Below are 56,620 nucleotides of genomic sequence, written 5' to 3' on the forward strand. Positions count from 1 at the left end.
ACGGGATGGGTCGCATCAGTCGTGGGTGTACACCCGTGGCACCTGGCGCTGTTCGATCCCCGCGCACAGGACGACGTGTGGGGCGAGAACCCGGACACGCTGATGTCCTCGGCGTACGCGCCGATGGGCCGCGCGATCGCTTCCGACGGTGGGTACTTCTTCTCCGGGCGGTGGAGTTATTCGTCCGGGTCGGTGCACGCTGACTGGGTTCTGGTGGGTGGTCTGGTCGTCGACGACGCCGGGGACCCGATCGACTTCCGCACGTTTCTCGTGCCGGCTCGTGACTACACGATCGACGACGTCTGGGACACGGTCGGACTCCGGGGCACCGGCAGCAACGACATCGTCATCGAAGATGCCTTCGTTCCCGAGTACCGCACCCTGAGCTTCGCCTCGACCGTGCAGTGCGTCGGTCCTGGTCAGGATGTGAATCCTGCTCCGCTGTACCGTCTTCCGTTCTCCGTCGTCTTCTCCACTGCCATCTCGGCGCCGATCGTGGGGATGGCCGACGGTACGTACTCCGCGTTCACCGCGTTGACCGCGGAACGGGTGCAGACGGTGATCGGCGGGCGACTCAACTCCGACGAGAACCACGTGCACATGGCCCTCGCCGAGTCCGCCCGCGACATCGAGCTCGCCTGGATGCAGTTGGACAGCAACATTTCCCGGCTGTCCCTGCTCGCGGAGAACGGTGATCGACTGCCGTTGTCCCTGCGGGCCAAGGTTCGTCGTGATCAGGTGAGCGCCACCGGAATGGCGGTCGCGGCGATCGATCGGTTGTTCGATCATGCCGGTGGTGCCGCGCTGCGGCGGGGGACCCCCATGCAGCGGTTCTGGCGCGACGCGCACGCGGGCCGGGCGCACGTGATCAACGACCCGCATCAGGCTCTGGCGCTCTTCGGGCGCAGCGAACTGGGGCACGACATTCGCGACGCGTGGGTGTGACGCGCCGCGCGAGCGGATCGAGGAGGAGGCGGAACATGCAGGTGCACACTGGGTCCGATCGCTGGGACGGTGAGGCGGACGTGGTCGTGGTCGGCTTCGGTGCGGCCGGCGCGAGCGCGGCGATCGAGGCGTCCGACCGGGGCGCACAGGTACTGGTGGTCGAGCGTTTCGACGGCGGCGGTGCCACGGCCATCAGCGGCGGCATCTACTACGCGGGCGGCGGGACGGCGCAGCAGAAGGAGGCCGGATTCGATCACGACACTCCGGCCACGATGTTCGACTACCTGAAGCTCGAGACGTCGGGTGTGGTCTCGGACGAACTGCTCGACGATTTCTGCGAGCGCAGTGTCGAGAACCTGCAGTGGCTCGAGCGGCTCGGGGTGCCGTTCGAGGGCAGCATGGCGCCGCGGAAGACGTCGTACCCGACCAACGACTACTACCTGTACTACTCGGGCAACGAACTCGCGCTGCCGTACAAGGATGTCGCCGAGCCGGCGCCGCGCGGACACCGCACCAAGGGGCGGGGGACGTCGGGCAAGGTCTTCTTCTCCGCGATGGAGAAGGCCGCGCGCAAGCGGCGGATCGACGTACGCCGACAGACCACGGTCACGTCGCTCATCACCGACGACGCCGGCACCGTGATCGGAATCGAGTGCCGGGAGGTGGATCCGGGGGCTACCGCGCGCCGCGCTCTGCACCGGCTGCTCGGCTCGTGGAACCGCAAGATGAACCTGTACTACCGGCCGATCGGCCGGCTCATGGACGGTCCGATCCGCCGGATCGAGCGCGAGCACTCGGTGGTGCGCCGGTACCGGGCCCGCAAGGGCGTCATCCTCGCCGCCGGCGGGTTCGCCTTCAATCGAGAGATGTTGAAGGAGCACGCGCCGCGGTATCTGGGCGGCACCGCGCTGGGCACGATCGGTGACGACGGCAGTGGCATCCGACTGGGGCAGTCGGTGGGCGGCGCGACCGACCGCATGGAGCGGGTGTCGGCGTGGCGGTTCTTCAATCCGCCGATCGCGATGACCGAGGGCATCCTCGTCAACAAGGAAGGCGAGCGTATCTGCAACGAGCTGTACTACGGCGCGAAGATCGGCGAGCACATCGCCGAGCAGACGGATGTGGCCGCGTACCTGGTCGTCGACTCCCGCGTCCTGGCCGACGTCAAACGGCAGGTGCCCGAGCAGACGCTGTGGTTCCAGCGGTTGCAGACCACGTATCTCTTCAGCACCGGACACAAGAAGGGTGCCACCGCCGAGGAGTTGGCCCGTCGTACCGGGATCGATCCCGCGGGGCTCGCGCGCACACTCGAGCGGTACAACGCGGACCGTCGCGACGGTCGACCCGACGCGATGGGCAAGGACTCCGCGCATGTCACGCCGCTGGTCGACGGCCCCTTCTACGCGTTCGACTGCTCGATCCGCGTGCAGGCAGGTTTCCCGTGTCCGGTGCTCACGTTGGGCGGTCTCGTCGTGGACGAGGTGACCGGCGCGGTGACCGGCGAGGACGGCCGCCCGATCCCGGGACTGTACGCGGCCGGCCGCAACGCGGTGGGGATCTGTTCACAGTCGTACGTCAGCGGTCTGTCGATCGCGGACTGCGTGTACTCGGGCCGTCGAGCAGGGGCCGTCGTCGCGCGGAATTCCACCGTCGCGTAGCCTCCGGACATGTGTCTGGCAATTACGAATCGACCCGCCGCCGTCTGACGTCCAAGCAGGCGGAGACGGTCTCGCGGCTCACCCGGTGCGCGGTGGAGGTGCTACGGGAGAACGGTTTCGCCGGATTGACCGTTCGTTTGGTGGCGGCGCAGACGGGTGTCGCGCCGGCCACGGCGTACACCTACTTCTCGTCGAAGGAACACCTGGTCGCGGAGGTTTTCTGGCGCCGGCTGTCCGCCATGTCGAGCGACCATGCGCCCTCGGACGACCGCACGACGCGGGTCGTCGAGGTGCTGCGCAGCGTCGCCCTCCTGGTATCGGACGAGCCCGAACTGGCGGCCGCGGTCACGACTGCGCTGCTCGGCCGCGACCCGGACGTGGTGCATCTGCGGGCGCGGATCGGACTCGAGATCCGGAAGCGACTACTCGACGCCCTCGGCCCCGAGCCCGACGAGGAGCTGCTCGAGGCGCTCGAGATGCTCTACGCGGGCGCGCTGCTGCGGGCCGGCATGGGGTACGACTCGTACGGGCATATCGCGGACCGGCTCGAGGGCTCGGCCCGGATGATCCTGCCGTGATCCAAGGGCCGGTCCCGGGCTCAGACGGTGTAACCGCCGTCGACGTTGAGCTTCTGGCCGGTGACGAATCCGGCCTTGTCGCTCGCGAGGAAGCAGACGGCCTCCGCGATGTCGACGGCAGTCCCGAACTTCTGCAACGGAATGCGGCTCATCGTGACATCGAGGGCCCGCTGGTCGAGGCTCTGCGAGCTGATCAGGCGCTCGGCCATTCCGTCGGTGAGCATGCCCGGGCCGACGGCGTTGAAACGGACACCGTAGCGGCCCTCCTCGGCCGCGAATCCGCGCACGAGTGCCTCGACCGCGCCCTTGGTGCCGGCGGACAGGCCGTCCCGCACCGGGTAGCGGTCGGTGGCGGCGGTGGTCACCGCGACCACGGAGCCCGACGCCTCCCGCAAGGCCGGTAGGCAGGCCTGCACGACGGCGAAGAACGCGGTCGCCTCGTCGTTGAGATGCTGTGCGTACGTGGATGGTTCGACGCGGGACAGGTGGACCATCGGAACGTGCGGTCCGGCCGCGTGGACCAGGATCGAGAGGCCGCCGAAGTCGGCGGTGGTGTTGCGGGCCAGGTCGCCCAACTGGTCGACGTCGCACAGGTCGACGCGGTGCGCGGCGCCGCGCACCCCGAGTTCCTCGATCTCGGTGACGAGCTTCGCGGCGGCCTCGGCATTGGACCGGTAGGTGAGCACCACGTTGTGGCCCTGCGCGGCGAGTCGGCGGACGATGGCTGCGCCGATGCCGCCGGTACCGCCGGTGACGAGGGCGGTGGTGGGCGTCGAACTCGGCGATGAGGTGGTCACGGCGTGCTCCCGGGTGTCGTGGTGAATGGCGTTCTCGTGAATCTCCAGGCAACCTAGCACTTGCTTGGTATGGCGGTCCCGGGTTCGCCCGCGGAGTGGGAGAGTGCCGCGTTCAGGCCTCGAGCGCGCGACGGCTCTCGAAGCGGCGTCGCGCACCCGAGAACGGGTCGTCGAACTCGATGCTGCGCGCGAGGAGCTGCAGGGGCGTCGAGTAGTCGTCGCCCGCGACGTCGTAGAACTCCGGGTAGAAGTTGTCGCCGAGGATCGGGAGGCCCAGGGAGCTCATGTGCAGTCGCAGCTGGTGGGTCTTGCCCGTGTGCGGCAGGAGTCGATAGCGGCCGATGCCGTCGCGCGTTCCGATGAGTTCGATTCGGCTCTCGGCGTTCGGCGGGCCGGGAATCTCGCGGGCCTGTAGCACCCCGCGCTCCTTGATGATTCGGCTGCGGACGGTGACGGGCAGCTGCACGGTCGGATCGTGGCGCGCCAGCGCCTCGTACTCCTTCGTCACGCGACGTTCGTCGAACAGCGACTGGTAGGCCCGTCGCGCCTCCCGTCGGATGGTGAACGCCAGGACCCCCGCTGTGATCCGGTCCAGGCGGTGGGCGGGAGTGAGTTCGGGGAGGTCGAGGTCGCGGCGCAGGCGGACCAGTGCTGATTCGACGACGTAGGCCCCGCGAGGGGTGCTCGCGAGGAAGTGTGGCTTGTCGACGACGAGGAGGTTCTCGTCACTGTGCAGGATCTCGATCTCGAACGGCACCCGCTTCTCGACCGGGGGGTCGCGGTAGAGGTAGACGAACCCGTGCGGGCGGTACCCGGTGTCGCGGGTGATCGGGGAGCCGTGCTGGTCGACGATCTCGCCCGCGTCGACCTTCTCGAGCAGTCGCGCCGCGTCGTCGGGGAAGCGGTCCAGCAGGTAGGCGAGGGCGGTGGGCCAGGTCTGGGCGTTCGGCAACCGGAGGCGGGTGGGGTTGAGGCCGTCGCGGACGGGCAGGGGGGCGGCGGGCACATTCCGACGGTACCCGCCGGCGCGGGGGCAGACGTCGACGCCGACGCGAGTTGTGCGCAGGTCGTTGACGTGCACACCTCCTTAACTTACCCTTCAGTAAGTTACAGTGTCCACCGCTCTCGAGGGGTGGGTGGTGGCGCTGTCGTCACGCCGGTGCGCTGCGGTCGCGGATCCGCGCCGCACGCGCCGCCGGCGGCCCGGCAATGGGTAGCACGAAAACGGCCGATTCCGTGAAATCCATCTTGATTCTCAGAGAACTCTCACGAATATGAATTCGAGAGCTTCGCCACACCCTGCGGGTGTTAACGCCGCGACGCGTATCTAAGATCAACACGGTGATCGGATTCAGTTTGTTCGTCGAGATCGGCGGCTCGTGTAGGAAGAAGCATTGATGTATTTCGCCGGAGATCGACAGAGAATCTGGAAGAACCCCGTAGCGCTGGTGCTCGCCGTGCTGCTCGCGTTCGCCGGGGTGGCGGCGGGGGCGGCGCCGGTTGCGGCCGCCGAGCCGAGCCGTCAGGTGCAGCGGGGCGGCTACCAGGAGTTGTGGGTTCCTTCCTCGATGGGGGACATCAAGGTTCAGGTTCAGTGGGCTGCGCGGGGTGGCGGCGCGTCGTTGTACCTCCTGGACGGCATGCGGGCCCGGGACGATCGCAATGCCTGGACCTTCGAGACCAACGCGATGGAACAGTTCGCGCTCGACAACGTCACAGTCGTCATGCCGGTCGGCGGCGAGGCGAGTTTCTATTCGGACTGGTACAACCCCAGTAATTTCAACAACCAGAAGGTCACCTACAAGTGGGAGACATTCCTGACCCGTGAATTGCCGGATTATCTCGCCAATTTCGGCGTGGACCGGACCAATACCGGGATTCTGGGACTATCGATGGGCGGAACGGCCGCGATGACGCTCGCCGCCTATCATCGCGATCAATTCAAATTCGCCGGTTCGTTGTCGGGTTACCTCCACACGACGGCCCCCGGAGGGCGGGAGGCCATCAGGCTGGCGCTGTACGACGCCGGCCGCTACAACGCCGATTCGATGTGGGGCTTCCCCTGGGATCCGGCGTGGCTCCGTAACGACCCGTTCGTATCTGCGCCGCAATTGCAGGGATTGTCGCTCTACGTCTCGGCGGGCAGCGGAATCCCGGGTATGTACGACCATCCGTCCGACCCGGTCGGGTACTGGAATACCACGATGGGCATGGGCCTCGAATTCATCTCGATGATCACCTCGCGGGCATTCCAGGTTCGACTCATGACTCTCGGAATCCCGGCGACTTTCAAGTTCAACGCCACGGGCATTCATGCCTGGCCGTACTGGTCGGCCGAACTGTGGCAGGCCCGGCCGCAGATCCTGAATGCCCTCAACGCGTGGTGAGAGAACAACACGCGTAGGTCCGCCCCCGCTGATCGTGATTTCCGTAGTCTGTGGCCATGACCACATGGACCACGCGGGACATCGTCGATCAGCGGGGCCGGACGTTCGTCGTGACCGGCGCGAACAGCGGCCTGGGTGCCGAGGCAGCCAAGGCGCTCGCGAAGGCCGGTGCGCGCGTCGTGCTCGCGTGTCGTGACGTCGACAAGGGGAGCGCCGTCGCGGCGGAACTGGGGGAGAACGCCGAGGTTCGCAGGGTCGACCTCGCGGACCTGGCGTCGGTACGCGAGTTCGCGGACTCGGTCGACGGCCTCGACGTTCTGGTGAACAACGCCGGGGTCATGGCGGTTCCGCTGCGTCGCACCGTCGACGGGTTCGAGATGCAGATCGGTACCAACCATCTCGGCCATTTCGTGTTGACCGGGCTGTTGCTCGACAAGGTGCGCGACCGGGTCGTGACGATGTCGAGCGCGATGCACAAGATCGGCACCATCGACCTCGACGACCTCAATTGGGAGCGCAGGTCGTACCGGCGCTGGCCGGCGTACGGGCAGTCGAAGCTCGCGAATCTGTTGTTCGCGTACGAGTTGCAGCGGCGGCTGGCGGCATCGGGGTCCACCGTCAAGTCGCTCGCGTCGCATCCGGGGTACGCGTCCACCAATCTGCAGTCGCACACCGAGTCGATCTCGAGCCGGGTCATGGCCCTGGCCGACCCGTTCATCGCGCAGTCCGCGGAGATGGGCGCGCTGCCGATGCTGTACGCCGCGACGGTGCCCGACGCGATCGGCGGCAGCTACCTCGGCCCGTCGTCGATGTTCGAGACGCGGGGCTATCCCAAAGTGGTTTCCTCGAACCGGAAGTCGCACGACCGGAGCGTTGCACGACAATTGTGGACGCTGTCGGAGCAACTGACCGGCGTCAACTACAACTTCGGAGGCTGACCGCGTTGGCGATCGAGCGACTCAACCATGCCGTGCTGTTCGTGTCGGACCTGCAGCGCAGCCTGGCGTTCTACCAGGATGTGCTGGGGTTCAAGGCACTTCCGGGTGCGTTCCCGGGTGCGGCATTCCTGCAGGCGCCGGACTCGGCGAACGATCACGACCTGGGCCTGTTCCAGAGCCCGAACCCGAGCAGCGGCGTCACGCCGGGCAACGTCGGGCTCTACCACCTGGCGTGGGAGGTCGACACGCTCGCAAACCTGGCGGAGATGCGGGACCGATTGATCGCAGCGGGCGCGCTGACGGGCGCCAGCAACCACTGTTCGACGAAGGCACTGTATGCGCAGGATCCGGACGGCATCGAGTTCGAGGTGTGCTGGTTGGTGCCGGACGAACTCGCAATCGACGAGTTGGTTCCTGCTCAGCCGCCGACCCGTCCGCTAGACATCGCCGCCGAGATCGCCCGCTACGGTGCCGACACGCACGGCGGCCCGCGCACCGATCGGCATCTGTGGGAGCGGGTGCACGCGGCGCGCGCTCGCCGCTGATCAGCCGGCGGTTGCCTCGACGGCGCGACGGGCCGCCCGGTTCGGCCGGGCGTCCCGCGGCGCGGCCCGCCACGCGGTCCCGCCGCCGACGAGTGCCAGCGCTGCGAAGCTGAACAGCAGCAGCTGCGCCGAGCGCAGCTCGGACTGTCCGCCGAGATTTACCAGCACACCGGCCAGCGCGGTGCCGAATGCATTGGCGATCAACTGCACGGTGTTGATCGCGGCGGAGGCACGGGCACCCTCAGCGGGTTCGGCCACGGCGCTCATGGCACCGACCGCAAGGTGCGGCCACGCGATGCCGATGCCCGCGCCGGCGATGATCAGCCCGGCCGCCCAGAGCGCGACGCGTCCGCTGCCGGCCTGCTCGGCCAGGACCACCGCCATGATCGCGAGCCCGGCCGCGACGAGGATCGGTCCGGACCGCACGATCCGGCGGACCACGTCAGGCGCGGCGGCCGACGCGCTCGGAATCTCGCCCACCGTCCAGCCGAGTGCCAGTGCGGCACCGAGGAATCCGGCCACAACGGGGGCCAACCCCGCGAGTTGCTGCCCGAACAGCGGGACGAATGTCTCGACCGTCGACGCCATCGCGAGGACTGCGATGGTCAGGTAGACCCACTTCAGGGGCGACCGGGTGAACGTCGACGGTGGCAGCACCCCGTGCGGGCTGCGCCGGTCCGCCGCGACGAACCACACGACCAGCGCCACCGCACCGGCGACGGCGACACCGGCGATCGCGGCGTCGGCCAACAGGCCGGCGACGCTCACCAGCAAGGTTGCCGCGGTGAGCAGCGCCAGCGGGACGACCGGCACGGGCGCGACGACGCGGTCGCGATCGCCCGTGCGCCGTGGAAGGACCATCGGTACGAGGACGGTCACCGCGACGGTGCACGCGATCAGCGCACCGAAGGCCCAGCGCCACGCGCCGAACTGGGCGAACACCCCGCCGACGGCGGGACCGACCAGAGTGCCGACACCCCACATGGTGGAAACCAGTGCGGTGGCGCGGGTCCAGAGGTGCCGGGGCAACGCGGAGTTGATCACCGCGTAGCCGAGACCGGCGAGCAGACCGCCGCCGAAACCCTGCACGGCGCGTCCGGCCAGTAGTAGTTCCATCGTCGGGCTCAGCGCGCACACTGCGGTTCCGAAGGCGAAGAGCGCGAGGCCGATCAGGTAGGCGCCGCGGGGGCCGCGGGCGGCGAGCGTGCGGCTGACGATCATGGAGGAGAACACCGATGCGATGAGGAAGACGGTCGACGTCCAGGCGTAGTAGCGGAGGCCGCCGATGTCGTCGATCGCGGTGGGCAGCAGGCTGCTCGTCAGGTAGACGTTGATCGCGTACAACGCCTCGCCTCCGGCCAGCACGGCGGCGACACCGAGATGTCGTCCGGTCAGCAGCTGACCCCAGGTACCGGAGGCCTCGGTTCGGGTGTTCATGGACCCGAAGGTAGAAGCTCGAGTGCGCTCGAGGTCAAGGCGAGTTCGGCTCGGGCGCCCACGGCCTGTCCGAGGTTCGGCGCCATTCGGTCGGCTCGTCGTCGATGGTGATGACGCCGTCGCGCAGCCAGAAGGTGGCATCCGGGTCCCAGCCGGCGAGCACCGTCGCACCCGAGTTCGCGACCAGCGGGATCGCTACTCCGGGTGTGCTGAGGTAGCCGTGCACGGTCAGGTGCACCGCGTCGAAGTCGGCGGCGACGGCAACCCAGTCCGGGATGAACCAGTCGAGGTGCTCCCCGGTGGTGTAGTACCACTCGGAGCGCCGCGACGCCGGTACCGGAAACGGATACGTGTCGACCGGGTGCGCCCAGTCCGCCGGACCCCCGATCTCGTACACCCGGGGCGTGCTGTGGACGCGAACGGGCCGGATCCGGGCGCGCGCCTGGGCGATCGGGCGCAGCGCCGCCGCGACGTCGGGGTGGGCGAACAGCAGATCCTCCTCGTCCGGCGGCTGCCAGTAGCGCGCGAAGTCCACCGCGAGGCCGAGCGCATCGAGGAGGTCGGCTTCCGGCAGTGCGGCCACTGCCCGGACGTCGACCTTGTCGAGGACGGCCAGCACGGCGTCGTGTGTCCGCGGCCGAAAGTGCAGAGAAACCTGCTCCTCGTCGCTGCACAGGTAGCCGACGTTGGCGGCGAAGAACCTTCCGCGCGGGCAGCCCAGAAGCTGCGGCACCGTGGCGAGACCCCTGTCCATGGGTCGACGGTACTTCCGCGCGCAGCCGAAAGTGTGTCGGCTCTCACAGCCGTCGGGTCGTCGGTCGTCGTTGTGGAGAAACATCGAGGTCAGAGGGCTGGCGGGTTCGGTGGGTGCGGTGTGCGCGGGTGGTCGGACGCTCTCGTGCCAAAGATTCTGGACGGTCGGGAATTGAATCCGATCGAGGCATGTTCCATGAGTCGATAAGACTCAACTTTGGAGGAGGCTGCGAATGCCGGCATTCTTCGGGCCCGAGGGGCCCGGGCGCATCGACATCACCCGGCTCATGAGCAACGAAGCTCAGGTGCTCATGGCGGAGGCCGCGCAGTACGCGGCCGGACGCGGTGATGCGGGCCTCGACGCACTGCATATCCTGCACGTGGCCGCGGTCAAGGACCCGGTGCGCGACATGGTGAAGCGTGTGGGCGGGGACCCGGAGGCGATCTCGAAGGCTGCGGAGGCCCACCTGCCGCGCGGCCGTGAGGCGATCTCGACCCCTCCCGCGGTGACTGCCGCGGGACGTCGGGCACTGCTCGACGCTCACCAGATCGCACGCGCACTCGGCTCGACCTACATCGATCCCGAGCACATCTTCCTGTCGCTGGTCTCCAACGGGGACTCCGCGACCGGACGTGTCCTGGCGTCGGCCGGCGTGACACCCGAGTCGATGCAGTCCGCTGTGAACGCGGGTCCTGCCGAACCCCAGCAGGATTCGGCCACGCCAACCCTGGACAAGTACGGCACCGATCTCACCGAGCGCGCTCGCTCCGGCGGCGTCGACCCGGTGATCGGACGTGCTGACGAGATCGAGCAGACCATCGAGATCCTCGCGCGCCGGACCAAGAACAACCCGGTGCTGGTCGGCGAGGCCGGCGTCGGCAAGACCGCCGTCGTCGAGGGGCTGGCGCAGCGCATCGTGGACGGCGACGTCCCGGAGGTGTTGGCAGACAAGAGGATCGTCCAGCTGGACCTGGCGGGCATGCTCTCCGGTACCCGCTACCGCGGCGACTTCGAGGAGCGGCTGACCAAGGCCGTCGACGAGATCGTCGCGCAGAACGGCCAGGTCATCGTCTTCATCGACGAGATCCACACCATCGTGGGTGCGGGTGCCGGCGGTGAGGGTGCGATGGACGCCGGGAACATCCTCAAGCCCAAGCTGGCCCGGGGTGACCTGCACATCGTCGGCGCCACCACGCTCGACGAGTACCGCAAGCACATCGAGAAGGACTCGGCCCTCGAACGACGCTTCCAGCCGGTGACGGTGAACGAGCCGAGTCCCGAGGACGCCGAGGCGATCCTGACGGGCCTGCGGGAGCGGTACGAGGAGCATCACCGTGTCCGCTACACCGACGAGGCCATCACCGCCGCGGTCGAGTTGTCGTCGCGATACATCGCCGACCGGTTCCTGCCGGACAAGGCGATCGACCTCCTCGACCAGGCGGGCGCGCGAAAGCGCCTGCAGCTCGGCGCATCCAATCCGGATGCGAAGGCGCTGCAGCAGCGGATCGCTCGGCTCGAACAGGACAAGGACAGCGCGGTGCAGGCCGAGCAGTACGAGCGTGCGTCGCAGCTGCGGGACGAGATCGCGGGTGTGGAGAAGCGGCTGGCGGAGGCTCGTGACGGCGAACCCGTCGCGACGGAGATTCCGGCCGTGACGGCCGAGGATATCGCCGAGGTGGTCGCCCGGGCCACCGGTATCCCGGCCAGCCAGATGACGCAGAAGGAGAAGGAGCGTCTGCGCCGGCTGGAGGACGAGCTGCACCAGCGGGTCGTCGGCCAGGAGGACGCGGTCAAGGCCATCGCGCGCGCGGTGCGCCGCAGCCGGACCGGCATGGGCGATCCGCGTCGGCCCGTCGGCAGCTTCCTGTTCCTGGGGCCCACCGGCGTCGGCAAGACCGAGCTCGCGAAGGCGTTGGCGCAGTCGCTGTTCGGTGACGAGAGCAAGATGCTGCGGCTCGACATGAGCGAGTTCGGCGAGCGGCACACCGCGAGCCGACTGGTCGGCGCCCCTCCGGGGTACGTCGGCTACGGCGAGGCCGGTCAGCTCACCGAACAGGTGCGCCGGCACCCGTACTCGGTGATCCTGCTCGACGAGATCGAGAAGGCGCACCCGGACGTGTTCAACGTCCTGCTGCAGGTGCTCGACGACGGCCGGCTGACCGACGGCCAGGGTCGGACGGTGGACTTCAAGAACACCGTCCTGATCATGACCAGCAACCTCGGCTCGGACATCATCTCGAGCAAGGGCGGGGCGCTCGGCTTCACCACCGGTGACGCCGCCGCGGCCGAGAAGCCGTTGCGCGACAGGGTGATGGGGCGCCTTCGGGAGTCCTTCCGGCCGGAGTTCCTCAACCGGATCGACGAGATCGTGATCTTCCGGAAGCTCGAGGCACAGCAGTTGCACCGGATCACCGATCTACTGCTGAGCGAGAGCCGTGATCGGCTGCGGGCCAAGGACATCGACATCGAGTTCACACCCGATGCGGTGGACTGGATTGCCGAGCACGGGCACCAGCCCGAGTTCGGTGCGCGGCCGCTGCGCCGGACCATAGCCCGGGAGGTCGACGATCGCATCGCCGATCTGCTGCTGGACGACGTGCTCGACACGGGTGGACGGATCACCGTGACCGTCGCGGACGACGAGCTGGACCTCGTCGTGAGCTGATCGCGGTAGAAGAAGGGGCGGTACAGGCGAATTCGATTCGCCTGTACCGCCCCTTCGTGTGTCTAACGGACCCGCAGTCCGTCGATGAAGATCGACGTGATCTCGTGTGCGAACTGTGCATTCGACTTCGTCGGGGACTTCCGGAACCACCGGCTGGTGAGCCACACCGCGTCGCGCATCAGCTGGTAGAAGGTCGCGGACTCGACGTCGCTGCGGAGATCGCCCGACGCCTGCGCCTCCTCGATGCACTGCAGCCATAACGTCGCCGCGAAATCGCCCTTGTCGTCGAGGCTGGCCTCGAGCATCTGATCGCGCATGTAGTCCGTCTCGACCTGCCAGATCGCGGTCGCGTGACGGTGGTTCTCGGCGGAGTCGATCGCGACCAGGACGAGGGCCTCGAGCCGCTCGATCGGCGGAAGGCCCTGGCCGATCACCTCGGAGCACTTCTCGTACAGCTCGTCGACGTACACCCGGATGATCTCGGTGACGATCGCGTCCTTGGACGGGAAGTAGTGGTAGAGCGTGCCGGAGTAGACGCCGCACGCGTCGGCGATCTCGCGGACCGTCGTCGCGGAGATGCCCTTCGTTGCGAAGATCTCACCGGAACGTTCGAGTATCTGACGCCGACGTTCCTGCGGATCCATTCGGACTTCCCCCTGTACCTGGGTCGATTCTGTGTCGGTCGAGGCGCCTCATGCTACCTGTGCCCGCACAGCCCGCGCCCGACCCGGCAAGGCAATCCTACATTGATTGAGCGTTTGCTCAATTCGGTGTCTTGGATCACAATGATCGGCGACTTGTGACCGAGTGAGCAGCAGCGGGAGTGATTGATGGGTGTACTCGATGGTGACGTCGCGCTGGTGACGGGCGCCGGACAGGGGATCGGGCGGGGAATCGCGCTCGCCCTCGCGGTCGAGGGCGCGCGCGTCGCGGTCGTCGGCCGGACCCTGTCCAAGGTGGCCGACACCGCCGACGAGATCGTCCGCAGGGGAGGCGACGCGGTCGCCTTCCGGTGCGACGTCACCGACCCCGAACAGATCGACGCCGTGGTCGCCGACGTGGTGGCGCGGTACGGAAGCCTGTCGATTCTGGTGAACAATGCCCAGACGCCGGCGCACGGCACGCTGCTCGAGGTCAGTGAAGACGACTACCACGGCAGCATGAACTCGGGACCGCTGGCAACCCTGCGGATGATGCGGGCGTGCCACCCGCACCTGAAGGGCCGTGGGTCGATCGTCAACCTGGGGTCGGCAGCCGGGCTGAAGTGGGATCCCACCGGGACAGGCGCGTACGCCGCGGCGAAGGAGGCCGTCCGGGTGCTCACCCGGACGGCAGCCTGCGAGTGGGGCGCCGACGGCATCCGCGTCAACGCCATCCTGCCGCTGGCGTCGACGCCCCTGATGGACGAGTGGGCCGATCTCAATCCGGAGGCGTACGGCGAGTACCTCCGGAGCGTGCCGCTGGGGCGTCTGGGCGACGCCGAAACCGATATCGGGCCGGCTGTGGTGTTCCTGTGCAGCGCCTCCGCGCGGTACATCACCGGCCATTCGCTGCCGGTGGACGGAGGACAGGCTTTCCTGAGGTGATGATCGGTCGAATTCTTTACCGCTCAACGGAAATGGACCAGGAAGAGCGCACTGCCTACTCGTACGCTCGCTGAATACAGTTCCAACGGAAAGGTCGCACAATGCAACCGATCGAATGTGGATCGTGCGGTAACCGGGTACTCGTCGAGAAGTTCAGTCCGACTCACACCAGTACCCAGTGGGTCGACGACGCGGAGAGCAACTGCGCCGAGTTCCGCGCACAGGCCGAGAAGGGCGTGCACAGCATGTACGTCCGCACGTGCTACTCGCTGCGTAACACCATCGACGAGGCGGTCGAGAACGGCACCATCGCGGAGTCCTACCGCACCGTGCCGGTCGCGGGATCGACGCAGGAAGTCCGCTCGTACACCTAGTCATCGGAACCAGATTCTCTGTGGTTCCGGGGGTTTTCATGCGGCTTGCACAAGGGCGAGCACGCGAACACATCATTTGAGGAGGCAAGATGACCGAGATCGCCGACGACGTCGAGGTTCGGGAGATCGAGGCGGGCAAGAACCCCGATCGTTTCGCGCGTGGCTGGCACTGCATCGGCCGTGCCAAGGATTTCCGCGACGGGAAGCCGCACCAGGTCAAGATCTTCGGCACCGACCTGGTCGTGTTCGAGGACAGCAAGGGCGAGCTCCAGGTTCTCGACGCGTTCTGCCGTCACATGGGTGGCAACCTCGCGATGGGTGAGATCAAGGGCGACAACATCGCCTGCCCGTTCCACGACTGGCGTTGGAACGGCAAGGGCAAGTGCACGGAGATCCCCTACGCTCGCCGCGTTCCCCCGGTCGCCAAGACCAAGGCGTGGGTCAAGCTCGAGCGCAACGGCCTGTTCTTCGTGTACAACGACCCGCAGGGCAACCCGCCGCCGACCGACGTCACGATCCCGCAGATCGAGGGCTTCGACGAGGGCGGCTGGAGCGACTGGAGCTGGAACACCTACTACGTCGAGGGCTCGCACTGCCGCGAGATCGTCGACAACGTGGTGGACATGGCGCACTTCTTCTACGTGCACTTCCAGATCCCGACCTACTTCAAGAACATCTTCGAGGGTCACGTCGCGACCCAGGTGATGCGCTCGGGTGGTCGTGACGACATCCAGACCGGCGTCCAGCTGGGTATGGCCGAGGCCGAGACGATCTCGGACGCTTCGTACTTCGGTCCGTCCTTCATGCTGGACACCGTCTACACGGTTGCCGGCGACATCAAGGTCGAGACCAAGCTTGCGAACTGCCACTACCCGATCACGAACAACTCGTTCCTGCTGCAGTGGGGCACCGTCGTCAAGCGGACCGAGGGTCTGTCGGACGAGGACGCCAAGGCGATGGCGGAGCAGTTCACCGAGGGCGTCGAGCACCAGTTCAAGCAGGACATCGCGATCTGGAACCACAAGAGCCGGATCGAGAACCCGCTGCTGACCGAGGAAGACGGCCCGGTCTACCAGCTGCGTCGCTGGTACCAGCAGTTCTACGTCGACGTCGAGGACGTCACCGAGGACATGACCAAGCGGTTCGAGTTCGAGGTCGACACCACCCGCGCACAGGAGAACTGGCGTGACGTGGTCGCGGACAACGTCGCGAAGGGCGTCAAGCCCGTCGAGCTGGTCGCGGACGTCTAGGTCTGCCGACTGCAACGCCTGTGCCCCTGCCGAATTGTTCGGTAGGGGCACAGGAGTTTTCAGGTTCGCTGGGGGAGCGGTGAAGATCTACAGCGAGGGTGCGGTTCTCGAAACCCGAGCCGTCTGAGTCGCATCCGTCGCCCGTCTCGCCGCCACCGCCGCAACGAGACGCACCAGGTCGGGTGCTGTCCCGACGTCCAAGCCGGTGAGGGTAGCGACTTTTCGCAGCCTGTAGGCCACCGTGTTCGGGTGTACGTGCAACGCAGCGGCCGCAGCGGAGCGGTCGCAGCCGGTGTCGAGGTAGGACTCCAGCGTTTCGAGCACGACCGGGTTGGACTGCAACGGTGACAGAAGGTCTGCCAGCAGCGGCGTCGCTGCGCTCGGCCGGGTGAGCTGATATTCGAGCGCGACGTCCCGGAGTCGCACGGTGCCGTTGCCGCGCCCGCATCGGCGGGCGACGTCGAGGATCTCTCGAGTCTGCTCGTATGCCTGTGGCACTTCCTGTGGTGCTGCCACCGACACTGCCGTCAGGACCGCGGCACCGATCGTCCGCTCCATGTCCCGCAGGTTCCGACTCAGTTGCGCGTACTGTGCGCTGTCCTGCCAGTCGTCCACCCCAGGGGTGGGCTCGAGAATCGGGATCAGGACACCGCCGCCACTGCTCGTGAGCATGCTCAACGCGTTGTCGCGGCCGACGTTGTCCAACTCGCGCTGTAATCGCCGAACCTTACGACGTTCTGCCACCACCGCGTCGATACCGGCCGACCGCTCGTCCGGATGGGGTTCGACGTGGAGCGACAGCACCCAGTACAAGCGGGGAAGGTCGATACCGAACCGTTCCGCTGGCCCCGTGGTATTCGGGCCGGACGTCAACTCCAGGAACAAGTCTCGTCGCGCTGAGTCCTCCTCGCCGTGAACCGCTGGATCGGAGCCGTATCCTGCCAGCACCGCGGCTGTCGCTGCCAGCAGGTGCCTGTGCAGCAGCGTTCCGGCCCGCGACAGGTCAGTGGTGTCCTCGGGGCCGGCGAGGTCACCGATCACTTTCCACCAGTGATCGACAGCGAGGTGATACGCGTGCAGCACCTCCGCGAGCGGAACCAGTTCCTCTGCCCGCCGCTGCGCCGACGCGCGGATCCGCATCAATCCCTCGTCGTCCGTCGTCTGCAACGACCGCAGGCTCGCGATGAGTACCTCGAAGTTGCACCGGATGATCGCCGTGATGTCGCTGCGTACTGCTTCTTCGGGCAGTGACCGATAGAACGGCACCTGCCTCCATACCAACTCGACCGTCGCCGCCACGATTGTGTGGGTGCGCTGGGCGAGCTGATCGGCTATCGGTCGGCCACCGATGGCGATGGGTTTGTCCACAGGCACAACACTCCTCCGATAGTCGGTTTGCTCAAACAACGACGACCTGTCGCTTTCCGGTGAATATGTAATACGCATCACTCCGAAATCGACAAGTCCGACCACAGTGAGCCTGCCCGCCGACCGAAGGAGGTGTCCGCCGTGCGTTCCTTGATCCAGCTAGAAGCGCTGAGCGCGGACACCGACCTCGTCACCGTCACCATCGGCGCCAACGACATCAATCTGGTCACCACTGCACCCTGCTGCCTCAATCCGCTTCCGGAGCGGTACGGCACCTCGTGTGCAGACGCGTTCACCGCCGGTGGTGTCGACCAGCAGCGCCCGCTCGTCGACCAGGTCGCCCCGCAGTGGGGAACGGCGCTCGACGAGATCCGGGCACACGCGCCGAACGCCGAGATCGTCGTCGTCGGCTACGGCACCTACACGCCCCCGGGTGGATGCCCAGACCGGCAACCGATGTGGCCGCGCGGCGCTGACTACCTGCAGAACGTCATCGATTCCGTCGACGATGCCATGGCGGCCCAGGCACGTTCCCGTGCAATGGCATTCGTCGATATCCGAACGGTGACCTCCGGGCACGACATCTGCGCCGACGTGAGCCGGGCGCACTATGCCGGCGTCGTGCCCGCTGAATCCGCTGTACCACTGCACCCGACCGCACTGGGTATGCAGGCGATCGGCGCCTACGTCGCCGAACAGATCCGCTGATCCGCCCTTTCGGCCTACACGCCACCCTTCCCCTTCGACACTGAGGACTCCCATGTCGCTGCCTCGAACCGTGACGGGCGCCCCTGCCCCGGACACCGGCCGCACCACAATACTCAGCGGGGCGCTGGTCGCCCTGTTCCTCGCCAACCTCCTCAACTTCTTCGACCGGTCGATCCCTTCGGTCGTCGCCGAGCCGATCAAGCACGAATTCGCCCTCAGTGACTTGCAGTTGGGCCTGATCACGTCAGCCTTCACCGTTGTGTACGCGATCGCGGGACTGCCACTCGGGCGCCTTGCCGACCGCGGAAACCGCCCGGGGATCATCGGTGTCGGACTGCTTGTGTGGAGTGGTCTGACCGCAGCCACCGGGGCCGCTGGCAACTACATGCTCTTTGTCCTCGTCCGACTCGGCGTCGGTGTCGGAGAGGCCGCCTTCACCCCAGCCGCGAACTCGATGATCGGCGACCTCTATCAGGCCGATAGGCGTTCTCGTGCCGTCGGTATCTTCATGCTGGGACTCCCGATGGGGCTGATGCTCGCCTACTTCACGGTCGGCAGGATCGCCGAGGCCTTCGACTCGTGGCGGGCACCGTTCTTCGTCGCCGCGGTCCCGGGCGTCATCCTCGCGCTCGTGATGCTTCGGATGCGCGATCCCGAACGCGGTGGTGCTGAGCAGGTCTCGATCACCGAATCAGGCGCGATTCGGCGTCCGATCCGCCTCCTGCTGTCGATCCCGACCCTGCGCTGGCTGATCCTCGCCGGCCTGACCTTCAACTTCGCGGCCTATGCGGTCAACTCCTTCACAGTCCCGCTCCTGATGCGACAGTACGAACTGAAACTGACGTCCGCGGCCGTCGTCACCGGCGTCATCGTCGGGCTCACCGGGTTGTTCGGCCTGCTGCTCGGGGCTCGCTACGCCGACCGGGCCTCGGCCACCTCTCCGCGGTCCCGGCTGATGATCGGCGTCGTCGCCAGCGCCGTCGCGGCGCCGCTCACCGCGTTGGCGCTGATGCAGAACGGCGGCAGCGTATTCCTGTTCGCCCTGCTGTTCTCGCTCGGCTGGCTGCTCGCCTACGGCTTCTACATCAGCGTGTATCCCGCGATTCACGACGTTGTCGTTCCGCAGCTACGTGCCACCGCAACCGCGTTGTTCTTCGCCGCGATGTACCTACTCGGAGGATTTGCCGGACCGGTTGTGGTCGGCGGCATCTCCGACTGGTTCGCCGAACGTGCGGCACACAGCGCCGGCGTGCAGGGCGTCGCGCAGTTCGCAGGCCAGGGTCTCAACTCCGCGCTCTACCTGGTGCCGTTGATGCTCGCACTGACCGCGGGTTTCATCTACCTCGCTACCCGTCGGGTGGATGTGGACTCAATTCGTATGCGGTCCAGTCTCGCCGACTGACCGTGCCGATCAAATTCGAAAGGTAGACCTTCATGCGAGAATCCCTCAAACTGTTTGCGAATGCTGCAGCGACGGTTGCGCTGTGCGCGACACTCGGGCTCACGGGCCCGGCCGGAACGGCTGCCGCCGAGGCGCCCGGCATCCCGAGCGTCGGGCACGACTGGGCGGGTGCAGGGCCGTACACGCCGAACGTCTCGATCGGGCTGGTACATACTCTGTACTACCCGGGTGAGCTCGGCGCACGCGGCGAGAAGCACCCCGTGGTGATTTGGGGGAACGGGACCGGCGTGCTCCCCGGTGCGTACGCCTCGTTGTTGCGCCACTACGCCAGCCACGGATTCATCGTGGTCGCCGCCAATACCCCGGCGAGCAACTTCGCCGTCACCATGCGGTCGGGAATTGACCTCATCGCAGGCAAGGCAGCCAACCCATCGAGTGTCTTCTTCGGCAAGGTCGACCTGGAACACATTGGTGCGGTAGGGCATTCACAGGGCGGTTCGGCGGCGATCAATGCCGCGATCGACGACCGCGTCGACACTGCCGTCGCGATCCAGCCGGGCCCGCTCAACGATGTCGACCTCATCGACGAGCCCGTTCTCTATCTCGCAGGTGAGGCCGACGCAATCGTCTGGCCGGCAGTGGTGCGGGCGATGTACGAGGACGCCGACCACGTGCCCGCCGAGTATCTGGAACTGCGCGACGCTACGCACTTCGGCACATCGATCACCGGCGGCGATATGCGCGGACCGAGCACGGCGTGGCTGCGGTACTGGCTACTCGACGATCCGAACGCCCGCACCGAGTTCTTCGGAGCGAGCTGCGGGTACTGCACTGACACCCAGCAGTTCTCGGACTTCGACCGCAACGATCTGGCCCGGCAGATCCCGGGCTGACGGTCGAGTCCCGCGCTGGAGGCACTGTGTGCGCTGCGCATGGCGGATGTCACCCCGTCGAAGGCATGGCCTTCGGCGGGGTGACATCCGCTTCGATCAGGCAGCCGTGGTCACCGGATGCCGCTCCACAATTGCCGTCGCTGTGCATGCGGATCCGTCTGCACGGCGGAGACGGTATCGAAGCGCATAGTTGCTCGGTCACGAACGGTGTAAGGCGCCCAGCCGGGATCACCGTGTGTCGCGAATGCGATCCACGCGGCGTGCATGGTGTCGGCCAAATCCTGCGGCGGGCGTGCTCCCACCACGTTCTCGAACCCCTCGAGGCCGAGGTTGTCGAAGACGAACGGGATCTCGGCGGTATGGCAAGCGCCCAGTCGGCCATCGAAGGTCGGTGGTTGCCAAGCGAATTCGTAGGCGTAGGTGCGTCCCCGGCCGTTGTCGGCATGTGCCTCTGCCAGCCGGATGGCGGGTATCCGGTAGAACCAGTCGGTGCCGACGGCCGCGAGTAGGTCTCCGGGACCTGCATTCGGATCGGCTTCTCGGTAAACCGGCAGTGCGACATCGGGGTCGAGCCCGTACGCGGCAACCGCGCCATGCGTCAGCTCGGCTGTGACCGCGTCGATCGCGCCGACCGGAACCAGGAAGTAGCGGAACTCCTCGGTGTTGCATCCGATCAGCACGTCGACGTCGCCGCCCGCGCCGTCCGCTATCGCTTCGGGCGGCGTTACCGGGAGCACTTCGCCGTCCACCACGGGCTCGAACGGCATGAGGTTTCGCGTCACCTCACCCCACCGTTGCGGATTCGGGTCGGCTGACACCGCGGCCCGCAACTGTTGCTGGGCGGCCAGCACCCGGTCCGCGGGCACAGCGGCGAGGGCTTCCTGGGTTGGCGAAATCCCCAGCAGGGAAGCCAGTTCTTCCGAGATCCGCTCGGCGGTCTCGGGCCGTATCGTGTGGTGGGCCGCGCCACTCTGCAGGATTGCGCGCTGGAACAAGCCTTCGGCTGGTGGGGAGGCGAGTAGCGCTCCGATGCTCATGGCGCCGGCGGATTCGCCGAATACCGTCACAGCCGTGGGGTCGCCGCCGAACGCTGCGATATTGTCGCGAACCCAGCGCAACGCCGCGATCTGGTCGCGCAGGCCGAGATTCGTGACCTGCCCGCGTAGCTGTCCGAACCCGTCGACGCCGAGCCGGTAGTTGATGGTCACCAGCACGACACCGTCGCGGGCGAATGCGGTGCCGTCGTAGGCGGTGGTCGAACCGGAGCCGTTGGTGAACGCACCACCGTGGATCCATACCATCACCGGCGCCGTGCCGTTCGGATCCGGTGTCCACACATTGAGGTTCAGGTAGTCCTCGCCCGGGATGAACACTTCGGAAATCAGCGCATCATAGGGAGGTGCATAGGGGGAGGCCGGTGCGGTGGGTCCGTACTCGCTCGCGTCTCGCGCTCCGTCCCACCTGGGACATAGCTGGGGTGGAGCGAACCGGCGTGCACCGACCGGTGCAGCTGCGTAGGGAATTCCCTTGAAGGAGACCACACCCGTGGTCGGATCCGTCCGGCCGCGTACCGCTCCGTCGGTGGTGGTGACGACAGCACTCTGCGCGGCGCGTGTCATCGCACTGCTCCTTCGTCCGCTCCGGCGATGCGCAGGGCGTAACGCACATAATTGTCGGCCACCTCGTCCGGGGTGAACGGCTCGTCCGGCCCGAACCACTGAGCTACCTGCATGGCCATCCCGCCGATGGCTATCGCACCCAGTTGGAGGTTCTCGATTCGGAAGACGCCTTCGGCGACGCCGATTTCGAGCGCATCGACCAGCAGTCGGCTGCACGATGACCGCAATTCCAAAGCGGGCGCGGCCACTTCCTCCGGTAGCGCGTGTAGCTCTGAGTTCGTCACCACGGCCAGCAGGGGGAAATCGGTGTGCAGCAGCACATGCGCGCGTACCAGCGCCGACAGCTGGGCCACCGCTGTGGGCTCGGCGGCAGCGAGTGCGTTCGTCAGCCGTGCGTGCAGCTCGCGGTGCCCGATCAGCACCAACTCCGCCAGGATCTGTTCCTTGGATCGGTAGTGCGCGTACAGGCTCGCCGAGGTGATCCCGACCTGGTTGGCGATCTTGCGGATGGATACCGCGCTGTATCCGGATTCGGCGAAGAGTGCCAGCGCGGCTCGAAGTATCGTCCCCCGCGTTCCGGCAGACGCGACGCCCTCGGGTAGTTCCACGGGCACTGATGCCACCCGCCGCGGTTTCCACACTGACATATCCACCTCGGACTCCTTCGTTCTGCTCCGACCGGTTGCCTACCGATCGATCGGTTGACATCGTACGCGAGATGGATCGATAGTTAGGCGATTCTCAGCGACAACCGATCGATCGGCAGGGAGATTAAGTGACGAATCTGGCAACCACGCTGACGGACTCGGCCCGACGGCATCCAGACCGGATCGCGGTGATCTGCGGCGAGCAGCAACTCACCTACGCCGAATTGGAGACAGCCAGCGCCGCACTGGCGCTCGAACTGCGCGAGCGCGGGGTTCGGTCGGGCGAGCGCGTCGCGATGATGGTGCCGAATGTTCCGATGTTCGCGATCGCCTATTACGCGATCCTGCGATCCGGCGCGATCGTGGTACCGATGAATCCGCTGCTCAAACCCCGCGAAGTCGCCCACCAACTCGCCGACAGCACCGCAGCGCTGTTGCTCGCCTGGCACGACGCCGCCGAATCGATCCCCGGTGCGGCACTCGCTGACGTCGAATGCCTGACGGTGCATCCGGATTCATTCGTGAACCGGTCGCCGGTGCAGGAGCATCAGTGCGCCGTTGCGCTCCGAGATCCGTCGGACACCGCGGTCATCCTCTACACCTCGGGCACCACCGGCAAGCCGAAAGGCGCTGAGCTCTCCCATTGCAACCTCATGCGCAATCAAGAGGTCACGAGTACCAGCCTGCTGCAGCTGACCGAGGACGATGTCGTGTTCGGAGGCTTGCCGTTGTTCCACGCGTTCGGGCAGACCGTAACCCTGACCTCGGCCATCGCTCACGGCGCATGCCTCACTCTTCTGCCCCGTTTCGACGCCACCGATGCACTGCAGGTCCTGACCCGGGACCGCGTCACCGTCTTCGCCGCCGTGCCGACCATGTACGCCGCGCTGCTCGCGCATCCCGATCGTGGCGACTACGACCTGAGCGCGCTACGGGTCTGCGTGTCCGGCGGCGCGGCGCTGCCGGTGGAGACACTGCACGCCTTCGAGGAGCAGTTCGACACGGTGATCCTCGAAGGCTGGGGGCTGTCGGAGACCTCGCCGGTGGCGTGCTTCAGCCATCCGGATGCGCTGCGCAAAGCAGGCAGTATCGGTACGCCGATCGCCGGCATCAGCATGTGTGTGCTCGGCGACGACGGGCGTGAACTGGGCGTTGGGGAGGTCGGAGAAATCGCGGTGCACGGCCACAACGTGATGAAGGGCTACTGGCGTCAGCCCGCCGCCACCGCAGCAGTGCTCTCGGACGGCTGGTTCCGGACAGGCGACCTCGGCCGGGTCGACTCCGACGGCTATTACTGGATCATGGACCGGAAGAAGGACCTGATCATCCGCGGCGGATTCAACATCTATCCACGCGAAATCGAAGAAGTCCTCTACGAACACCCCGACGTCGAAATGGCTGCCGTCATGGGCATTCCCGCACACGCCCTGGGCGAAGAGGTCGGTGCTGCCGTCGTACTTCGGCCCGGCTCGCGAACTACGCCCGAGGAACTGCGGACCTTCGTCCGCGAGCGCGTCGCCCCCTACAAGTATCCGCGCCACATCTGGCTGGTCGATGAACTGTCCAAGGGCGCCACCGGGAAGATTCTCAAACGCGCGATCGTCATTCCCGACAGCGTCGTCGCTGCTGTCTCGGCGTGAAATCACCCTCGCCGGCGGGCGAATGACAACTGAGGGTGGTCGGTCAGGCGGGGATGGGTCGCAGCGTGCGGCTGCTGGTCATGTGCCGCCATGTCGCGAGCGCGGCCATCCGCACCGGTGCGACGAGTGCCGAGCTGTTCATGCCCTTGGTCGGTCCGCACACCGAGATCGCACCGACCGCGTTCTTACCGTCTCCGATAGCTGCTGCGACACAGGAGACTCCGATGGTCGTCTCGTCGCGATCGTGCGCGATGCTCTGCTCCCGGATGCGGGCGAGTTCGATCCGCAGGCGCGCCGGATCGCTGATCGAGTTCTGTGTGGGCCCCGAAATCGACTCGGGAAGAATGGTTTCGGCATCCACGCGCGAGTTCGCGAGCAGTGCCTTGCCGATCGCGGTGCGGTACGCGGGCTGGCGTCCGCCGACGCGGGAGGGGACCGAGAGCGTGAATCGCCCGCCGATCTTCTCGAGGTAGAGCGCGTCGGATCCGTCGAGTACCGCGAGGTGGACGACGAGGCCGGTGGCGTTGTGCAGTTCGTGCAGCACGGGCAGTGCTGCCTGGTGTACGCGGTCGTGGTGCTGTGCCAGCGAGCCGAGTTCGAGCATCTTCATGCCGAGTTCGTATGCATGCCCGTGGCGACGGATCCACCCGATCCGAACGAGCTGGAGGAGCATGCGATGTGTCGAGGACCTGGGGAACCCGGTGCGACGCGACAGCTCCGAGAGCGTCAGTCGTTCCGCTTCCCTGAACGCGTCCAGTAGGAACGCGACGCGGTCGATGACTGCGATCGGGGAGCTTGCATCTGCCGTCGTCATGACCCTTCGAACCTCCATTGATGCGTCGTTCCGATCTGATTGAGCAAGCGTTCAATCAAGTGGTGAGACTGTATCAGCGTGCGCCGCGTCGCTCCAGCGCCGGCGAGAACTCGTTTCGGAGGGGGTGACGGCTGGGCCGGACGGTCGCGGGCCCTCGGGGTGTCGGCCGGGTTCGGGATCGGTGCGGTGAACGTTTCCCGGGCGAGTCTGCGCGGATCCGCGACTAGCGAACCGAGTCCGTGTGGTGCGCGTTACCTGGCGTCAGTCGTGGATTCGTGCAAGCGGATTCGGCCCAGCGGAACACGCCTGCAGGATTCCCGAAAAACACTTGCGGGCACGAAGTTTCCGGTCGGGTGGCGGCGCGCGGCATCGATCGGCGCCCGGCGAGGTGGGGGTGCGTCTTTCGATTCGGAACACTTTTCCGCTCACCGGGAAACGATGGAGGTGAGTCGCGTCTCACCTCCTAACGTGCTTGCGGTCACTGTTGGGCACACGACTGGAATGTAGGTAGGAAATGTCAGTCACCGTCTCAAAGGGCGACGAAGCCCCCGTGCGGGGTGCCGGTGATCCCGGCGGCTCGACCGGGTACTGGATCCGCGTTCTGCTGATCCTCGTCCTGCTTACCGAGCAGGCGGCACTGGCCTTCGCCCTCTTCACCCCCGCACTGCCGAAGATTGCCGTGAAGTACTCGACGACGCAGGTCGTCTGGGTCATGACTGCACTCGTTCTCGCCGCCGCTATCGCGTCCCCGATCCTGGGCAAGCTGGCCGACGTCTACGGCAAGAAGCGCATTCTCGTGGTGACCGCGGCGATCGCGAGCCTCGGTGCGCTCATCTCGGCCATCGCGCCGACCTTCCCGATCCTGCTGGTCGGCCGCTTCCTGTCCGGTGTCGGCTTCGCCTTCACCGCGCTCGGCTACTCGCTGATCCGTGACATCTTCCCGGCCCGCCTGCAGGCGATGTCCATCAGCATCGCGAACACCGGCGTCGGTGTCGTCACCGTCGTCGCCCCGCTGATCTCGGGCTTCATGCTCGATCGCACCGACGTGTCCTCGGTCTTCTGGTTCTCCTTCGCTCTGTGCGCCGTCGGCGGCCTCCTGACTCTGTTCTTCGTCCCGGAAACTCCGCTGCGCGCAAAGGTTTCGGTCGACTGGCTCGGCGCGTTCCTGCTGACGGTCGCCCTGTTCACCGTCATGCTGGCGCTGTCGCTGGGTGCCGGCTGGGGCTGGCTGAGCGGCAAGACGCTCGGCACGCTTGCCGTCACCGTCATCTTCGCGGTCGCATGGGTGGTCTGGGAGCGTCGCTGCCCCGAGCCGCTCATCAGCATCGATGTTCTGGCCAGCCGCAAGGTCGGCATCACGCTGCTCGCGGGTGGTATCGCCTACGGCGCAACGACGCTCACAGCGACGCTGATCCCGATGCTGCTGCAGACGCCCAAGGAGGCGGCGGACTACGGATTCGGTCTGTCGGTCACCGACATGGCGCTGTGGATGCTGCCCGGTGGCATCCTGATCGTCCTCGGCGGCGTGTTCGTCGGCGCCACCTCGAAGCGAATCGGCTTCCGTCAGCACCTCATCGGCGGATCGGTTTTCATCGCCCTGGGCGCGGCCCTGCTCGCCACCACCCCGGACCAGGCCTGGCAGGTCGTGTTCGGCTACGGCCTGATCGGCTTCGGCTCGATGATCTACGCCGCCATCCCGAATCTGGTGATGATGGCCCTGCCGGCCGACCAGCGCGCGATCGGTGCCAACTTCACCGGACTGTCCCAGTCGATGTTCGGCGGAATGCTGTCGTCGGTGGGCTTCGCCCTGCTGGCCCAGCATGTGATCACCGTCGGTCCCGCCGGCCCGGTGTACAGCTCGGACGGCTTCTTCGTCGGCTTCATCGTCGCCGCCGGCGCGGCCCTGCTCGGTGCAATTCTGGCCTTCGGCATCACCGTCGGACGGCGCGGCCAGGACCTGTAGTCCCACACGCTTGGACGGCTCGGGGCCTGGACCGCAACTGCGGTCCAGGCCCCGAGCCGATTCTCGTGCTGCGACGGTCAGACCACCACCGAGCGCTGTGGCACGCCGGTGTATTCGCTGAGCGGTCGGATCAGGGCGTTGGACTCGCCCTGCTCGATGATGTGCGCGGTCCATCCGGTGATGCGGCTCATCACGAAGACGGGGGTGAAGACCTCGATGTCGAAGCCCATCAGGTAGTAGGCGGGCCCGGTGGGGAAGTCGAGATTGGGCTCGAGTCCGGTGGCCTCGTTCATGGTGCGCTCGAGGATCTCGTACATCTGGACCCACTTCTCGCCATCGGTCTTCGTGGCGACATCGAAGAATGCCTGACGCATCGTCGGGACGCGCGAGTCGCCGTTCTTGTAGACGCGGTGCCCGAAGCCCATGACCTTTTCCTTGCGGGCCAGCTTGTCCCTCATCCAGGCCTCGGCGCGCTCGGGCTCACCGATCTCGATCATGTCGTGCATGACCGCCTCGTTGGCACCGCCGTGCAGCGGGCCCTTGAGGGTGCCGATCGCGGCGGTGACGGCGCTGTAGATGTCCGACAGAGTCGAGGTGACCACGCGGGCGGCGAAGGTCGACGCGTTGAAGCTGTGCTCCGCGTACAGGATCAGCGAGACCTCGAACGCCTTCACGATCTCCGGCTCCGGGATCTCACCGAAGCACATGCCCAGGAAGTTCTCGGCGAACCCGAGGTGGCTGTGCGGGGCGATCGGATCCAGGCCGTGCCGGCGACGGTGATCGGCCGCGACGATCGTCGGCAGCACCGCCATCATGCGAAGCGCCTTCTCGCGGTTGGCCTTCGGCGAGTTGTCCCACTCCTGCGGGTCTTCCGCGCCGAGGAAGCTGATCGCCGTGCGGACCACATCCATCGGATGGCAGTTGTCCGGCATCTTCGCCACGAGCGAGAGCAGCGACCGGTCGGCGCGGCGGGCCGCCCGCTCACGCTGGCAGAACAGCTCGAGCTGGGCGTCCGAGGGCAGTTCGCCTTTCCACAGGAGGTACGCGACCTGCTCGAAGCTGCAGTTCGCGGCGAGATCCTGGACCGCGTAACCGCGGTAGGTCAGCGAGTTGGTCTCGGGTACGACCTTGGAGATCGCGGTGGTGTCGACGACGACGCCGGCCAGGCCTTTGCGGATCGTCGGGACTGCATTCGTCATTGGTTCCCTCCGAGCGTGAAGTTGAAGACTCCGGAATCGAACTCGTTGTAGCGCTCGTACTCGAGCAGTTCGTACAGCCGGGAGCGGGTCTGCATCTGCTGCCGTACCCGCCGGCGTCGTGACCACCCCCACTTCAGGCGCTGACCGGTTGAATCTCTGATTCGATATCTGTCAATATTGAAGGATGTCGAATCAAGATCCGGGCGACGCATGCTGTTCGCCGCTCGCGCGCACGCCACTGACCGAGGACCGGGCCGGTGACCTGGCCCGTATGTTCAAGGCGCTCGGTGACCCGGTGCGGCTGCGGTTGCTGAGCCTGGTGGCCAGTCACGCCGGCGGCGAGGCATGCGTGTGCGACATCTCCGATACGTTCGACCTGTCGCAGCCGACCATCTCGCACCATCTCAAGGTGCTGCGCGAGGCGGGGCTGCTCGATTGCGAACGCCGCGGAACGTGGGTGTACTACTGGGTGATTCCCGCTGCGCTGCGGCAGCTGTCGGAGGTACTCGTGGCGCAGGGTGGGCCGTCGCGGGCTTGTGCGGAGGTCACGGCGTGAGCGGGGCTTCCAGCGTCCCGCAGCCCGCCGTGGTCGGCAGGCTCTCGACGCTGGATCGTTTCCTGCCGGTGTGGATCGGCGTCGCGATGGTCGTCGGCCTGCTGCTGGGCCGGATGATCCCCGGGCTCGGCGACGCGCTGAGCGCCGTCGAGATCGACGGGATCTCGCTGCCGATCGCGCTCGGCCTGCTGATCATGATGTACCCGGTGCTCGCGAAGGTGCGCTACGACCGCCTCGACACCGTGACCGGCGACCGCAAGATGCTTATCGGCTCGCTGGTCCTCAACTGGGTCGTCGGGCCGGCGCTGATGTTCGCCCTCGCCTGGCTGCTGCTGCCCGACCTGCCCGAGTACCGGACGGGCCTGATCATCGTCGGACTCGCCCGGTGCATCGCAATGGTCATCATCTGGAACGACCTCGCCTGCGGTGACCGCGAGGCCGCCGCCGTCCTGGTCGCGATCAACTCGGTGTTCCAGGTGCTCATGTTCGCCGTCCTGGGCTGGTTCTACCTCTCGGTCCTGCCCGGCTGGCTGGGACTCGAGCAGACCACGATCGACACCTCGCCGTGGCAGATCGCGAAGTCGGTGCTGATCTTCCTGGGCATCCCGCTGCTCGCCGGGTTCCTCACCCGCCACTTCGGGGAGAAGGCCAAGGGCCGCGACTGGTACGAGTCGACGTTCCTGCCGAAGATCGGCCCGTGGGCCCTCTACGGTCTGCTGTTCACCATCGTGATCCTCTTCGCGCTGCAGGGCGACCAGATCACCTCCCGGCCCCTGGACGTCGTGCGGATCGCGATCCCGCTGCTCGCCTACTTCGCGATCATGTGGGGCGGCGGCTACGCCCTCGGTGCCGCGATGGGTCTCGGCTACGAGCGCACCACCACGCTCGCGTTCACCGCTGCCGGCAACAACTTCGAGCTCGCCATCGCCGTGGCCATCGCGACGTACGGGGCGTCGTCCGGTCAGGCGCTGGCCGGTGTCGTGGGGCCTCTGATCGAGGTGCCCGTGCTGGTCGGCCTCGTCTACGTGTCCCTCGCGCTCCGCACACGTTTCGCGGGGCACGTGCCCGCAGCAGCCCGGAAGGAGTCCTGATTCGTGTCCACGACCCCGAATGTGTTGTTCGTCTGCGTCCACAACGCCGGAAGATCACAGATGGCCGCAGCGTTCCTCGTCTACCTGGCGGGGGACAGGATCGAGGTGCGGTCGGCGGGCTCGGCTCCAGCCGAGTCGGTCAATCCCGCTGCCGTCCAGGCGATGGCCGAGGTCGGCATCGACATCTCGCGGCAGAGCCCGAAGATTCTCACGCCCGACGCCGTCGAGTCCTCCGACGTCGTGATCACGATGGGGTGCGGCGACACCTGCCCGGTGTTCCCCGGTGTCAGCTACCGCGACTGGACGCTCGACGACCCGGCCGGGCAGGGCGTGGACGCGGTGCGTCCGATCCGCGACGAGATTCGGGCCCGGGTCGAGGCGCTGATCGCCGAACTGCTTCCGGAATAGCCCAAGTCGTCCATTGATCCCGGTGCGCAACCAAACCTCTGCTACCTTACCAAGCAAGTGCTTGCTTTGGGAGATCGAGGGGGATGGGATGCTCACGCTTGTCCGTGCAGTCGTGATCGGGTCGGACGCGCGCGTTCGGGTGGCTGAGGGGGCGCGGTCGTGACACTGAAGACGAGGATCACCGAACTGGTCGGCGTCGAGCATCCGGTCGTGCAGACCGGCATGGGGTGGGTGTCCGGATCCCGACTGGTCACCGCGACCGCTCGGGCCGGCGGGCTCGGCATTCTCGCGTCGGCGACGATGACCTACGACGAACTGGCCACGGCGATCCGGGATGTCAAGGCGCGCACCGATGCTCCGTTCGGTGTCAATCTGCGCGCCGACGCCGAGGATGCACAGAAGCGGGTCGACCTGATCATCCGCGAGGGCGTGCGGGTCGCGTCGTTCGCGTTGGCCCCGCGCGAGGAGATGATCGCTCGGTTCAAAGAGGCCGGCGTGGTGGTGATTCCGTCCGTCGGCGCCGCGCGCCACGCCGAGAAGGTGGCGCGTTGGGGTGCAGATGCGGTGATCGTGCAGGGCGGCGAGGGTGGTGGCCACACAGGTGGTGTCGCCACCAGCCTTCTGTTGCCCTCGGTGCTGGATGCCGTGGACATACCGGTGATTGCTTCGGGAGGCTTCTTCGACGGCCGCGGTCTCGCGTCCGCGTTGGCCTGCGGTGCTTCGGGTATCGCGATGGGGACGCGATTCCTGCTGACGAAGGAGAGCACCGTCCCGGAGTCCGTGAAACGGGAGTATCTGGCCCGTGGGCTGAATGACACCGTCGTCACGACGAAGGTCGACGGGATCCCGCACCGGGTGTTGCGCACCGAACTCGTCGATGCACTGGAACGCACCCGGGGCGTCCGCACGTTGGCGCACGCGGCCGTAAACACCGTCAGGTTCCGGAAGCTGACCGGCATCTCGTGGCGATCGATGATCGCCGAAGGCCTCACTATGGTGCGATCCGGTGATCGCACCCTGTCCCAGCTGATGATGTCGGCGAACAGTCCGATGCTGTTGCGGGCAGGACTAGTCGAGGGCAACGCTCGCGCGGGCGTCCTCGCCTCCGGTCAAGTGGTCGGAATGATCGACGATCTTCCGAGTGTGGCCGAGTTGATCGACGAGATCGTGAGCCGAGCCGAGCGATGCCTCGACGAACTCGAGAAGGTCCGCTAGGTCCAGGGAAACCGGCGGTGATGCGATCCGGTCCGATACGTGTTCAGCAACAGGAGGATTCGCCAGCCGGCGCCTCGTCGGCAGAGGTGCCGCAGCACACCCCGCTGTCGGTGCTGGACGGATGCTGCGGGCTCGAGCCGAAGGTGTCCGAGTCGGCGAGGACCGTGTAGACCTCCCACTTCTCGCCCGCCGGACCGGTGACCCACACCTTGTCTTGCGTGGCGAAACAGCAGGTGGTGCCGATCTCCTCGTCGGTGAACAGGCCCTCGCCGGTCAGTCGGGCGATCTCCTCGTGAACCTTGGTGCTGGACTCGACCTCGACGCCCAGGTGGTTGAGGGTGCCGCCCTTGCCCGGATTTTCGAGCAGTACCAGCTTGAGAGGGGGTTCGGCGATCGCGAAGTTCGCGTAGCCGGGCTTGACCTTCGCGGGCTCGGTGCCGAACAGCTTGGAGTAGAACGTGATCGCCTCCTGCAGGTCGTCGACGTTGAGAGCGAGCTGGGCGCGTGACATGACAGCCTCCACTTATGCGACATATATCGAATTACCGACTTCGAGAGTGCCCATCTTTTCGACATAAGTCAAGTAAGTGGTTACGATCGTTGTCATGCCCAAGACGCTGCCGATGGTCGATGTCAGTGCCCCGATCTGCTGCGCTCCCGTCTCGGCGGGCCCGATGGGCGACGAGGCGGCGCTGCAACTCGCACTGCGGCTGAAGGCTCTCGCCGACCCGGTCCGGATCAAGCTCATGTCGATCCTGCTCACCGCGGACGGCGGCGAGGTGTGTACGTGCGACCTGGCCACCGGTGTCGGCCTGGCGGAGTCGACCGTCAGTCATCACCTCGGCCAGCTCAAGAAGGCCGGGATGGTCGAGCGCACCCGCCGCGGCATGAATGTCTTCTACCGTGCACAGGCCGAGGCGCTCGACGCGCTGCGAGTGGTGCTGGACCCGAACTGCTGCGTTCGGCCCTGACCGCGGGGTGCGCGCGATCGGGGAGCCTCGGCGCTGCAGCGCGCGTTACAGTGGACCGAGCCGTGTTACCGCGTTTCTCGATCGCGAGGAGTCTGTCGTGGACGTCGGATTTCTGGGCATGGGCACGATGGGGCAACCGATGGCGCGCAATCTCGCCCGCGCCGGACATGCGGTGAAGGTGTGGAATCGCACTCCCGGTAGGGCTGCGGGTGTGGTCGACTACGGAGCCACCGAGGTGTCGGCGGTGTCGGATGCGCTGCACCAGCCGGTGGTGTTCAGCTCACTCGCCGACGACCGGGCGTTCGCGGAAGCGGTGCTGTCGGCGCCGTCGCTGCAGGCCGCGCAGCCCGGTTCGGTGCACGTCAACCTGGCGACCGTGAGCCCGGGGATGTCGACGGAGGCGGTATCGGCATTGGGGGAGAGGGGGATCCGCTACGTCGCCGCGCCGGTGTTCGGCCGGGCGGAGGTCGCCGAGGCGGGAGAGCTCACGGTGCTCGCCGCCGGTGATCCCACCGCGGTGGACGAGGTGGCCCCGCTGCTCGCGGTGATCGGGCGTCGGACGTGGCGGATCGGTGACGATCCGAAGCAGGCCAACGTCGTCAAGATCCTCGGAAACTATCTGATCGCCAACGCGATCCAGGCGATGGCCGAGGCGACGACGGTGGCGGAGAAGGTGGGCGGTTCACCCGAGCTGTTGATGGAGGTCATGAACGACAGCCTCTTCCCGGGCGGCGTCTACGGCGGTTACGGGAAGATGATCGCGCAGCGCAACTACGAGCCCGCCGGTTTCCGGCTCACGCTGGGCCTCAAGGATGTTCGACTGGCGCTGTCGGAGGCGCACGATGCCCGGATCGGCCTGCTGTTCGGCAGCGCGCTCGAGAATGTGTTCCTCGACGCGCTCGCGCACGGGCAGGCCGACCAGGACTGGTCCGCGATCACCGAGTCCACCCGGCGCCGGGCCGGTTTGACGAACGACTGAGGCGGTCGCTCAGCCGACGGCCGCGGCCTGCCCGCCCATGCCGACGCCGGCCCCTCGTCGCCGTGGAGCACGAAGTCGATGTCGACTTCCTGCACGTCCGGGCGATGCGCGCGAATCGTGTAGGCGCGCATCCACGGACGGATGTCGTCGGGCATCGCGAGATACGCGCGGTGCCAGGTCATGATGTCGCCGTCCGAGGGTCGCGGCGGCACCTCGGGCTCGCTGTCGGTGCGGGAGAAGAACAACTTGACCTGCTGCTCGGGGGAGACCGAGCTGAAGCGGTGGAGGTCTGTGCCGCCGAAGGTGAGCCTGCCGTAACTGGGTGTCCGGGCGCACCCCCGTCGGATCGGGGGTGCGCCCGGAGCTACCTAGATCGCGGCGCGCACCACGTGCGCCGCCTCGACGAGGTTGCGCAGCGACGCCTCCACCTCGACGGGTCCGCGGGTCTTGAGGCCGCAGTCCGGATTGACCCACAGGCGCTCGGAGGGCACCGCCTTGAGCGCGGCCCGTAGCGATCCGGCGATCTCGTCGACCGACGGGACGCGCGGCGAGTGGATGTCGTAGACCCCTGGCCCGACACCGAGGTCGAAGCCGACCGCGTTGAGGTCGTCGAGCACCTCCATGTGCGAGCGAGCGGCCTCGATCGAGGTGACGTCGGCATCCAGGCCGGCGATCGCCCCGATCACCTCGCCGAACTCGGAGTAGCACAGGTGGGTGTGCACGGACGTCGAGTCCTCGATGCCCGACGTCGCCAGCCGGAACGCCCCGACCGCCCAGTCCAGGTAGGCGGGCTGGTCCACCGCGCGCAGCGGCAGCAGTTCGCGCAGCGCCGGCTCGTCGACCTGGATGACCTGTGCACCCGACTTCTCGAGGTCGACCGTCTCGTCCCGAATCGCGAGCGCGATCTGATCGGCCGATCTCGCAAGCGGCTGGTCGTCGCGCACGAACGACCACGCCAGGATCGTCACCGGGCCGGTGAGCATGCCCTTGACCGGCTTTGCGGTGAGGGACTGTGCGTACGACGTCCAGTCGACGGTCATCGGCCGCGGACGGCGGACGTCGCCGAACAGGATCGGCGGACGCACGCAGCGGCTGCCGTACGACTGCACCCACCCGTTCACGGTCGCGGAGAAGCCGTCGAGCTGTTCGGCGAAGTACTGCACCATGTCGTTGCGCTCGGGCTCGCCGTGCACGAGCACGTCCAGGCCCAGCTTCTCCTGCAACGCAACCACATCGGCGATCTCGGACTGCATCCGCCGCACGTACTCGGCGTCGTCGATCTCGCCCTTGCGCAGCGCCGCGCGGGCGACCCGGATGGCGGTGGTCTGCGGGTACGAGCCGATCGTGGTGGTGGGCAGCGGGGGTAGCGGCAGCACCGCGGACTGGGCCGCACGACGCTCGGCGGCCGGGCTGCGACGACGGTCCGCGTCGGTCAGTGTGGCGAGCCGGTCGCGGATCGCGTCGTCGTGCAGACGCGGGTCGGCGGCGCGGGTGGCCGCCGCTGCGCGGGCGTCGGTCAGCTCGGCGGTGATGGCGTCGCGGCCCGACTGCACGCCGGTAGCCAGTGTGGCGACCTCCTTGATCTTCTCGACACCGAAGGTCAGCCACGACCGCAGCGCGCGATCCAGGCCGTCCTCGCCGTCGAGGGTGTACGGGACGTGGAGCAGCGAGCACGACGTGGAGACGGCCACCGAACCGGCGCGCTCGCGCAGGGCCTCGAGGGCGTCGAGCGAACCGTCGAGATCATTGCGCCAGATGTTGCGGCCGTCGACCACACCGGCGACGACGTGCTTGCGCTCGAGGCCCGGGGTCGCGATCACGGAATCGAGCGAGCCCGCGACCAGGTCCACGGCCAGCCCCTCGACACCGGTCTCGGCGAGTACCGGCAGCGCCGGACCCAGGTCGCCGAAGTACGACGCCAGCAGGATCGCCGGACGGCGATCGAGCGCCGACAGGCGGTTGTACACCGCGCCGACCGCGGCGATCTCGGCGTCGGTGCGGTCCGCGACCAGGGCCGGCTCGTCGATCTGCACCCACTCGACGCCCGCGTCCTCGAGACGCGCCAGCAGATCGGCGTACAGCGCCACGATCTCGTCGAGGCGATCCAGCGGAGCTCCGCCCTCGAACTTGGACAGCAGCAGGAACGTGACCGGTCCGATCACGACGGGTCGGACCGGAACACCCAGCGCCAGTGCCTCGTTCACCTCGCCGAGCACCTTCGACGGGTCGAGCGTGAAGACGGTGTCCGGGGTGATCTCGGGGACCAGATAGTGGTAGTTGGTGTCGAACCACTTCGTCATCTCGAGCGGCGTCACGGTCGCGTTGCCGCGGGCGGCGGCGAAGTAGCGGTCCAGTGCGTTGTCGATCCCGGCGACCCGCTCCGGCAGCGCGCCGAGCATGACGGCGGTGTCCAGCATCTGGTCGTAGTACGAGAAGACGTTGACCGGCACGGAGTCGATGCCGGCGTCGACCAGTTCGGTCCAGGTCTGCCGGCGCAGATCCTTCGCCACGGTCTCGAGTGCGGCGGCGTCGAGGTTCCCGGCCCAGTAGGACTCGACGGCCTTCTTCAGTTCGCGCCGGGGCCCGATGCGCGGGGAGCCCAGCACGGTTGCGGTGAAAGCGAATGTCACGGTGTTCTCCAGTTGCTCACAGCGTGGATGGCCACCACCGGCAGACGAGAACAGACCGAGCCCCTGGTGTGCGTCCGCCAATGGGGCAGCACGAAGTACCGAGCTGATCTACTCGCCTTTTCCTCGAGGCGGTGGACCGTCGGGCACGGCGTGCCCGACACAGTCGGCAGGTCTTCGGACTCGTGGACACTTCGGACAGCGCCGAAACCTACTGGCCGTCGCTTCCCAGACCTTCTCGGTCCAGTGCATGTGACGGCGGTCGTTCCCACTCACCGCTGCGGGACAGTCCCGGATTCTCACCGGGTTCCCTCTCACCCCCGTGGTCTCGTGACCGCGGATGCTTCGACGCCGGGCGGTGGTCTTCGGGGCTCCTCACGACCGCGCCTGGCGAACCAGCTGCACCGCCCAGCATAAGCCCTCGAAACACACCGATCGGGCGGGCCCGGTGACAGGCCCGCCCGATCGGGGACGGAATGTTCGCTTGTCGCGCCGCCCTACGACTCCGAATCCTCGGTGAGCCAGGCGTCTCCGAAGAGCAGGATGCCGTCGGCGCTGGGCGTGATCCCGTGGACGTTCTTGCTCCACGGGATGAAGTACTTGCCGGCGCCGGTGACGACCATCGGTGCCGTGTCGTTCACGAGGGTCTGGATCTCCTGGACGACCCCGAGCCGGGCCTCGTCCGTCGGGGCGGTCTGCAGCTTGCCGAGCAGCGCGTCCATCTGCGGGTTCTTGTACCCGAGGGCATTCGAGGGTGATTCGCTGAAGAGATTGCCGTACAGACGCACGAACGGCGACTCGTCGAGAACGTTGAACCCCGAGTACGAGACGTCGTAGTCGTACTGCACGAACGTCTTCTTCACGAGATCGTTGATGTTGGTCGCCCAGACGATCTCGACGGTGAATCCGACCGCCTGCAGCATCGACTGGAAGGCCAGGGCGCCGCGCTGGGCCGCCGGATCGTTGAGCCCGACGTAGGTGAGCTTGCCGTCGTATCCGTCGGCCTTGGCCTCCGCGAGGTACTTCTTCGCCGCTTCCGGGTCGTAGGCGGGGCCGGCCACGTCGCCGTGCCACTTGGACCCCGACTGGAACATGTCGCTGCTGGGCAACCCGAAGCCGCCCTCGTAGCGTTCGTTGTAGGACTCGGGGTTGAACGAGGCCACGACCGCCTTGCGAACCCGCTCGTCCGAGCCTGCTCGACCCTCGCGCTGATTGATCAGACCGATGCCACCCATGTTGGCGGTGTAGACGTATCCGGGGTCGCCCGCTTCGAGGGCGCCGTGCACGACGTCGGCCGCTCGCAGGTAGGCCGCCTGGATGCCACCGGTGTGCAGGGCGTCGACCTTGGCCTGCTCATTGACGATGGCGGGGAAGCGCAGCTTGTCCAGGTGCGGCTTGCCGTTCCAGTAGGTCGGGTTCGCGGTCAGGACCAGTTCGTCCTGGGAGGCGAACTTCTCGACTTGGAACGGGCCGGCACCGACCGGAGTGAAGGTGCCGGTCGCCGTCGAGGCCGGCGAAACGATCATGCCGGGCCCGGTGGTGAACATGATCGGGAACTCGTTCCACGCCTGCTTGAGCGTGAACACCACCGTCGCCGGATCGGGCGAGGCGACGTCGGCGACACTCGCCTTCCACACCTGGCTGTGCGTGCCCCTCTTCTCCAGGTAATGGTTGATGCTCCACTGCACCGCCGCGGCATTCACCGGGGTTCCGTCACTGAACTTCGCGTCGGGCCGGAGCTTCAACGTCCACACCGTGTTGTCGGCGTTCGCGGTCAGCGACTGCGCGAGTTGTGGCTGATACTCCTTGCTTTCGGAGTCGTAGCGCATCAACAGGTCGTAGATCGCCGCCATCTCGCTGCCACCGGTGGCGCCGCCGTCCTGGCGGTCGGCCGGATCGAGACTGCTCACACCGTTGTACGTGGCGTACGAGACCATGCCGCCGGACTGCGGATCGCCGCCGTCCGGTTGCTCTCCCACGATCCCGGTCCTCACGTCGGAGGCGTCGGTCGACGAACCTGACTCGCCGGCACACCCGGCCAGTAGCACGGTGGCGGTGGCGAGTGCCGTGAACATCGTTCCGGCGCGGGCGAGAGACGATCGTTTCATTCGAACCTTCTTCCGTTTCGAAGCTGAGAGGACCGGGGACCGTGAGCGTGCTACGGCGCCATGGTCTGGGCGGTGAGGAATCCGGACGGGTCGTGGCGGCCGGCGACACCGTGCTCGAACATGCCCCAACCCACGTCGCCGTTGCAGGTGGCGCGGGCGATGTGTTCGACGGTGCCGTGCGGAATCCGGGGCGCGAGTGCGGGATCGGTCAGGTCGTACAGCGAGGAGGAGCTCCAGCTGCGGCCCTTCCACTGCCCGTGATTCCACTCGGGATCACTGCCGTACCCGGAGCCGATCTGCAGGACGACGAATCCGAGCGGGTCGATGTCGACCACGAGGGGATCGCCGGTCGGCGTGGTGAGATGAATGCGAATCGATTCGGGGGTGCGGGTTCCGCTGCGGTAGGTGATCTCGAATCGCGGCCAGCCCAACTGCTCGATTCGACCGTCGGGGAAGATTCTGGTGGCGTGGTTGAGCGTCCGGTGTCCGTCCGGTCCCTCCTGCGCGATGATCATCAGCGCGTAGTCGTCGAATCGCAACGGAACGTACGCCCACCAGAATCCACCGACCGGCTCGTCGGCCATTCGGCCGAGCGGTTCGCGTTCGCCCACCGGCCGGATGCCCCAGGAGCGGTCGCGGGTGCCCGTCCACACCGAGGGATCCACGGTGAGGTCCGTGCCGTCCACGCTGATGGTGCCGGCCCAGCTTCCGACCTGAGCGAAGCGGCTGGCGTCGAGCGACGGCCGGTTGCCCGCCATGAGCTCGTGATGCTCCTCGAGCACCGCGGGGAAGGCGCCCTCCCAGACGAGGTCGGCCGACAGATCCGCGTGGTCACAGATCAGGCGGACGGTCTGCAGGGGTTTGACGACCTCGAGGCGGTACCCGCCGACCTCGGCTTCGATCGAGCGGGCGTCCAGCGCGTCGGAGAACCGGACCGACCTCTGGGTGTCACCGCGGCGGACGGTGACGAACGCGTCGCGGACACCCAGATTGGGGTACACACCGAAGCCGGACACGAGGAAGATGTCTCCGGTGCGGTCGTGACCGTTGAAGTAGAAGCGGTCGTAGAAGTTCCGGTCGCTGCTGGCGACCCGCGCCATGGACAGCGGCGACTGATGGATGGGGTATTCGTCGAGCGGATCGGGGTTCACATTGTCTCCCAAGAGTATTCGTTTTCGATCAACCGTCGGAGCATTCGATGGTGCAGGACGTATTCGTCGGGGTCGTCGGGCGCAGGGCTGTCGCCGAAGTGGATGGACCGCCGTTTGATCCGGGACATGATGATGCCGTGGCGGATCGCCGCGTACCCGAGGTAGAAGTCGAGGTCGCGTAGCTCGACTCCGGTCGTATTCTCGTAGTGGGCAACCACGTCCGCGCGTTGCAGGAAGCCCGGTAGCCCCGGCCGGCCGAACTGCTCGGCCATGTCCTGGTACATCCGGTGGAAGAAGACGAACCAGCCGACGTCCAGTTCGCGTGGGGCCAGCGTGGCCAGTTCCCAGTCGAGGACGGCCGCGGGTGCGAAGTCGCGGTACATGATGTTCCCGATCCGGGAGTCGCCCCAGCACAGCACCGGCTCGGACGGACTGCTGGGCCAGTTCTCCTCCAGCCAGTCGAAACCTCTCTCCAACAGCGGGATACGCAGTCCGTCGTCCTGCCGCGTCCATTCGTAGTACGCGCGTTCGCCGTCGACGTGCCGACGCAGCGCGTCGTCGGCTGTACCGACACCGAGTTCCGGCAGCAGGGAACGGGGATCGGGAATGGAATGAATGCCGGCCAGTACGTCGACCGAGCCGTGCTGCACGACGTCCAACTGCGCCGTCGTGGCCTCGTGCAGCCAACCGCCGAAGACGTACGGCGGGTTGTCGACCGGGACCACGCCGTCGACGCGATCCATCACCACGAACGGCCGCCCCAGGACGGCGGGCGACGATTCGATCCATCTGACCCGTGGCACGGGCACCGTGCTGTGGTCCGCGACGGTCCGCATCACCGCGGCCTGACGCTCGAGGTCGTAGCCGGGAAACACCGGAAGTGCCGTGGGCTCCGGCGCCAGTCGCGCGACGAGATCGGCGCGCTGACGCGATCCGTCCAGGTCCCACTCGACGGTGAACAGCACGGAGATGCTGGACATCCCGGACTCGGATGGCTTTCTCAGGTCGGAGATCCGCGCGGTCGGGGTTGCGAGCCGGTCCCGGATCCAGCCTTCGAGGCTGCGCTGCAGGCCGGTGACGTCGGTAGCGGTGGTGGTGACGGTCGTGTTCACTCCGCGTGGCGGAGCCGGATGGGTGGTCATCGCTTCCCTTCTGTCCGGGTCACTGCGCGGCGCTCGTGGCGGGTGCGACGAGGGTTCGGAACACGAGGGACCCGTAGCCGCCGTCGACCGGGAGGTCGACACCACTGATCCACGAGGCCTCGTCGGACGCGAGATAGACGATGGCGTCGGCGATCTCCTCCGGGGCCGCGTGCCTGCCGGCCCAGGCCGCCGCGCCGTTGATGACCGCCTCGCCCATCGTCGCGGTGAACTCCGGCAGCAGTGGCGTTCCCACCGTGCCGGGGGAGACGGTGTTGGAGCGCAGGCCGAGGGTCTTGTAGTCCACCGCCAGGTTGCCCGAGTTCACGATGGCCGCTTCCTTGGACAGCGAGTAGCAGAGTTGGTCGATGCCGGGCAGATCGGCGAGCGAGTCCAGGGCCTCGTCCCAGTCGTCGATCGCGAGGAATGAGTTGGCACGTGCGAAGTTCCGCTGCCACTGGAAGCCGGCCTGCGATGCGGTGGTGACCACGACGGGCCGCGGACCGAATTTGGGGAGCAACAGGCGGGTCAGGTCACGAGGTGCGAGCGCGTTGACGGACAGCACCGTCCGCCACGGCTGGGTCGCCGCGACGCCGGCGTTGTTGACCAGGACATCGATCGGCCCGTCGATGGCGTCGGCGACAGCGCGCACGCCGTCGGAGGTGGAGAGGTCGCCGACGACGGTGCGGGCCACGAGCGGCCCGGAATCGGCGGCGGCGCGGTCGACACCGATCACGACAGCGCCGAGTTCGGTCAGTGCGGCGGCCGTCGCCGCCCCGATGCCCGACGCGTGGCCGGTGACGACGACGGTCTTGCCGTTGAGACTGTGCACGTTGGGTCTCCTTGCCGATTCAGTGGGCGACCGGGCAGGAGCCGTAGTCGACGGGCAGTGCCTTGATGCTGTTGAGCCACCCCGAGTGCATTCGCACCGGAGGGCCGAGAATGCTGATGTCGGGAAGGTGGTCGGCGATCGCGTTGAACATGAGATCGACCTCCAGGCGGGCGAGGTTGGCTCCGACGCAGTAGTGCACACCGGTGCCGCCGAAGGACAGGTGCGGGTTCGGGGAACGCGTGATGTCGAATCGCCGGGGATCGTCGAAGACCTGCTCGTCGTAGTTCGCGGATGCGTACAGCATCACGACGCGGTCGCCCTTGCGGATGTGCTGACCACCGAGTTCGGTATCGCAGGTCGCCGTCCGCTGGAACGACAGCACCGGGCTCGCCCAGCGGATGATCTCGTCGACTGCCGTCGCGGGTCGCTCGCGTTTGTACAGTTCCCACTGCTCGGGGTTGTCGACGAACGCCATCACCCCCTGGGTGATCGAGTTCCGCGTGGTCTCGCTGCCGGCCACGATGAGCAGGATCACGAAGTGCGCGAACTCCTCCGGTGTGAGGGAGCCGTCCGAGATCTGCGCCTGGACCAGTTTGGTGACGATGTCGTCGGCGGGCCGCGCGCGCCGATCGGTGGCCATGGCGTGGGCGTATTCCATGACCTCCCGCACCGCGACGAGGGGGTCGTCCATGACGTCGGGATCGTCGCGGCTCGTCATCGTGTTGGACCAGTCGAAGATCTTGCGGCGGTCCTCTTGCGGAATACCGAGGAGGTCGGCGATCGCCTGAAGCGGTAGTTCACACGCGGCCTGCTCGACGAAGTTGCCGCGGCCGAGAGTCGCTGCCGTACGGGCGATGTCCTCGGCCCTGACGCGCAGGGCGTCGCGGAGGCCGTTGATGGCGCGCGGTGTGAACCCGCGTGTGATGATCCGGCGAAGTGTCGCGTGTTCCGGCCCGTCCTTGTTCAACAGGGTCAACCGGCCGGCCTCGACCTGGGCGCGGGGGCAGTCGTCCTCGTTGCGCACCAATGCGGTGTTCTCCCACGAGGAGAACACCCCGTCGGAGCGGGACACCTCCTGGACGAGGTCGTGGGTGGACACCACCCAGAATCCGTCGTCCTGGTAGCCGGCGGCACCGCGGCGCTGGGGATTCCACCACACCGGCGCCGACCGGCGAAGTTCGGCGAAGAGGTCGTGCGGTATCCCGTCCTCGAATGTCGACGGATGGGTGAAGTCGATTCCTTCGGGAAGATCTATTGGTGCTCGAAGATCCATTTGCTGATCCTTCAGGGTCGTCGGAGAAGGTGCCGTGGAGTTTGAGAACAAGCGTGTGACGCGGGATCTACGCTGGTGAGAGCGTCGAACCCGGAAGAAAGATCCAGTTAACGGAGCCTGTTAAGAGTGATGCGGAACACACTAACGGAGTTTGTTAGGCTGTCAAGCATGGTGGCGGACATTCCCGCGAAAGAGCGATTGATGCGAGCCGGGGAGTACCTGTTCGCGCGTGAAGGTATCGATCGGGCCCGCATCCGGGACCTCAACGATTTGGCCGAGGTTCGCAACGACTCCGCGGTCCACTACTACTTCGGCTCCCGGGAGGGCCTGCTCGAAGCGATCGTGGTGCGTCACATGGGGGACATCAAGGAGCGCATCGAAGAGATGGTCGAGCGGTACTGCGTGGGCCGGGAGCCTTCGAAGTCCGCTCTTCGCGACTCGATCGGCGCGCTGACGGTCCCGTTCGCTGCGAAGCTCCTCGACGATCGGGGGCGGGACTTCATGCAGATCGTGGCCGAGGTGTACGAGCGGCGCGGCGGTCTGGCCGACGCGCAGTACATACCGGCCAGCGAGATCGCGAAGGACCTCGTCCGCCGATCGATGGTCGGCATGAGTGACGCCGTGCGGGAGGAACGCTATCGCCTGACGATCAACTTCATGGTCTCCGGTATGGCCGCGCGGGCTCGGGCGTACGACGCCGAACGCGAGTTTCCGCTCGACCACGACACTTTCGTCGTCAACCTCGTCGAGATGGGCACGATGGCGTGCCTGGCCGAGCTGCCCGACGGTCCGCTCTTCCCGGGTTAGAGCCAGCCGTTCGCGTCGGCGATGCGCGCGGCCTCGGTGCGGGTGCCCGCGCCCGTCTTGCCGATCGCCGAGGACAGATGGTTATGGACGGTCCCCGCGGACAGGAACAGCGTCGCTGCGATCGATGCCACCGGCGCTCCGTCGCGCGCTGCCCGCAGCACCTCGGTCTCGCGTTCGGTGAGCGGTGACTCGCCGCTGACGAGGCTGTCCGCGGCCAGCGCCGGGTCGACGATACGCACGCGGGTCGACGGCATCGCCTCCCGCAGCGCCGCGGTGGCCGAGATGCCGTCCAGTCCCGGCATTTCCACGTCGAGCAATGCGACATCCGGGTGGTGTTCGACGGCGGCCCCGACCACCTCGTCACCGCGACCCACCTCGGCGACCACGTGGTGGGCAGGAATCGGGCGACGCCGTCGGTGTCCGACGAGTGCACCACGACTGACTGACCGCGCAGTTCGACGGCGTCGGCGTGCGGGATGGACTGCAGCAGTTCGGTGTTCGCGCCGGGTAGCGTCGCGCGCAGGATGCGGCCGGCCGTCAGCGCCTTGATCTCGGCGGTGGTGCCGTCCGCGACCACCCGGCCCTGTCGCACCAGCACGATGCGGTCGGCGTAGGCGTCGGCCTCCTCGAGGTCGTGGGTCGCGAATACGACGGCGCGGACCGCGTCGGCGTCGGCACGGATCGCCGACCAGAACTGGCGGCGCCCCTCGACGTCCAAGCCGGCCGTCGGTTCGTCGAGCAGGATCAGCGACGGGTCGGGCAGCAGCGGCATCGCGAACCGCAGCCGCTGCTGCTGTCCACCGGAGCACTTGCGGACCGGGCGGGACGTGATGTCGAGGATCCCGGCGCGGCGCAGCCAATCTGCGCAGCGCCGACCCGATCGCCCTCACACTTCCGTCACGAGCTACCCGTGACATTTGTCAGGGTTTGTCGGTCGCTCACCGGCCTGCACCTCGGTGGGGCGCAGGAGTGTGATCGTCGTCTCGTTCGAGGGGGTCGGTGTGCGACCGGTCGGAAGTGCCGCTAACCTGGCAAACGTGTCAGCGACCTATTTCTGGTTTAGCAGGCCGGCCCCGGGTGGGTCGGTCGGCGTAACCACGCGCTGACAATCCACCCCAGAGCCGGATGACAGACCGGCTCGCTGGGATTCTTCACAGTCTTCGAGGGTCGGCCTGAGAACAGGAAACCGAACCCCATGACCGTTATCGCCAATGATCAGCGCCTCGACGATCAGCGCACCGTCAGTATCAGCCCGCTCGTTGCGCCGTCCGTCGTGCGCGCCGAGCACACCCCCGACGAGGTGGCCGCGGCCACCGTGCGCTCGGGCCGCGCCGACACCGTGAACATCCTCAACGGCGACGACGACCGCCTGGTCGTCGTCGTGGGCCCGTGCTCGGTGCACGATCCCGAGGCCGCGATGGACTACGCGCGTCGTCTCGCCGCGAAGGCCGAGGAACTGCGCGACGACCTGCAGATCGTGATGCGCGTGTACTTCGAGAAGCCGCGCACCACGCTGGGTTGGAAGGGCCTGCTCAACGACCCGCACCTCGACGGCACCTACGACATCAACACCGGCCTGCGGATGGGCCGCAAGCTGCTGCTCGACATCTCCCGTCTGGGCCTGCCCGTCGGCTGCGAGTTCCTCGACCCGATCATCCCGCAGTACATCGCGGACCTGGTGACCTACGGCGCGATCGGTGCCCGGACCGCGGCCAGTCAGGTGCACCGTCAGCTGTGCAGCGCGCTGTCCATGCCGGTCGGCGTCAAGAACTCCACCGAGGGCGACGTTCAGGTCGCGGTCGACGGCACCCGTGCGGCGGCCGCCAGCCACGTGTTCCCCGGCACCGATCTCGAGGGCCAGGCGGCGCTGATCCACACGGTCGGCAACCCGGACTGCCACGTGATCCTGCGCGGCGGCACAGACGGACCGAACTACGACGCCGAGACGGTCGCGGACACCCTTGCGCGCCTGCGTAAGTCGGGTCTGCCCGAGCGCGTCGTGGTCGATGCCAGCCACGGCAACAGCCGCAAGGACCACAACAAGCAGGTCGACGTGGTCATCGGCATCGCCGAGCGCATCGAGGCCGGCGAGAAGGGCATCGTCGGCATCATGCTCGAGAGCTTCATCGAGGCCGGGCGTCAGGACTTGACCCTCGGGCAGGCCGACGAACTCACCTACGGCCAGTCCATCACCGACGCGTGCATCGACTGGGACACCACCGCGGCGACCCTGGATCGACTCGCTGCCGCGGTGGCCGCGCGCCGCTGAGCCGGACACCGCACGCCACGCACCCACCCCGTGCCCGGGGTGGGTGCGGCGGGTGTCTTCCGCACATGGTGGCGGATGCCACCATCGGCGCTTCGCGCGGCTGAGGCCAGCAGGTATCGGCGGTTCGGGGTGGTCGGTATCCCGATCGAGTCGGGCGAATACCGCGAAGGACCCCTACGTTGGACAAGTGCCTTCTGCCGTCTGCACCCGATTCCGGCGCGCAGATGGCGCGGAAGGGAGTTCGCAGTAGTGAATGTGCGCAATGCTTGGCGTGCGATGAAGAAACCGGTGTTCGTGCCGGCTTCGATCGTGATCTTCGCGATGATCGCGTTTGCGGTGGTGTACTCGAGCGCCGCGGAGGGTGCGTTCGAGTCGCTCAATCGGGTGATCTCCGACGGGGTCGGATGGTGGTACATCCTCGCCGCCACCGGATTCGTTGTGTTCGCGCTGTACTGCGGGGTGAGCCGGATCGGCAACATCCGACTCGGGCGGGACGACGAGGAACCTGAATTCTCGGTCCTGTCCTGGTTCGCGATGCTCTTCAGTGCCGGTATGGGCATCGGTCTGGTGTTCTACGGTGTTGCAGAACCGCTTTCGCATTACGTGAAACCGCCGGAGGCCGGTCGGGTCGCCGGCTCGTCCGACGCCGCCGCCAACCAGGCCATGGAACTGACCCTGTTCCACTGGGGCCTGCACGCGTGGGCCATCTACGTCGTCGTCGGCTTGGGTCTGGCGTACATGACCTACCGCAAGGGCCGTCCACTCTCGGTGCGGTGGCTGCTCGAGCCACTTCTGGGTCGACGCCGCATCGAGGGTCCGATCGGGCACGCGATCGACGTGGTCGCGATCGTGGGCACCCTGTTCGGTGTCGCGACCTCGCTCGGATTCGGGATCCAGCAGATCACCGCGGGTCTCGAGTACCTGGGGTGGGTGGAGGTCGACAACTGGCTGATCATTGCGCTGATCGCCGGCGTCACCGCGCTCGCGACGTTCTCGGTGGTGTCCGGGGTGTCCAAGGGCCTCAAGTGGCTCTCCAACATCAACATGCTGCTCGCGGTGGCGCTCGCCGTGTTCGTCCTGCTGCTGGGGCCGACGCTGTTCATCATGCAGTCGTGGGTCCAGAACCTCGGCGGCTACATGCAGGCCCTGCCGAAGATGGCGCTGCGAACATCTCCGTTCGCGGAGGACGGATGGGCCGGGGCCTGGACCATCTTCTACTGGGGTTGGTGGATGAGTTGGGCGCCGTTCGTCGGCATGTTCATCGCCCGCATCTCCCGGGGCCGCACCATCCGCGAGTTCGTCTTCGGCGTGCTGCTCGCCCCCACCCTCGTCGGCTCGCTGTGGTTCACGATCTTCGGTGGCTCCGGCATTCTCCGCCAGCGCAACGACGGTGACATGCTCGGCGCCGACGGCGTCGTCGACACCAACACGAGCCTGTTCACGCTCCTCGGCGGACTGCCACTGGCGACCGTGACCTGCCTCCTGGCGATCGCGATCGTGATCTTCTTCTTCGTGACCTCGGCCGACTCGGGTTCCCTCGTCATCGACATCCTGTCGACGGGCGGCGACATGGGCACGCCGGTGCTGACGCGCGTCTACTGGGCGGTGCTCCAGGGGGTGGTCGCGGCGGTGCTGCTGCTGGTCGGCGGCAGCGGATCGCTGACGGTGTTGCAGACGGCGTCGATCGCGACGGCGGTGCCGTTCTCGGTGGTGCTGGTCCTCGCCTGCATCTCGATGCTCAAGGCCTTCCGATACGAGGTGGCCGCCGCACCGCGGTACGTCCGGATCTCGTCGGCCGGCGGGGACCGACCGGCCGAGGACCGCGGGCGCCGGTCGGGCGTCTCGGCGACGCTGGCAGGGCTGACGGCGCCCCCGGCCGGGCGATCCGGCCCTGCCGGCGCCCGGCACCGGATCTTCGCGGTGCACGAGGTTCCGACCGGCGCGGTGAGCGTCGACCCGGACTCGGGTGCGGTGACGCTCGACGACGCCGCGCGGGCGACCGACCCGCTCGGCGGCGAGGTGTTCGACACCCCGGAGTTCGCGGACTCGGCCGAGGGGCAGAACCGGCAGCCTGTCGGAGTCGAAACGCCCTAGCTGTACCCGGCCAGGACGTTGGTAGCGGGCGTGTCGGCTTGATGTGAAGAGAACCTCCGGTTGGGGTGTGGCTTGTCTAAGGCCCACATCCGACCGGAGGTTCTCGTGTCCCACCGTAATGCGCGCACCACCTTTCTTGGCAGATTGCTCATCGTCGAGCGGTACTGCGGCGGCTGGCCCAAGGCCCATATCGCCTCGGCGATGGGCATTTCCCGCAAGTGCGTGTCCACGTGGGTGACCCGCTACGAGGCTGAGGGCGAGGCCGGATTGCGCGATCGGTCCTCTCGCCCGCACACGATGCCGACCCGAACCGCGGACGACGTCGAGACCCGGATCGTCGAGGCGACGGGCCGCGATGACCGCGGCCAGCCACCCCAGCAACGCCCCCACCAAACTGAAGCGCGACAGCGAGAACGAGTGACCGCTGGTCGATGCCCACGGACAAGGTGGAGCCGTAAGGGTCGTCGCCGACGAAGGCGCAGTTCGTCCGGGTGGGCTCGGAAACCCAGGTCCACTCGATCAGAGCGCTGACAGCAACGATCAGCAGCCCGAACACGAACCCGAAGCAGGCCAGCAGAACCCGTAACGCGCGCATCTGCTCACTTATCGCAGGCCGCCACGCGCGATCACGGGCAGCGACGTTCGTGTAGGTAACCGATCGTTCTATCGCAGTTCCGGGTTGGCCCAGTAGGGCGGGATTGGACTGGCTGGGCCTTCGGCGGACCTGGTGCCGTTGTTGCTCTGATTGCAGGGTCCTGACCAGCCGACGTGTACGGGCAAGCCGTCGGCGTAGTGGAAGGTGGTCCACACGAACGTCTCCGGGCCGCCACCGGCTGGCCCTCCGCACCGGCGGGGGTTCGCCGGACTCGCGGCGGCATTGAATGCGTCTACGACGGGGGCCAGTTCCGCGCCGTCGATACGTCCCGACGCCGTCAGAGGTGGCGGGGTAGGTGGTGCATCCCCGCGGGCAGCCTTTTCGTAGCGGCACACCTCGGCGAACAGCGGCGTGTCCGGAACCATCACCTCGGCGGTACCGGGCCGCGCGGGCCCGAACTCCCGGGACCATCCCGACGAACACTCCGCCCGCGGTTCTGCTTGCGTCTCGACGACGAACGTCGTGGTGTCCGCCCTCTCGGTGGTTTGATCGTCGATCGTGCATCCGGTGAGTGCCAGCGCGATTCCCACGCCGGCACACAGCGCCGAGGCCGTCAGGACGCGGCCGGATACCTTCGGTGATTCCCCCATGCACGGAGACTACGGGCCCGCCACCGGCTCGATGTCCGACCCCACGAGCAGGGCCTACTGCGACCGAAAACGTGGAGAGGGCAAGAAACACAACGCAGCTCTGATCCGCCTATCCCGCCGCCGCTGCGATGTCCTCTACACCATGCTCACCAACAAGGACCTCTATCGAATCCTTCAGCGTCGGCTGCGTGAGAACACCTTGCCCCGGGCCAGGCGGCAAGGACTCGGCATCATTGTGCCGAAACCAAGGAGTGCAGGCGGGCGGTGAGGCGCTGCCGCACACCGGGCCAGTCTTCCGCGGTGACGGAGAACATGACCGAGTCGCGGACCGTACCGTCCGAGCGCCGCTTGTGACGTCGTAGTGTTCCTTCGTACTCGGTCGATTCGCCCGCTTGGTGAAGCTTCAGGTCACGGATCGGTCTCGGTTTCGCTGCGCGTAGGCGGAGCGGACGTCACGACTTGGTGTGCTGGCCCCCGGGCAACGAATGCCGCAACTGAAAGATCGATCCCACAGTTCTTTCCAACGAGTGAAAGGCGCGATGGATGATGTTCAGGACGAGGAGCGCCGCGGCAGGGAAGCGGCGACGGAGCGTGCGGCGTGGCCGAATCGGCTCGGTCCTTGCCGGCAGCGCGATATTGGCGGCTGCTGTGCTGGCGACGGCGGCTCCGGCATCTGCCGCCCCCGTCGTCGTAGGCGGGTGCACCATATACAACGACACCCCGCCGCCCACCACCAACTGCCCCGGCGCGAATCTCGCGTTCGCGGATCTTTCCGGCGTCAACCTGCGCTCCGCGAATCTGGCGGGTGCCGACCTCTCCAGGGCGGACCTGTCCGGCGCAGATCTCCTCGGTGCGAACCTGACCAACGCGAATCTGACCGGTGCCGACCTCACAGGTGCGGACCTGTCTATGGCGAACCTCTCCGGAGCGAACCTGACCACCGCGAGTCTGGTCAACGCAGATCTGCTTTGGGCGAATCTGGTCGGTGCGAACTTCACGAATTCCTTCTTGACGGGCGCCCTCCTGTCGGGCGCAAACGTCTACGGCGCCAACTTCACACAAGCTACTGGCGTTGATCTGACCGGTACCGTTTCCATACCCCCGGTCCTTCTCCCGGTGCCCGGTCCTGCCGGTCCTGCCGGTCCTGCTGGTCAGGGATCTCTGGAGAATCTTTTCGGCTCTTCCTCCTCCTAAGTAACTCGTGGCTCGTCAGGCCGCCTTGGCCGGGTAATGCGGGCACAGCGCACCTCACCCGAAACCGGGGATTACCCGGCCAAGGATCCGCGATGAGCCACGAGTTCGGGTGACCGGCAGGCCCGCTTCTGGGCACGGCACCCGGCTCGCGATCACAGGGACAGCAACCGATGCCGACCTGTTGTCGGCGGCCACCGCCCACGAGGCCAGGCTGGGAGTTTGGGCGAACCAGCCGAACCCGATCAGACCGCCGGCTGGAAACGGAGCAGATCAGCGAGCACGCCCGGCTGCTCGCGCTCGCCGAGCGTCGGGTGATGGTCGGCGGCCGCCCGGAGGAGCGGTTCTTCCACGACCGCAACGCGCTCATGCGTCGCCGACGCAGACGTCGTCGAGGTCCGCGACCCCCGAGTCAGCACCGGCGGTACCGTCGCCGCGCTCCGCGAACTCTCCGCGCGACGGCTCGTCATCACCCTCGATGTCGTGGCCCGTGCCACGACGATCGCCGCCCGAACCGCACCTACGGTCATCACGTGGGACTGTTGACGGAGCTCGTTCCGCGATGAGTCGACACCGCACCGTCAGAGAGATGCACGCTCGCCTGCCTCGGGAGCGACCGGCGTAAGGTGAGCGGCGTTCGGGTCTGTCGACTCCACGGAGTGCGGGCATCGCCGATCTCGTGCCCACGCATCCGTGATTCGGAAAGGATGCACTGTGGCGGAAAGCAAGCGGACGATGCGCGCGGCGCGATTTCATGCGGTTACGAAAACCAATGTGGTGGAGGATGTTCCGATCCCCGAGCCGGGTCCCGGTGAGGTCCTGGTCAAGGTCGCATTCTGCGGTATCTGTCATTCCGACCTGAGCCTGCTCGACGGTACCTTCCCGGCGATGCTGCCGGTGGTGACCCAGGGGCACGAATCGTCGGGCACCATCGCCGCGCTGGGTCCGGGCGTCCAGGGCTGGCAGGTGGGCGACCGGGTGATCCCGTCCGCCGGCAAACCGGACATGAAGTGCCGCAACTGTCGTCGCGGCGACTTCACCAATTGTCTGAACATCCAGCTGATGGCCTTCGCCTACGACGGCGCCTGGGCCGAGTACACGGTGGCGCAGGCGGGTGGGCTCACCAGGGTGCCCGACAACGTTCCGCTCGAGCAGGCGGCACTGTTGGCCGACGCGGTCTCCACGCCGTTCGGCGCCGTGGTGGGGACCGGCCAGGTCAAGGTCGGCGAGTCCGTCGGAGTGTGGGGTGTCGGCGGGATCGGCACGCACATCGTGCAACTCGCGCGCCTGGTCGGGGCGGTCCCCATCATCGCCTTCGACATCAATCCCGTGGTCCGTGAGCGGGCCCTCGAACTCGGCGCCGACTTCGCATTCGACTCGCGTGACGAAAACCTGCGGGAGAAGGTGAGGGAGGCTACCGGCGGCAAGATGCTCGACGTCGCGTTCGATGCGGCCGGCCTCAAGGTCACCTCCGAGCAGGCCCTGAGCTGCCTGGACGTCGGCGGACGGCTGGTGGTGGTCGGCATGAGCGGACAGGACGTCTCGCTGGGATCGACCGCGGCGTTGGTGCTGTCCAAGAAGCACGTCATGGGGCACCTCGGCTACAACGTCGCCGACATCGAGACGCTGGCCCAGCTGGTGTCGCGCGGACGCCTGGACCTGTCCCGGTCGGTGAGCGAGATCATCCCGCTCGAGGATGTCGCGAAGGGCATCGAGAAGCTGCTGGGCCACGAGGGGAGCCCGATCCGAATTCTCGTGCAGCCCTGAGTATCGGTCCCGTGCGCCGGATTCTGTCGGTGCCCGGCAGTAGCGTCGGCGCATGGGATACGAAATTCAGATCACAGTCGATTCGAAGGACCCGCACCTGCAGGCCAAGTGGTGGGCGAACGCGCTGGGCTGGCAGGTCGAGCCCAGCGACGAGCAGTTCATCCGAGGTCTCGTGGCGGCCGGTCACGCGCAGGAGTCCGACACCCTGGTGTTCGAGGGCGTACTCGTCTGGAGGGAGGGCGCGGCGATCCGCGACCCCGAGCATCCGCAACGCCCGCGAATGCTCTTCCAGTTGGTTCCGGAGAGCAAGTCGGTGAAGAACCGGCTGCACCTCGATCTCCGCGTGGGGGATCGTCGCGAGGAGGTGGCGACCGAACTCGTCGCCGCCGGGGCGTCGATCCTCCACCGCGGGCAGCAGGGGCCGAGCATCTGGATCACGATGACGGACCCGGAGGGCAACGAGTTCTGCGTGAGCTGAGCGGTCAGGCGGTCAGTCAGTGGCTTCCACGGCGGCCTCGCGGGCCTCGAGTTCCGGTGCCGCTGCGGAGCGGGGCGCGAACGACAGACCCACCCGCAGGGCGCCGGCCGCCTCGAGTAGCGCGTCGACGCCGGCGCGACCGTAGCCGGTGAGGTTCACGAAGGCGTGGACCAGTCCGCTGTGGACGCGCAGGGTCGTCGGCACCCCCGCTGCGCGGAGTCGCTCGGCGTACTCGAGGCCCTCGTCCCGCAGCACGTCGAAGCCCGAGATCGCGACGTAGGCGGGCGGCAGGCCGGTGAGGTCCGCGGCGAGGATCGGTGATGCGCGCGGATCGGTGCGGTCCTGTTCGTCGGGCACGTAGTGGCCTGTGTACCAATCCATCTGGGCTTCGGTGAGGAAGAAGCCATCACTGAACAACCCGTACGACGGCCGCTTGACCGTCATGTCCAGCCACGGGAAGAACAGCATCTGGAACGCCGGCCGGGTCGCGTCGGCGCGGGTGATCTGGGAGACCACCGCGGCGAGATTGCCGCCGGCGCTGTCACCGGCCACCGCCACACGATCCGGGTCGATGCCGAACGTGGACGCGTTCTGCACCGCGAACCGGAATGCGGCCACCGCATCGTCCGCCGCGGCGGGAAACGCATGTTCGGGCGCCAGTCGGTAGTCCACCGCCAGTACCGCGATCTCGGCGTGCCGGGCGAGGAACCGGCACAGTGAGTCGTGGCTGTCGAGGCTGCCGAGAACGAAACCGCCACCGTGGAAGTACACGAGGAGCGGCGCCGCCGCGGGCAGGCCCTCCGGACGGTACATGCGCGCGGGGATAGGCCCCGCGAGACCGGGAATCGTCACGGTCTCCACCGACGCCATCGGGATCGGGCGCCCGCTGACCAGCCTTGCCTCCATATCGATCTGGGCACGGGACTGCTCGAGGGGCAGTTCCTCGAAGTCCGAGTCCGGGATCAGCGCGAGCATGCGCAGCATCAACTGGATCTCGGTGTTCAGTTCCTGGCCGTCGACCCGGATCGGACGGCCGGCGAGGGCCCGCTGGATCGGGGAGGGCAGCGACCCGGCGATCGTGGCCGCGGTGCGGACCGCCGATTCGAGCAGCGACTCCAGCAGTGTCGTCTTCATCGATGTTCGTCCTCTCGCGGGGCCCGAACATCCTGCGTCCGGGTGTGCAAGCGAAGTCTGTCAACTGACCGACTTGGAAACAAGGGTGAAAGTGGACATCGGTCGAGTCGGCACATTCATTGCGCTTAACTCTGGTCCTCGGCGGGACCGGACACTACGCTGCCGACAACATTTGTGCGATGGTCGGGAAGGGTTGCAATGCCATACGTTTCGGTCGAACAACGACGCAGAGACCTGATCGATGCAGCGATCCGCGTGACGGCCGACGTGGGGCTGGCAGCCGCCAGCACCCGGGCGATCTGCGCCGAGGCCGGCGTGCAGCAGAGCGTGTTCCACTACTGCTTCTCCTCGAAGGAGGAGTTGCTGCGAGAACTCACCCGTGAGGTGGTCGCGGGGATGGTCGAGACCGCGGTCGCGACCCTGTCACCCGGTGTCGACGTCCGGGAGTCGATCCACAAGGGGCTCTACGGGTTGTGGCGGATGGTGAGCGTACAGCCTGAGAAGCAGTTGGTGTTCTACGAATTGACGGTCGGGGCACTGCGTGAACCCAATCGCAGCGACATCCCCGAGTGGCAGTACCGCGAGTACTACGCGTCGACCGGCACGTTCCTCGAGCGGCTCGCGGAGACCGCGGAAATCGAATGGACCGTACCGATTCCCGTGCTCAGCCGGATGGTCACGACGGCCATCGACGGTCTCATCCTGGGATGGTTGGCAGACCGCCGGGCCGACGAGGTGGAGGCGTCGCTCGAGGCGTTCGCCGAGATGTTCGCCGGGCTGGCGGCTCGGCCCGTGGTGGTCGCCTAGCCGTGCTCTGGGATCGTTGCGATCAAGCTGTCGTGCAGCAGGATTCGGTCGGTGCGGCGACTGTTGCTGTTGCGGGTCGTGACGTTGTTGACGAGAAGGTGCGTACATGCGAGCTCAGCTTGCTGGTCAACGTCCGTATGCGGCGAGGAAGACATCCACGCCCTCAGTGACAACGTGCTCGATATCGGTTGCGGAGGCGATTGAGTTGACCGTGCCGGCGGTGAGCTGGATCAGGTGAACGGCAGCGATCTGGCCATCCTCCACCCTCAGCAGGCGTTGGCTGCTCATGACGAGTAGATGTTCGGCGATGGCGGACCGGACGCGCTCCGGACCGGCATGGCGCCACGCCGCCAGGACGTCCGGGTCGATGTGATCGGCGTCGGCGGCCACCTGCCGGATCATGGCGAAGTGGGACTGCGATGCCGGATCCGGTGTCGCCCAAGCGACACCGAACGCGATCAGGTCACGGCGGAGGTCTGCGATGCGGCCGAGTAGCCGACCCGCCAGTGCGATCTCACGCTCGGCGACGCGGTTGGCGCTGTCGAGGATGACCGCCAGGAACAGCGCTTCCTTGCTGCCGTATCGGTTGTAGATCGTCCGAGTGGAGACGCCGGCCTCGGTCGCCAACGACTGGATGCTTGCCCTGCTGTAGCCATCGCGCGCAAATACGCGCAGGGCTCCGTCGAGCAATGCCCGCTCCTTGTATCCACTCACACGAGACCTCCCAATCGAGTACAACGAGCATTGTACTAAGTGCAACGTTCGTTGTACTTTGGGCGCATGGATACCCACACCGCAACCACGTCCGTACCCCGAATCGCAGTCATCGTCGGATCCACCCGCCCCCACCGGCGGGCGAGACTCGTCGCCGACTGGGTGCACGAGAACGCTGAAGAACACCTTCGTGGGCGCGCCAAGGTCGAGATGGTGGATCTCGCCGAGTACCACCTGCCTCTGTTGGACGAACCGGTGCCCGCCGCCATTGGCGCCTACGCGAAGCCGCACACTCGTCGCTGGGCCGAACGGATCGCTACCTACGACGGTTTCGTGTTCATCACTCCCGAGTACAACCACTCGTTTCCGGCCGCGTTGAAGAACGCCGTCGATTTTCTGTTCTCGGAGTGGAACGACAAGGCGGCGGGCTTCGTGAGCTACGGCCTCAATGGCGGTGTGCGCGCGGTCGAACATCTGCGCCTGACGCTCGCCGAGGTCAAGATTGCGTGTGTCCGCAGCCAGGTCGCGCTCAGTCTCTTCACGGACTTCGACCTCCCGGAAATTCAGCAGCCGGGCCGGCTCACTCCCGCGCCCCACCACGAGGAGATTCTCGAGCGGATGCTCGAAGAGGTCGCGGACTGGTCCGAGGCGCTGGGCGCGCTTCGAGCGGGGCGCAGGCCGTGACCTCGGCGGCGGTGAGCGGCGCCGGAGAGCAATCCGATCGTATCGATGCACGGACGTGGCGGCTGTGCTGGGTGATCGTGCTCGGCGCGTTCGCGAGTGGCCTGGATGCCTCGATCGTCAATGTCGGCATGGACTCGATCAGCCATGCGTTGGGATCTTCGCTAGCGGCCACGCAATGGGTTGCGAGCGGTTACCTGCTGGCTCTGGCTGTCTCTCTTCCACTGGCGGGATGGCTCGCCCGTCGCTTCGGCAGTAGGCGACTGTGGCTGGCATCCCTCGCGGCTTTCACTGTGGCGTCCATCGGGTGCGCCGCCGCGCCCACAATCGAGCTCCTCATCGTGGCGCGCGTGCTCCAAGGCCTCGCCGGAGGTGTCCTCATTCCGACCGGCCAAACTGTCCTGGGCCAAGCAGTCGGACCCGACCGTCTGGGGAGGGTGATGGGCACCCTCGGCATCGCCGTCAGCGCGGCGCCCGCAATCGGGTCCCTATTGGGTGGATTCATCCTGCATAGCGCCGCCTGGCCGTATCTCTTCCTGATCAACATCCCCATTGGTGTGGCCGGGCTCCTACTTGGTAACCGCCTGCTCCCCCGAGACGTCGGATCATCGACGACCTCCCCGTTACACCGGACCGGGCTCGGGCTGATCAGCGTCGGGCTCCCCGCCCTGGTGTTCGCGGCCAGCCGGTGGGGAGACGCCGGCCAATTGGCCCCCGACATCGTCGCGGCCGCAGGTTTCGCGGCCCTCGCGTTGACGGCGTTTGTCGCTGTCACCCTCACATCCACCCATCCGCTACTCAACCTCAAGATGTTCCGGGTGCCAGGATTCCGTGCCGGTGCCGTGACCGCGTTCTTCTCGGGAGCGCTGATCTTCGGAAGTGGTGTCCTGTTCGCCCTGTACTTTCAGGTCGGTCG

General features: G+C 67.0%; 50 protein-coding genes, 6 pseudogenes and 1 riboswitch (2 of these 57 only partly in view). Of the genes and pseudogenes, 32 read left to right on the top strand and 24 right to left on the bottom strand.

The genetic code is table 11. From position 1 onward, the window contains the following. The 3 genes in view from hsaA to DEU38_RS10645 are tightly spaced (at most 35 nt apart) and all read left to right on the top strand, a layout consistent with a single transcriptional unit that may run on beyond the window. Positions 1-945, top strand: partial view of a 3-hydroxy-9,10-secoandrosta-1,3,5(10)-triene-9,17-dione monooxygenase oxygenase subunit gene (hsaA, locus tag DEU38_RS10635; RefSeq protein WP_114721002.1) — the 3' portion only. 234 nt of this gene lie to the left of the window's left edge; the window shows 945 of its 1,179 coding nt (coding positions 235-1,179); the start codon falls outside the window, past its left edge; its stop codon occupies positions 943-945. Positions 946-980: 35 nt separating this feature from the next. Continuing rightward, entirely contained in the window at positions 981-2,603 is a 1,623-nt protein-coding gene (locus DEU38_RS10640; protein WP_114720851.1) for an FAD-binding protein, read from the top strand. An 11-nt stretch (positions 2,604-2,614) separates the two neighbouring features. Then, positions 2,615-3,181 carry a TetR/AcrR family transcriptional regulator gene (locus DEU38_RS10645; protein ID WP_114720853.1) on the top strand — a complete coding sequence of 189 codons (567 nt, stop codon included), beginning with the start codon at positions 2,615-2,617 and terminating at the stop codon, positions 3,179-3,181. A gap of 20 nt (positions 3,182-3,201) precedes the next feature. Here the strand turns inward: DEU38_RS10645 and DEU38_RS10650 are convergent, their stop codons facing one another. Together DEU38_RS10650 and DEU38_RS10655 are read right to left on the bottom strand one after the other, a co-directional pair. Next, positions 3,202-3,978 (bottom strand): SDR family NAD(P)-dependent oxidoreductase, encoded by a 777-nt coding sequence (locus tag DEU38_RS10650; RefSeq protein WP_114720855.1) that lies wholly within the window; start codon positions 3,976-3,978, stop codon positions 3,202-3,204. A 112-nt stretch (positions 3,979-4,090) separates the two neighbouring features. After that, positions 4,091-4,984: a pseudouridine synthase gene (locus tag DEU38_RS10655; protein WP_114721005.1), complete on the bottom strand. Its 894-nt coding sequence runs from the start codon at positions 4,982-4,984 to the stop codon at positions 4,091-4,093. Positions 4,985-5,375: 391 nt separating this feature from the next. Between DEU38_RS10655 and DEU38_RS10660 the strand changes: the two genes are divergently transcribed. The 3 genes from DEU38_RS10660 to DEU38_RS10670 are packed head-to-tail and all read left to right on the top strand — an operon-like array spanning position 5,376 to position 7,848. Continuing rightward, positions 5,376-6,365 carry an alpha/beta hydrolase family protein gene (locus DEU38_RS10660; RefSeq protein ID WP_114720857.1) on the top strand — a complete coding sequence of 330 codons (990 nt, stop codon included), beginning with the start codon at positions 5,376-5,378 and terminating at the stop codon, positions 6,363-6,365. Positions 6,366-6,421: 56 nt separating this feature from the next. Next, on the top strand, positions 6,422-7,303 hold the full coding sequence (locus DEU38_RS10665; RefSeq protein WP_114720860.1) for an oxidoreductase: 882 nt from the start codon (positions 6,422-6,424) through the stop codon (positions 7,301-7,303). 5 nt (positions 7,304-7,308) lie between these two features. Beyond that, positions 7,309-7,848: a VOC family protein gene (locus DEU38_RS10670; protein ID WP_114720862.1), complete on the top strand. Its 540-nt coding sequence runs from the start codon at positions 7,309-7,311 to the stop codon at positions 7,846-7,848. Here the strand turns inward: DEU38_RS10670 and DEU38_RS10675 are convergent, their stop codons facing one another. Together DEU38_RS10675 and DEU38_RS10680 are read right to left on the bottom strand one after the other, a co-directional pair. Continuing rightward, complete coding sequence (locus DEU38_RS10675) at positions 7,849-9,285, bottom strand: MFS transporter (RefSeq protein ID WP_114720865.1); 1,437 nt, start codon at positions 9,283-9,285, stop codon at positions 7,849-7,851. A gap of 34 nt (positions 9,286-9,319) precedes the next feature. After that, the gene (locus tag DEU38_RS10680; protein ID WP_114720868.1) at positions 9,320-10,039 is read right to left on the bottom strand and encodes a hypothetical protein; all 720 of its coding nucleotides are present in this window, start codon (positions 10,037-10,039) and stop codon (positions 9,320-9,322) included. Positions 10,040-10,271: 232 nt separating this feature from the next. Here DEU38_RS10680 and DEU38_RS10685 point away from each other — a divergent pair, with 232 nt between their 5' ends. Then, a complete protein-coding gene (locus DEU38_RS10685; RefSeq protein ID WP_114720870.1) occupies positions 10,272-12,704 on the top strand; it encodes an ATP-dependent Clp protease ATP-binding subunit in 2,433 nt (810 codons plus the stop codon). A 62-nt stretch (positions 12,705-12,766) separates the two neighbouring features. Here the strand turns inward: DEU38_RS10685 and DEU38_RS10690 are convergent, their stop codons facing one another. Next, positions 12,767-13,348 (bottom strand): TetR/AcrR family transcriptional regulator, encoded by a 582-nt coding sequence (locus DEU38_RS10690; protein WP_114720873.1) that lies wholly within the window; start codon positions 13,346-13,348, stop codon positions 12,767-12,769. 186 nt (positions 13,349-13,534) lie between these two features. On the opposite strand from DEU38_RS10690, the gene DEU38_RS10695 reads away from it, so the two are divergent. The 3 genes from DEU38_RS10695 (at position 13,535) to DEU38_RS10705 (ending at position 15,914) form a co-directional block, all read left to right on the top strand. After that, positions 13,535-14,290, top strand: a complete 756-nt coding sequence (locus tag DEU38_RS10695) for an SDR family NAD(P)-dependent oxidoreductase (protein WP_114720876.1) — start codon at positions 13,535-13,537, stop codon at positions 14,288-14,290. 101 nt (positions 14,291-14,391) lie between these two features. Continuing rightward, on the top strand, positions 14,392-14,664 hold the full coding sequence (locus tag DEU38_RS10700; RefSeq protein ID WP_114720878.1) for a hypothetical protein: 273 nt from the start codon (positions 14,392-14,394) through the stop codon (positions 14,662-14,664). An 89-nt stretch (positions 14,665-14,753) separates the two neighbouring features. Next, on the top strand, positions 14,754-15,914 hold the full coding sequence (locus DEU38_RS10705) for a Rieske 2Fe-2S domain-containing protein (RefSeq protein WP_114720881.1): 1,161 nt from the start codon (positions 14,754-14,756) through the stop codon (positions 15,912-15,914). Positions 15,915-16,001: 87 nt separating this feature from the next. On the opposite strand, the gene DEU38_RS10710 is transcribed toward DEU38_RS10705, so the two are convergent. Beyond that, entirely contained in the window at positions 16,002-17,282 is a 1,281-nt protein-coding gene (locus DEU38_RS10710; protein WP_258557782.1) for a CdaR family transcriptional regulator, read from the bottom strand. A 141-nt stretch (positions 17,283-17,423) separates the two neighbouring features. Between DEU38_RS10710 and DEU38_RS10715 the strand changes: the two genes are divergently transcribed. The 3 genes from DEU38_RS10715 to DEU38_RS10725 are packed head-to-tail and all read left to right on the top strand — an operon-like array spanning position 17,424 to position 20,285. After that, a complete protein-coding gene (locus DEU38_RS10715) occupies positions 17,424-17,990 on the top strand; it encodes a GDSL-type esterase/lipase family protein (RefSeq protein WP_258557783.1) in 567 nt (188 codons plus the stop codon). 52 nt (positions 17,991-18,042) lie between these two features. Continuing rightward, the gene (locus DEU38_RS10720; RefSeq protein ID WP_114720883.1) at positions 18,043-19,392 is read left to right on the top strand and encodes an MFS transporter; all 1,350 of its coding nucleotides are present in this window, start codon (positions 18,043-18,045) and stop codon (positions 19,390-19,392) included. Positions 19,393-19,424: 32 nt separating this feature from the next. Beyond that, positions 19,425-20,285 carry a chlorophyllase/cutinase-like alpha/beta fold protein gene (locus DEU38_RS10725; protein WP_114720885.1) on the top strand — a complete coding sequence of 287 codons (861 nt, stop codon included), beginning with the start codon at positions 19,425-19,427 and terminating at the stop codon, positions 20,283-20,285. 110 nt (positions 20,286-20,395) lie between these two features. Here DEU38_RS10725 and DEU38_RS10730 read toward each other — a convergent pair whose 3' ends face one another. Both DEU38_RS10730 and DEU38_RS10735 read right to left on the bottom strand, forming a co-directional pair. After that, positions 20,396-21,904 carry a carboxylesterase/lipase family protein gene (locus DEU38_RS10730; RefSeq protein WP_114720888.1) on the bottom strand — a complete coding sequence of 503 codons (1,509 nt, stop codon included), beginning with the start codon at positions 21,902-21,904 and terminating at the stop codon, positions 20,396-20,398. Then, positions 21,901-22,551: a TetR/AcrR family transcriptional regulator gene (locus tag DEU38_RS10735; protein ID WP_114720891.1), complete on the bottom strand. Its 651-nt coding sequence runs from the start codon at positions 22,549-22,551 to the stop codon at positions 21,901-21,903. The genes DEU38_RS10730 and DEU38_RS10735 overlap by 4 nt, the downstream gene beginning before the upstream one ends. A 128-nt stretch (positions 22,552-22,679) precedes the next feature. Between DEU38_RS10735 and DEU38_RS10740 the strand changes: the two genes are divergently transcribed. Then, a complete protein-coding gene (locus DEU38_RS10740) occupies positions 22,680-24,191 on the top strand; it encodes a long-chain fatty acid--CoA ligase (protein WP_114720894.1) in 1,512 nt (503 codons plus the stop codon). A gap of 43 nt (positions 24,192-24,234) precedes the next feature. Here the strand turns inward: DEU38_RS10740 and DEU38_RS10745 are convergent, their stop codons facing one another. Next, entirely contained in the window at positions 24,235-25,005 is a 771-nt protein-coding gene (locus DEU38_RS10745; protein WP_114720897.1) for an IclR family transcriptional regulator, read from the bottom strand. Between the two features lie 514 nt (positions 25,006-25,519). On the opposite strand from DEU38_RS10745, the gene DEU38_RS10750 reads away from it, so the two are divergent. After that, positions 25,520-26,968, top strand: a complete 1,449-nt coding sequence (locus tag DEU38_RS10750; protein ID WP_114720900.1) for an MFS transporter — start codon at positions 25,520-25,522, stop codon at positions 26,966-26,968. Positions 26,969-27,045: 77 nt separating this feature from the next. On the opposite strand, the gene DEU38_RS10755 is transcribed toward DEU38_RS10750, so the two are convergent. Then, on the bottom strand, positions 27,046-28,167 hold the full coding sequence (locus DEU38_RS10755) for a bifunctional 2-methylcitrate synthase/citrate synthase (protein ID WP_114720903.1): 1,122 nt from the start codon (positions 28,165-28,167) through the stop codon (positions 27,046-27,048). Then, positions 28,164-28,265: pseudogene (locus tag DEU38_RS10760) on the bottom strand (methylisocitrate lyase); the annotation flags it as partial. The pseudogene DEU38_RS10760 and the gene DEU38_RS10755, both read right to left, overlap by 4 nt. Positions 28,266-28,351: 86 nt before the next feature. Between DEU38_RS10760 and DEU38_RS10765 the strand changes: the two are divergent. The 4 genes from DEU38_RS10765 (at position 28,352) to DEU38_RS10780 (ending at position 31,437) form a co-directional block, all read left to right on the top strand. After that, positions 28,352-28,723 carry a helix-turn-helix transcriptional regulator gene (locus DEU38_RS10765; protein WP_114720905.1) on the top strand — a complete coding sequence of 124 codons (372 nt, stop codon included), beginning with the start codon at positions 28,352-28,354 and terminating at the stop codon, positions 28,721-28,723. Then, positions 28,720-29,814 (top strand): ACR3 family arsenite efflux transporter, encoded by a 1,095-nt coding sequence (arsB, locus tag DEU38_RS10770; protein ID WP_114720908.1) that lies wholly within the window; start codon positions 28,720-28,722, stop codon positions 29,812-29,814. The genes DEU38_RS10765 and arsB overlap by 4 nt, the downstream gene beginning before the upstream one ends. A gap of 3 nt (positions 29,815-29,817) precedes the next feature. Then, on the top strand, positions 29,818-30,222 hold the full coding sequence (locus tag DEU38_RS10775) for an arsenate reductase ArsC (protein WP_114720910.1): 405 nt from the start codon (positions 29,818-29,820) through the stop codon (positions 30,220-30,222). 159 nt (positions 30,223-30,381) lie between these two features. Then, a complete protein-coding gene (locus DEU38_RS10780; protein ID WP_220181897.1) occupies positions 30,382-31,437 on the top strand; it encodes a nitronate monooxygenase family protein in 1,056 nt (351 codons plus the stop codon). A 43-nt stretch (positions 31,438-31,480) separates the two neighbouring features. Here DEU38_RS10780 and DEU38_RS10785 read toward each other — a convergent pair whose 3' ends face one another. Next, positions 31,481-31,948: an ArsI/CadI family heavy metal resistance metalloenzyme gene (locus tag DEU38_RS10785; protein WP_114721013.1), complete on the bottom strand. Its 468-nt coding sequence runs from the start codon at positions 31,946-31,948 to the stop codon at positions 31,481-31,483. Positions 31,949-32,042: 94 nt separating this feature from the next. On the opposite strand from DEU38_RS10785, the gene DEU38_RS10790 reads away from it, so the two are divergent. Both DEU38_RS10790 and DEU38_RS10795 read left to right on the top strand, forming a co-directional pair. Continuing rightward, positions 32,043-32,408 (top strand): Rv2640c family ArsR-like transcriptional regulator, encoded by a 366-nt coding sequence (locus tag DEU38_RS10790; protein ID WP_114720912.1) that lies wholly within the window; start codon positions 32,043-32,045, stop codon positions 32,406-32,408. 97 nt (positions 32,409-32,505) lie between these two features. Further along, the gene (locus DEU38_RS10795; protein ID WP_114720914.1) at positions 32,506-33,387 is read left to right on the top strand and encodes an NAD(P)-dependent oxidoreductase; all 882 of its coding nucleotides are present in this window, start codon (positions 32,506-32,508) and stop codon (positions 33,385-33,387) included. Between the two features lie 32 nt (positions 33,388-33,419). On the opposite strand, the pseudogene DEU38_RS10800 reads toward DEU38_RS10795, so the two are convergent. From DEU38_RS10800 to DEU38_RS10830, 7 genes and pseudogenes are all read right to left on the bottom strand, one after another. Further along, a pseudogene (locus DEU38_RS10800) lies at positions 33,420-33,734 on the bottom strand (siderophore-interacting protein); the annotation flags it as partial. Between the two features lie 21 nt (positions 33,735-33,755). Beyond that, positions 33,756-36,017, bottom strand: coding sequence for a 5-methyltetrahydropteroyltriglutamate--homocysteine S-methyltransferase (gene metE, locus DEU38_RS10805; protein ID WP_114721016.1), 2,262 nt, complete (start codon positions 36,015-36,017; stop codon positions 33,756-33,758). Between the two features lie 147 nt (positions 36,018-36,164). Further along, positions 36,165-36,368, bottom strand: a riboswitch (cobalamin riboswitch). Positions 36,369-36,511: 143 nt separating this feature from the next. After that, a complete protein-coding gene (locus DEU38_RS10810) occupies positions 36,512-38,122 on the bottom strand; it encodes an ABC transporter substrate-binding protein (protein WP_114720917.1) in 1,611 nt (536 codons plus the stop codon). Positions 38,123-38,172: 50 nt separating this feature from the next. Further along, positions 38,173-39,273: a hypothetical protein gene (locus tag DEU38_RS10815; protein WP_114720920.1), complete on the bottom strand. Its 1,101-nt coding sequence runs from the start codon at positions 39,271-39,273 to the stop codon at positions 38,173-38,175. Continuing rightward, positions 39,270-40,415, bottom strand: coding sequence for a phosphotransferase family protein (locus DEU38_RS10820; protein WP_114720923.1), 1,146 nt, complete (start codon positions 40,413-40,415; stop codon positions 39,270-39,272). Before DEU38_RS10820 ends, DEU38_RS10815 begins: the two co-directional genes overlap by 4 nt. 19 nt (positions 40,416-40,434) lie before the next feature. Further along, positions 40,435-41,244, bottom strand: coding sequence for an SDR family oxidoreductase (locus DEU38_RS10825; RefSeq protein WP_114720926.1), 810 nt, complete (start codon positions 41,242-41,244; stop codon positions 40,435-40,437). A 19-nt stretch (positions 41,245-41,263) separates the two neighbouring features. Beyond that, entirely contained in the window at positions 41,264-42,517 is a 1,254-nt protein-coding gene (locus DEU38_RS10830; protein WP_114720929.1) for a cytochrome P450, read from the bottom strand. A gap of 168 nt (positions 42,518-42,685) precedes the next feature. On the opposite strand from DEU38_RS10830, the gene DEU38_RS10835 reads away from it, so the two are divergent. Further along, the gene (locus DEU38_RS10835; RefSeq protein WP_258557784.1) at positions 42,686-43,324 is read left to right on the top strand and encodes a TetR/AcrR family transcriptional regulator; all 639 of its coding nucleotides are present in this window, start codon (positions 42,686-42,688) and stop codon (positions 43,322-43,324) included. Here the strand turns inward: DEU38_RS10835 and DEU38_RS10840 are convergent. Together DEU38_RS10840 and DEU38_RS10845 are read right to left on the bottom strand one after the other, a co-directional pair. Further along, positions 43,321-43,710: pseudogene (locus DEU38_RS10840) on the bottom strand (response regulator transcription factor); the annotation flags it as partial. The gene DEU38_RS10835 and the pseudogene DEU38_RS10840 sit on opposite strands and share 4 nt — an antisense overlap. A gap of 2 nt (positions 43,711-43,712) precedes the next feature. Next, positions 43,713-44,198 (bottom strand): annotated as a pseudogene (locus tag DEU38_RS10845) (ATP-binding cassette domain-containing protein); the annotation flags it as partial. Positions 44,199-44,519: 321 nt separating this feature from the next. On the opposite strand from DEU38_RS10845, the gene DEU38_RS10850 reads away from it, so the two are divergent. From DEU38_RS10850 to DEU38_RS10860, 3 genes and pseudogenes are all read left to right on the top strand, one after another. Continuing rightward, on the top strand, positions 44,520-45,593 hold the full coding sequence (locus tag DEU38_RS10850) for a 3-deoxy-7-phosphoheptulonate synthase (protein WP_114720932.1): 1,074 nt from the start codon (positions 44,520-44,522) through the stop codon (positions 45,591-45,593). A gap of 276 nt (positions 45,594-45,869) precedes the next feature. Beyond that, on the top strand, positions 45,870-47,687 hold the full coding sequence (locus DEU38_RS10855; protein ID WP_114720935.1) for a BCCT family transporter: 1,818 nt from the start codon (positions 45,870-45,872) through the stop codon (positions 47,685-47,687). Between the two features lie 105 nt (positions 47,688-47,792). Continuing rightward, positions 47,793-48,026: pseudogene (locus tag DEU38_RS10860) on the top strand (helix-turn-helix domain-containing protein); the annotation flags it as partial. 324 nt (positions 48,027-48,350) lie between these two features. On the opposite strand, the gene DEU38_RS10870 reads toward DEU38_RS10860, so the two are convergent. Next, on the bottom strand, positions 48,351-48,932 hold the full coding sequence (locus DEU38_RS10870) for a hypothetical protein (protein ID WP_114720938.1): 582 nt from the start codon (positions 48,930-48,932) through the stop codon (positions 48,351-48,353). Positions 48,933-48,966: 34 nt separating this feature from the next. Between DEU38_RS10870 and DEU38_RS10875 the strand changes: the two are divergent. The 4 genes and pseudogenes from DEU38_RS10875 to DEU38_RS10895 all read left to right on the top strand — a co-directional run. Beyond that, positions 48,967-49,101: pseudogene (locus DEU38_RS10875) on the top strand (IS110 family transposase); the annotation flags it as partial. 374 nt (positions 49,102-49,475) lie between these two features. Further along, the gene (locus DEU38_RS10880) at positions 49,476-50,126 is read left to right on the top strand and encodes a pentapeptide repeat-containing protein (RefSeq protein ID WP_114720941.1); all 651 of its coding nucleotides are present in this window, start codon (positions 49,476-49,478) and stop codon (positions 50,124-50,126) included. 732 nt (positions 50,127-50,858) lie between these two features. Then, positions 50,859-51,890: a zinc-binding dehydrogenase gene (locus DEU38_RS10890; RefSeq protein ID WP_114720946.1), complete on the top strand. Its 1,032-nt coding sequence runs from the start codon at positions 50,859-50,861 to the stop codon at positions 51,888-51,890. Positions 51,891-51,942: 52 nt separating this feature from the next. Next, a complete protein-coding gene (locus tag DEU38_RS10895; protein WP_114720949.1) occupies positions 51,943-52,368 on the top strand; it encodes a VOC family protein in 426 nt (141 codons plus the stop codon). A 12-nt stretch (positions 52,369-52,380) separates the two neighbouring features. Here DEU38_RS10895 and DEU38_RS10900 read toward each other — a convergent pair whose 3' ends face one another. After that, positions 52,381-53,502 carry an alpha/beta hydrolase gene (locus DEU38_RS10900; RefSeq protein ID WP_114720952.1) on the bottom strand — a complete coding sequence of 374 codons (1,122 nt, stop codon included), beginning with the start codon at positions 53,500-53,502 and terminating at the stop codon, positions 52,381-52,383. 198 nt (positions 53,503-53,700) lie between these two features. On the opposite strand from DEU38_RS10900, the gene DEU38_RS10905 reads away from it, so the two are divergent. Further along, a complete protein-coding gene (locus DEU38_RS10905) occupies positions 53,701-54,309 on the top strand; it encodes a TetR/AcrR family transcriptional regulator (protein WP_114720955.1) in 609 nt (202 codons plus the stop codon). A gap of 126 nt (positions 54,310-54,435) precedes the next feature. Here the strand turns inward: DEU38_RS10905 and DEU38_RS10910 are convergent, their stop codons facing one another. Next, a complete protein-coding gene (locus DEU38_RS10910; protein ID WP_114720958.1) occupies positions 54,436-55,023 on the bottom strand; it encodes a TetR/AcrR family transcriptional regulator in 588 nt (195 codons plus the stop codon). 66 nt (positions 55,024-55,089) lie between these two features. Here DEU38_RS10910 and DEU38_RS10915 point away from each other — a divergent pair, with 66 nt between their 5' ends. Then, positions 55,090-55,707 carry an NADPH-dependent FMN reductase gene (locus DEU38_RS10915; RefSeq protein WP_114720961.1) on the top strand — a complete coding sequence of 206 codons (618 nt, stop codon included), beginning with the start codon at positions 55,090-55,092 and terminating at the stop codon, positions 55,705-55,707. An 11-nt stretch (positions 55,708-55,718) separates the two neighbouring features. Next, positions 55,719-56,620 carry the 5' portion of a DHA2 family efflux MFS transporter permease subunit gene (locus DEU38_RS10920; RefSeq protein ID WP_181818734.1) on the top strand. Its footprint extends 517 nt past the window's final position, so 902 of the gene's 1,419 nt are visible here — the first part of the coding sequence; the start codon lies at positions 55,719-55,721; its stop codon lies off the right edge, out of view.

Source organism: Rhodococcus sp. AG1013 (genome assembly GCF_003350365.1).
In the GTDB taxonomy this organism is placed as follows: domain Bacteria; phylum Actinomycetota; class Actinomycetes; order Mycobacteriales; family Mycobacteriaceae; genus Prescottella.

Excerpts from the sequence above, each read along its gene's own strand:
- DEU38_RS10640 (WP_114720851.1), top strand. The coding sequence starts at position 981 with ATGCAGGTGCACACTGGGTCCGATCGCTGGGACGGTGAGGCGGACGTG.
- DEU38_RS10660 (WP_114720857.1), top strand. The coding sequence starts at position 5,376 with ATGTATTTCGCCGGAGATCGACAGAGAATCTGGAAGAACCCCGTAGCG.
- DEU38_RS10665 (WP_114720860.1), top strand. The coding sequence starts at position 6,422 with ATGACCACATGGACCACGCGGGACATCGTCGATCAGCGGGGCCGGACG.
- DEU38_RS10675 (WP_114720865.1), bottom strand. The coding sequence starts at position 9,285 with ATGAACACCCGAACCGAGGCCTCCGGTACCTGGGGTCAGCTGCTGACC.
- DEU38_RS10680 (WP_114720868.1), bottom strand. The coding sequence starts at position 10,039 with ATGGACAGGGGTCTCGCCACGGTGCCGCAGCTTCTGGGCTGCCCGCGC.
- DEU38_RS10685 (WP_114720870.1), top strand. The coding sequence starts at position 10,272 with ATGCCGGCATTCTTCGGGCCCGAGGGGCCCGGGCGCATCGACATCACC.
- DEU38_RS10690 (WP_114720873.1), bottom strand. The coding sequence starts at position 13,348 with ATGGATCCGCAGGAACGTCGGCGTCAGATACTCGAACGTTCCGGTGAG.
- DEU38_RS10695 (WP_114720876.1), top strand. The coding sequence starts at position 13,535 with ATGGGTGTACTCGATGGTGACGTCGCGCTGGTGACGGGCGCCGGACAG.
- DEU38_RS10700 (WP_114720878.1), top strand. The coding sequence starts at position 14,392 with ATGCAACCGATCGAATGTGGATCGTGCGGTAACCGGGTACTCGTCGAG.
- DEU38_RS10705 (WP_114720881.1), top strand. The coding sequence starts at position 14,754 with ATGACCGAGATCGCCGACGACGTCGAGGTTCGGGAGATCGAGGCGGGC.
- DEU38_RS10720 (WP_114720883.1), top strand. The coding sequence starts at position 18,043 with ATGTCGCTGCCTCGAACCGTGACGGGCGCCCCTGCCCCGGACACCGGC.
- DEU38_RS10725 (WP_114720885.1), top strand. The coding sequence starts at position 19,425 with ATGCGAGAATCCCTCAAACTGTTTGCGAATGCTGCAGCGACGGTTGCG.
- DEU38_RS10730 (WP_114720888.1), bottom strand. The coding sequence starts at position 21,904 with ATGACACGCGCCGCGCAGAGTGCTGTCGTCACCACCACCGACGGAGCG.
- DEU38_RS10735 (WP_114720891.1), bottom strand. The coding sequence starts at position 22,551 with ATGTCAGTGTGGAAACCGCGGCGGGTGGCATCAGTGCCCGTGGAACTA.
- DEU38_RS10745 (WP_114720897.1), bottom strand. The coding sequence starts at position 25,005 with ATGACGACGGCAGATGCAAGCTCCCCGATCGCAGTCATCGACCGCGTC.
- DEU38_RS10750 (WP_114720900.1), top strand. The coding sequence starts at position 25,520 with ATGTCAGTCACCGTCTCAAAGGGCGACGAAGCCCCCGTGCGGGGTGCC.
- DEU38_RS10755 (WP_114720903.1), bottom strand. The coding sequence starts at position 28,167 with ATGACGAATGCAGTCCCGACGATCCGCAAAGGCCTGGCCGGCGTCGTC.
- DEU38_RS10765 (WP_114720905.1), top strand. The coding sequence starts at position 28,352 with ATGTCGAATCAAGATCCGGGCGACGCATGCTGTTCGCCGCTCGCGCGC.
- DEU38_RS10785 (WP_114721013.1), bottom strand. The coding sequence starts at position 31,948 with ATGTCACGCGCCCAGCTCGCTCTCAACGTCGACGACCTGCAGGAGGCG.
- DEU38_RS10790 (WP_114720912.1), top strand. The coding sequence starts at position 32,043 with ATGCCCAAGACGCTGCCGATGGTCGATGTCAGTGCCCCGATCTGCTGC.
- DEU38_RS10810 (WP_114720917.1), bottom strand. The coding sequence starts at position 38,122 with ATGAAACGATCGTCTCTCGCCCGCGCCGGAACGATGTTCACGGCACTC.
- DEU38_RS10820 (WP_114720923.1), bottom strand. The coding sequence starts at position 40,415 with ATGACCACCCATCCGGCTCCGCCACGCGGAGTGAACACGACCGTCACC.
- DEU38_RS10830 (WP_114720929.1), bottom strand. The coding sequence starts at position 42,517 with ATGGATCTTCGAGCACCAATAGATCTTCCCGAAGGAATCGACTTCACC.
- DEU38_RS10835 (WP_258557784.1), top strand. The coding sequence starts at position 42,686 with ATGGTGGCGGACATTCCCGCGAAAGAGCGATTGATGCGAGCCGGGGAG.
- DEU38_RS10850 (WP_114720932.1), top strand. The coding sequence starts at position 44,520 with ATGACCGTTATCGCCAATGATCAGCGCCTCGACGATCAGCGCACCGTC.
- DEU38_RS10855 (WP_114720935.1), top strand. The coding sequence starts at position 45,870 with ATGAAGAAACCGGTGTTCGTGCCGGCTTCGATCGTGATCTTCGCGATG.
- DEU38_RS10870 (WP_114720938.1), bottom strand. The coding sequence starts at position 48,932 with ATGGGGGAATCACCGAAGGTATCCGGCCGCGTCCTGACGGCCTCGGCG.
- DEU38_RS10880 (WP_114720941.1), top strand. The coding sequence starts at position 49,476 with ATGATGTTCAGGACGAGGAGCGCCGCGGCAGGGAAGCGGCGACGGAGC.
- DEU38_RS10890 (WP_114720946.1), top strand. The coding sequence starts at position 50,859 with ATGCGCGCGGCGCGATTTCATGCGGTTACGAAAACCAATGTGGTGGAG.
- DEU38_RS10895 (WP_114720949.1), top strand. The coding sequence starts at position 51,943 with ATGGGATACGAAATTCAGATCACAGTCGATTCGAAGGACCCGCACCTG.
- DEU38_RS10900 (WP_114720952.1), bottom strand. The coding sequence starts at position 53,502 with ATGAAGACGACACTGCTGGAGTCGCTGCTCGAATCGGCGGTCCGCACC.
- DEU38_RS10905 (WP_114720955.1), top strand. The coding sequence starts at position 53,701 with ATGCCATACGTTTCGGTCGAACAACGACGCAGAGACCTGATCGATGCA.
- DEU38_RS10915 (WP_114720961.1), top strand. The coding sequence starts at position 55,090 with ATGGATACCCACACCGCAACCACGTCCGTACCCCGAATCGCAGTCATC.